This window comes from Sphingomonas sp. CFBP 8765 (assembly GCF_014841445.1).
GTDB classification, from domain to species: domain Bacteria; phylum Pseudomonadota; class Alphaproteobacteria; order Sphingomonadales; family Sphingomonadaceae; genus Sphingomonas; species Sphingomonas aerolata.
Genome location: NZ_JACYTY010000008.1, coordinates 57,672 through 115,342 on the forward strand (window position 1 = coordinate 57,672; position 57,671 = coordinate 115,342).

The following is a 57,671-nucleotide window of genomic DNA, read 5'->3' on the forward strand; positions in this document are numbered from 1 at the left end:
ACTGGTCGAACATCGGCAGCACCATCTGTTCGCGGAACTGCTGCGCGGTGTCGCCGTCCCACTGGAACGGGCCGAGGCTGCGGCCGTCGCGATTGACCTGGCTGTGCCGCCACGGACCCATGACGAGATGGTTGTTGCCCATCTTGCCCTTCGCCTTCAGCGCCTCCCACGCGGTGATCGCGCCGTACATGTCCTCCTGATCCCACAGCCCCTGTTCCCAGAGCGTCGGCACGTTCGAAGGGTTGGCGGCGAGCAACTTGTCGAGCGCCTGGCCCTGCCAGAATCCGTCATAGGCGGGATGTGCGACCATGCGCTGCCAATAGGGAAGCTGGTCGTATCCCGACGCCTTGGCCCAGTCGCCCGCCGAGCCGATGCGACGGAAATTCTCGTAATCGTCATAGCCGCCGGTCGGCGGCGCCTTGCCCGCGCCCTTGTAGCCGGTCTGGCCGCCGAGCCAGGCGATGTTGGCGAGGCGGAACGCGCCGTAATGGAACCAGTCGTCGCCCATCCAGCCGTCGATCATCGGGCTTTCTGGCACCGCGGCCTTGAGCGCGGGGTGCGGGTTGAGCAACGCCATGACGACGGTGAAGCCCTCATAGGACGACCCGATCATGCCGACGCGGCCGTTCGATTCGGGCAGGTTCGCCTTGTTCACCAGCCAGTCGATCGTGTCATAGGCGTCGGTGACGTGATCGACCTTGGTCGGGTTGAGCGGGCCGATCACCGGGCGCGTGACGACATACTCGCCCTCCGAGCCATATTTGCCGCGGACGTCCTGATAGACGCGAATATACCCGCCCTTGACGAACATCTCGTCGGCAAGCGGCAGCGTCGAGAGGATGCTTGGGCTGTCCATCCGCGTCGCGCGCGACTTCGCGTCATACGGCGTGCGCGTCAGCACGATCGGCGCGTTGGCCAGCCCCTTGGGATAGACGATGACGGTGTAGAGCTTCGTCCCGTCGCGCATCGGGACCATCACCTCGCGCTTGACGTAGTCGCGGTTGGCGGTGGCGGGGACGAACTTGGCGGGGACATCGCCGCCGGCGGGGGCAGTCTTGTCAGAAACAGTCTGGGGCACCTGCGCCGACGAAACGGTGGCGAGCGCGATCGAGGCAAGAAGGACGAGCTTGAGGGTCATGAAACGCTCCGGAAGAGGATGCGGCCAAGCTAGGCGCAATTGTCGCGCGGGGGCAATCGGGTTCGTGATCGATCAGCCGCGTGCGTGCCGCTTGAAATGTCGGCCGCTTGCTGGATGATGCGCCGAAACAACCGGGGGGTATCATGGCGCGCAGGGCAAAGGGATCGTGGCGACCGTTCATCCAGGCCTTGCCGATCCTGATCGTCGGCTATGTCTCGACCATCCTGATCTGTGCGGTGCTGTTTGCGACGTTCGAGGGCAAGCCTGTCGATGTCGGCATCTGGTGGTCGTTCGTGACCGCAATGACGATCGGCTATGGCGACGTGTTTCCCGTGACGATGGGGGGCAAGATCGTCGCGGTCGCGCTGATGCATGCGGTGCCGCTGTTCCTCGTGCCGCTGCTGACCGCGAAAATGGCGGCCAAGATGATCGTCGACAGCGACGCCTTCACGCATGCCGAGCAGGAGGAGATCAAGCTGGCGCTCGCGCGGATCGAGGCGATCCTTTCGCGTGAGCCGCGGCAGGATTAATCGGGGGCCAGCACCGCGCGTTCGCGCCCGACCAGCGCCACCAGCCAGTCGGTGAAGGCACGGATCGCGTCGAAGCGGCCGGTGTCCTGGTGCGTCACCAGCCAGAAGGCGCGGCTGATTCGGATGTCGGGGAGGATCGCGACAAGCCCGGGATAGGCTTCGCCGATGAAGCACGGGAGCACGCCAATCCCCGCGCCTGCCGCAATCATGTGCGCCTGCGCGTTGATGCTCGACGAACGCAACACCGGGTCGCGGACGCCCGGGATCTCGTCGAGATAGCGCAGCTCGGGCGCATAGACGATGTCGGGCACATAGCCGATCATCCGCCGGTCGCGCAGGTCCGCGATGCCGTGCACCGGGCCGTGCGCCGCGAGATGCTCCGCCGATGCATAGAGCCGCAGCGTATAGTCGGTGAGCTTGCGCGTCCGCAGCGGACCGCGGCGCGGGCGTGCGAGCAGGACCGCGACGTCGGTCTCGCGCCGGGTCGGGTTGAGGAAGCCGCTGGTCGCGACGAGATCGACCGCGAGCTTGGGATGCGCCTGTGCGAGCGTGCCGAGATGTCGGCTGACGAACCAGGTGCCGAACCCCTCGGCGACGCTGACGCGGATCGTGCCGTCGACCTCGGTCCGGCCCGCGGGCGGGGTGCGGATGTCCGATGCGATCGCCGCCATCGCGGTCGCGCGCGCGAGCAGGTCCTCGCCCGCGCTGGTCAGGATCTGGCCGTCGGGGCCCTGTTCGAACAGCCGCTGGCCGACCGCGGTCTCGAGCCGGCGGAGGCGACGACCGACCGTGGTGGCGTCGACGCCGAGGCTCGCCGCAGCACGCCCAAGCTGCTGCGCACGGGCGACTTCGAGGAAGATCGGCAGGTCGCTCCAGTCCATACCGACTGCAAATATGCAGCTCAGGGCTGCAAGTCTATCGCTTGTGTCGCAGGCGAGGCAGTGGTGTAGAGGCCGCAAAACAAGGAGAGGCGCCATGACCGTTCGCACCATCGAGCATCTGATCGCAGGCGGCACCGCGGGTGGACCGTCCTCCGGCGGCGGCCGTAGCGGCGACGTGTTCGATCCCAATAGCGGCGAGATCCAGGCGCGCGTGACGCTCGGCACGCAGGCCGATCTCGATGCCGCTGTCGCCGCCGCGCAGAAAGCGCAGCCGGGCTGGGCAGCGACGAACCCGCAGCGCCGCGCGCGTGTGATGTTCGAGTTCAAGCGGCTGGTCGAGGCGAACATGGACGAACTCGCGCGGCTGCTGTCGTCCGAGCACGGCAAGGTGATCGCTGATTCGAAGGGCGATATCCAGCGCGGGCTCGAGGTGATCGAGTTCTGCTGCGGCATCCCGCACATTCTCAAGGGCGAGTACACGCAGGGCGCGGGGCCTGGGATCGACGTTTATTCGATGCGCCAGCCGCTCGGCATCGGCGCCGGCATCACCCCGTTCAACTTCCCCGCGATGATCCCGCTATGGATGAGCGGCGTCGCGATCGCGACGGGCAACGCGTTCATCCTGAAGCCGAGCGAGCGCGATCCGTCGGTGCCGGTGCGGCTGGGCGAATTGTTCCTCGAGGCGGGGCTGCCCGAGGGGATCTTCCAGGTCGTCCACGGCGACAAGGAGATGGTCGACGCGATCCTCGATCATCCGGCGATCAGTGCGGTCAGCTTCGTCGGTTCGTCCGACATCGCGCATTATGTGTACCGCCGCGGCGTCGAGGCGGGCAAGCGCGTCCAGGCGATGGGCGGGGCCAAGAACCACGGCATCGTGATGCCCGACGCGGACCTAGACCAAGTCGTCGCCGATCTGTCGGGTGCGGCGTTCGGGAGCGCTGGCGAGCGGTGCATGGCATTGCCGGTGGTGGTGCCGGTCGGCGAGAAGACCGCCATTGCTTTGCGCGAGAAGCTGATCCCGGCGATTGCGGCACTGCGCGTGGGTGTTTCGACCGACAATGACGCGCATTACGGGCCGGTGGTGAACGCAGCGCATCGCAGCCGGATCGAGAACTGGATCCAGACGGGTGTCGACGAGGGTGCGGAACTGGTCGTCGACGGGCGCGGGTTCGAGTTGCAGGGGCATGAGAAGGGGTTCTTCATCGGGCCGTCGCTGTTCGATCACGTCACCACGGAGATGTCGGCGTATAAGGAGGAGATCTTCGGGCCGGTGTTGCAGATCGTCCGCGCCAGGGATTTCGAGGAGGCGGTGCGCCTGCCGAGCGAGCATCAGTACGGCAACGGCGTCGCGATCTTCACGCGCAACGGCCACGCCGCGCGCGAGTTCGCGGCGCGGGTGAATGTCGGCATGGTGGGGATCAACGTGCCGATCCCGGTGCCGGTGGCGTATCACACGTTCGGCGGCTGGAAGCGTTCGGCGTTCGGAGACACCAACCAGCACGGCATGGAGGGCGTGAAGTTCTGGACCAAGGTCAAGACGATCACGCAACGCTGGCCCGATGGCGGGGTGGGTGATGCCGCCAACGCGTTCGTCATTCCGACGATGGGGTGATCGGGTGCGGCGTTTCCTCCCCGTCATCCTGGACCTGATCCAGGATCCAGAGCCATCGAGCGCGACGCCCGTGGCTCTGGATCCTGACTTTCGTCAGGATGACGGGGTGGGGAGGGGGTCGAAGCCCCAGTCCTCGGCCAGATCGCGCCAGGTTGGGTTGTCCGTCTCGATCAGCGTGGTCTTCGACGACCGTTTCCAGACCTTGAGCTGCTTCTCGCGTGTGATCGCCGCGTCTATCGTGTCCGCCATCGCAAACCAGACCAGCCGGTTCACGCCGTATCGCTTTGAGAACCCGTCGAACATGCCGTCGCGGTGCTAAACGATCCGCGCCATCAGGTCGGACGTCACGCCGATGTAGAGCGTTCCGTTGCGCCCGCTCGCCATGATATAGACCGCGGGTTGCCTAGCCATATCCTTCCCCCACCCCGTCATCCTGACGAAAGTCAGGATCCAGAGCCGCAGGCGTCAGCATTCGCCGCTCTGGATACTGGGTCAAGCCCAGTATGACGACACAGGAAAGCCCGATGACCAACCAGTTCGACCTCACCGACGACCAGCGCGAGATCCAGGAGCTCGCGCGCCGCTTCACCGCCGACCGGATCGCCCCGCATGCGGCCGATTGGGACGAGAAGCACATCTTCCCGCGCGACACGATCAAGGCGGCGGCCGAGCTCGGTTTCGCGGCGATCTATGTCAGCGAGGAGAGCGGCGGCATCGCGCTCGGGCGCCTCGAAGCCGCGTTGATCATGGAGGCGATGTCGTACGGTTGTCCGTCGACGAGCGCGTTCATCAGCATCCACAACATGGCGGCGTGGATGGTCGACCGGTTCGGCTCGGCCGCGGTGAAGGACAAGTATCTTCCCGATCTGGTGACGATGGACCGGTTGGCGAGCTATTGCCTGACCGAGCCGGGCTCGGGGTCGGACGCCGCCGCGCTGAAGACGCGCGCGGTGCGCGACGGCGACGACTGGATCGTGACCGGCTCGAAGCAGTTCATCTCGGGCGCGGGCGAGAACGAGGTGTACGTCACCATGGTCCGCACCGGTGAGGAGGGGCCCAAGGGCATTTCCTGCCTGGTGATCGAGAAAGACATGCCCGGCGTGTCGTTCGGCGCGAACGAGAAGAAGCTCGGCTGGCATTCGCAACCGACTCGGCAGGTGATCTTCGACGGCGTCCGCGTGCCGGCGGCCAACATGGTCGGCGGCGAGGGCGAGGGCTTCCGGATCGCGATGATGGGGCTCGACGGCGGGCGGCTCAACATCGGCGCCTGCTCGCTCGGCGGCGCGCAGCGGTGTCTCGACGAGGCGATCGCCTATACGCGCGACCGCAAGCAGTTCGGCAAGCCGATCGCGGACTTCCAGAACACGCAGTTCATGCTGGCCGACATGGCGACCGAACTCGAGGCGGCGCGCGCGCTGCTCTACATGGCGGCGGCCAAGGTCACGGCGAACGCGCCCGACAAGACCAAGTTCGCGGCGATGGCGAAGCGGCTGGCGACGGACACCGGCTCGTCGGTGGTCGACCGCGCGTTGCAGCTGCACGGCGGCTACGGGTATCTGCAGGATTACCCGATCGAACGCTTCTGGCGCGACCTGCGTGTGCATTCGATCCTCGAGGGTACCAACCAGGTCATGCGCATGATCGTCGGCCGCGAGCTGACCCGGCAATGATGGATATGGTCACCGACTGCCGAACAGCATCCACCCCGGCGGAGGCCGGGGTCCAGGTGGGGGACGCGAATCGGCTTGGTGACATCCTCTGTTACATCGACCTTTCCAACTGGACCCCGGCCTTCGCCGGGGAGGTGATTTATGAATGACCTGATCACGACCGTCGAAGGGCCTGTCGGCCGGCTTCGGCTGAATCGGCCCAAGGCGTTGCACGCGCTGAACCTTGCGATGTGCGAAGGCGTGCTGGAGGCGCTCGAGGCGTGGCGCGGGGATGCCTCGGTCGAGGCGATCGTCGTGGATCATGCCGAGGGTCGTGGGTTTTGCGCGGGCGGCGATATCCGGATGCTCGCCGCGTCGGGAGCCGGCGACGGCGCCGAAGCGCGCGCGTTCTTTCACGCCGAGTATCGGATGAACCACCGGCTGTTCGTCTATGCCAAGCCGATCGTCGCGTTCATGGACGGGATCACGATGGGCGGCGGCGTCGGGCTCGCCTTGCCGTGCACGTACCGCGTCGCGACGGAGAACACGAAGTTCGCGATGCCCGAGACGGGGATCGGGCTGTTCCCCGATGTCGGCGGGGGATGGTATCTGTCGCGGCTGCCAGGGCGGATCGGGCAGTATCTCGCGCTGACCGGGCACCGGATCAACGGCGCCGATTGCCTGGCGCTGGGGCTGGCGACGCATTATCTGACGAGCGCCAAGCTCGAGAGCGTGAAGGACTGGATCGTCGAGCGTCCCCGCGAGATCGACGTCATACTCGAAGGGTCGTCCGACGTACCCGACGATGCCGAGATTATGACGCATCGTGACGAGATCGACCGGCTGTTCGCGTCCGATGTGCTCGAGGAAATCTATGCCGCGCTCGACGTCGATGGTGGTGAGTGGGCCGCGAAGACGCTTGCGACGCTCAAAACCAAGTCGCCGCAGACGATGAAGGTGTCGCTCCGGCTGCTTCACGAGGGCGCGGCGATGGCGAGTTTCGCAGACGAGATGAAACAGGAATATGCGGTCGGCGCGCATGTCGTGCAGCGGCATGACTTCATCGAGGGCGTGCGCGCGGTGATCGTCGACAAGGACAATGCGCCGCGCTGGGATCCGGCAACGCCCGAGGCGGTGAGCGATCATGTGATCGACCAGATCTTCGCGCCGTTGCCAGCTGCCGAGGCGTGGACGCCGGGTTGAACATAGAGCACGTCACCCCAGCGTTCGCTGAGGTGACGGAACAGGAGACTGACATGGCCGATTACGAAACGATCCTCGTCGAGCAACGCGGCGGCGTCACGCTCGTCACGCTCAACCGGCCGCAGGCGCTCAACGCGCTCAATTCGCAGGTGCTCGCCGACCTGATCGCCGCGTTCGCCGCGTTCGATGCGGATCCGTCGCAGGGCTGTGCGGTGCTGACCGGTTCGGCCAAGGCGTTCGCGGCGGGCGCGGACATCAAGGAGATGCAGAGCCAGGGCTTTGCCGACATGTATGCGAGCAATTTCTTCGCCGGCTGGGAGCAGGTGACGCGGACGCGCAAGCCGATCATCGCCGCGGTCGCGGGCTATGCGCTGGGCGGCGGCTGCGAGGTCGCGATGATGTGCGACTTCATCCTCGCGGCGGACACCGCCAAGTTCGGCCAGCCCGAGATCAAGCTCGCCGTCTCCCCCGGCATGGGCGGATCGCAGCGGCTGACGCACGCGGTCGGCAAGGCCAAGGCGATGGAGATGGTGCTGACCGGGCGGATGATGGACGCGGTCGAGGCCGAGCGCGCCGGGCTGGTGTCGCGGATCGTGCCTGCCGACGAACTGGTCGAGGAGGCGGTGAAGACCGCCGCGACGATCGCCGCGATGGCGCCGCTGGCGGTGCTGGCGAACAAGGAGATGGTCAACGCGGCGTTCGAGACGAGCCTGTCGCACGGCGTCCAGTTCGAGCGGCGGCTGTTCCACGGCCTGTTCGGCACCGCGGACCAGAGCGAAGGCATGGCCGCCTTCGTCGAGAAGCGTGCGGGGACCTGGACGGGGAAGTAGCAGGCGCGTCGCTGCCCGCCCGCCCGCAATCGTCGCTGCCCGTCATCCTGACGAAAGTCAGGATCCAGGGTTACGGGCGGTGTCGGTCTTGGCTCTGGATCCTGACTTTCGTCAGGATGACGGAGTTTGGGGGGCAGGACGTAGCCGCAGATGGCGGGGTTGGTGCGCGAGCGGCACAGTCGCCGCGGCAGATTTAGGAGAGAGTACATGGCACGCATCGGATTCATCGGGCTCGGCAACATGGGCGGCGGGATGGCCGCGAACCTCGCGAAGAACGGCCATGACGTCCACGCGTTCGACCTGAACGCCGACGCGCTCGCCAAGGCAAAGGCGGCGGGCTGCCTCCCCGTCGACTCCGCCGCCGAGGCCGCCGACGGGGCGGAGGCGATCGTGACGATGCTGCCCGCGGGCAAGCACGTCGCCGAGGTGTATGACGCGCTGTTCGGCGTCGCGGGCCCGACCGCGATCCTGATCGACTGTTCGACGATCGACGTCGCGACCGCGAAGCAGGTCGCCGACGCCGCGCAGGCCAAGGGGCTCGCGGCGGTCGACGCGCCCGTCTCCGGCGGGATTGGTGCTGCCAATGCGGGCACGCTCACCTTCATGGTCGGCGGTTCGGCGGCGGCGTTCGAGCGCGCCGAGCCGATCCTTGCGGCGATGGGCAAGGCGGTGATCCATGCCGGCGCGAACGGCGCGGGGCAGGCGGCGAAGATCTGCAACAACATGATCCTCGGCGCGACGATGATCGCGACCTGCGAGGCGTTCGTGCTCGCGGACAAGCTCGGGCTCGACGCACAGGCCTTTTACGATATCGCCAGCGTCTCGTCGGGGCAGAGCTGGTCGATGACGAGCTATGCGCCGCTGCCGGGGATCGGCCCCGACACCCCCGCCGACCATGACTATCAGGGCGGGTTCGCCGCTGCCTTGATGCTCAAGGACTTGAGGCTCGCGATGGCGGCGGCGCAGGATGTCGGCGCCGACACGCCGATGGGGGCGAAGGCCGCCGAGCGCTACGAGGCGTTCGCCGAGGCCGGGCAGGGCGGACTCGACTTCTCCGCGATCATCCGCACGTTGCAGGGCAACGCCTAGCCCGGCGTGCGGCGGACCGGCGGGAGCGCGTTGCAGATGTCCGCACCGCCCGCCGGCACCGTGAAGAACGGCGGCGTCCGGTTCTCGCGCCCCGCGATCCAGGCGGTGAAGCGCGGGTTCGCCGTTGCGCGGTACTGGAAGTGCGGGCGGGTGGCGGCGGGAAGGTCGCTCGCCAGCCGCGCCGAGACGATCGGGCTGCGCTCGGCAGGCGTGGCGTAGAAGCCGAGCTCGCCCGTCCCGCGCGGCAGCGACGACAGCCACTCGATCCCGTCGACCACCCGCCCGACGACCGCGATGTTGCGGTCGAGCGCGCGCGGCGCATGGCCGATCACGGTGTAGAGTTCGGCGCCGCTGCCGACGCTCGGCGCGAGGTCGCGCGCGACGCCGACCATCCCGTAGCAATGCGGCAGCCACTGCCGCGTCCCCGACCCAGCGAGCGGCCAGCCATCCCCGCTGTAGCCCGCCCATTCGGCATAGGGATCGCGCTTGGCGAGCCGCACGATCGCGGTCGGCCCGGCCATGTCATATTCGGCGGCGATCCCGTCCGCGACGCCGGCGACGAGCGGCTTTTTCTCGGTCGCATCGCCCCATTGCGCGACATAATTGTCCTGCACGCGGTACACGCTCGTTGCGGTGTCCCACCAGCGCGCGCGGGCGAGCGCGCGGATGTTGGCGACGTGCGCGGGCGCATAGGCGGGCGCGAGGCGGAGCGTGAAGCCATGCCCGTTCGCCAGCGTGAATACGAGAATCTCGTCATCGGGCACCGCGACCCAGTCCGACGCGACCGGATCGGACGGCAGCGGTGTCGGCACCGGCGTGGCTTGGGCGAGGGCGGCGGCGAGAAGGGTGGTGATCATCGCTGTGAGACTGCCCGAGTGCCGCCCCGCACGCAATCGCTTGCGCCGCAGCCAAACCCGCTCTAGCAGGCGCGTTCCAGAGCAATGCGGAGCGGTGGCCGAGTGGTCGAAGGCGCTCGCCTGGAAAGTGAGTATACGTCAAAAGCGTATCGAGGGTTCGAATCCCTCCCGCTCCGCCACCACCCTTTGGATCTAAGCCCAAAGTTGCGATCAAGTCGTCGGGTTCCTATAACCGTTTCCTGAAAGCGCGCGTGCTTGAAGCCGAACGCCGCCGCACGATTTCCGCGGATATCGCTGGCCGTGGTTTATGTCGCGTTAGGCCGCGCCCCTATATTGCGTACGGCCTATGCTCAGAGCTGGACGGTAAAAACGGTGGAAAGACGCCCCTCCGCTTTCGGGCGGCGATTGCCGTGAACAGCCGTTCGTTCAGACGATGGGTTACGGGTTTAGTCGCCTGACCCATCCGAGATCGGACGTCTTTTCCAAGGTAGTAAATACGTGACCACTCAATAGCTTACTGTAATTATGATCGTATCATTATAGGCTCCGGGGCGTGGCGAGAGCCTGGCGGGGATTCTTCCGTAAATTTGGTAGGTCGAACTCCCGCCAAGCAACGGGATGATATCGAAGGACCGCACGGTGAAGCTCCCGCCCGACCCGTCGCCCCAGATCTGCGTCCGTGCCGGATCTGCATAAAGCTGATAGGGCAAGGTCGCCGTTCCAGAGATCATGCGTCGCGCCGTATAGCTGCCGTCTCGTCCCGGGCTGAGCGCGATCGTGTACCCGCCGAGACCGGAGAGTATGAAGCAGTTGATCGTGATCGTGCCCGTCGCGTCGTCCGCCGACGTGGCAGACCCGTCATAGTTCCCGAACGCGACCCCGCTCGCCGATACCGAGCATCCCGCATCCGCGACAGCGGGTATCGCGAGGCAGAAGAGCGCGAACAGCACGCGGGCGATCACGGGGCTGTCTCGACACAGGAAAACGGGCCAAGCCGCGCGAGACCCCGGTCCCGCGCAGCGACGGACAGTCCAACACGGCAGCGTGTGCCGTCAGGGCGCGCGACGTTCAGTACGGTGTGCTGGTCGAGCCCCTCGACAAGGGTCTCCCCGTCAAAGCCCAGGGGAAACGTCGCCCCGGACGCCTCCAGCGTGACGGTGCTTCCCGGTGGAAGGGGTCTACCGCTCGCGTCGACCAGGATCAGCACTGCGCCATTTGGTCGCTCGATCGGAAACCTGAGCACGACGCCTGCCCGATCCTGTGGCCGGACATCGCGTTCCCCGGTTGCGATCACGGCATCGGGTGGCAGATCGGTCGGCTCGATGGCGAGGTGATTGACCTGGAACGACCGCAGGTCGGTAACCATCAGCTTGCCCGATCGGCCGGTTCGGCCGGCGACCCTGTTTTCGTGCAACACCCGAACACCTGCCAGACCCTGCGTGTCGACAATCGCGAAACTGTCGTTGATCGTATTCGACAGGAATACCGAGCCATCGATTGCGGACACGGACCCGCGCGCCTGGGCACGGATCGTCGTTGCACCGTTGGTCCGATCGATTCCGGCGGCCAGCCATCCGATGCGGGACCGATGTTGGACTTCGACAAACTGGCTGTCGATCGCGCCGCGCCCGATCGCCGCCTGATAGCCCCATGAATCGGCCTCGCTCGTGCCGCGCGCCGCCTGCAGCTGGCTTTGCCAGCGGCCGCCTTGCATCTGCCGATCAACACTCGCCTGATTGCGCCGTCCGAAGGGCAGCGACAGGCCGAACATGATGCTGCGGCCGCCGCGCGCGGTGGTGTCGTGCGAGCCGTTCGCGTAGATCGATACCGGTCCCCGCTGCACGCTGTAGGTGACGGACGCCAGGCGGACCGCGGAACCGCGGCCAAACATTGCCGGCGTGCCCTTCAGCCTTTCCCAGGCGACGTCGCCTGCCTGATCGAGTGCGGTATAGCCGAGGGACATCGTACCGGCCGGGCCCATTGCAAGCGCAATGCTGGCGTCGGTCTGCCTGCGAATGGCAGGATAGCCATCGCTTGCCGCGATGTCGCGAAAGTCCTCCGTCGCGAATCCATGGGACAGCCTGAGCGACAGCAGCGAGTCGCGGTGTTCGATTTGCGCGACGCAGCGCACGCCGTTCCCGTCCCGCCCGCTGCTGGCCGCGCAATCACCCGTGGCGATTGCCAGGTTGGCCAGGTTTACCGACACGCCCGACCCGACGAGCGCCGCGCTGCGGGTTGCTTCGGCATAGAACGCCGCCGTCAGCCGTGGCGTTACGCCCCAGCGGTAGCTGCCGCTTGCCGCGAACTGTCCGTAGGCGTTGCTCTGGCTCCCAAATTGGTGCCGGATAACGCCAGCCTGGACAGCGAACGTGTGCAACCCGGGTGCGAGCAGAGCATTGCTCGCATAATAGGCCACCGTCGTCCTGACGGATTGTCCCAGGGAATTCTGGAGGTTCAGCGAGACTTTGCCGCTGCCCGTCTGCACCGGCACGTTGCGGATTTCGAAGGGACCAGCGCCGATAGGCAGGGATATCGCGGATGTGTCGTTCACAAGGATGTCGGCGATGGTGGGGACGACCGCGTTGCCGCGAAAATCGGGCAGCGGCATCGTGATCAGGTCGGGTCGCAGCGCGAAGTCCGAACCGAATTGGATGCCGCCGAGCCGGATCGCCCGTTGCGAGTCCGCTCCCGACGTGATGAAGTCGCCCAACCTGAGCCGCAGCAGGCGGTCGGGCAGCGAAACGGTGTAGTTGAAATCGAGCCTGGTCGCGCGATAGGTCGTCGTCGTCCCCGAACGGAATGCGGTCATCAAGGCCTGGCCAGCTGCAACCCCATGGCCTGAAAAGACGCGGGCATCGAGGTACGCGGAAAAGGCCTGGCGACGAGCATCGCCGGTCACTGTCGTATCGTAGTTCAGCGTGGAACCGGTCCCGCTCTCCACCGCTCCGGCCATGGCAGGATCGGCAGTGGCCGAGATCGTCGTTCTCACCAGACGCCCCTCGGAGGCGGTCACGTAGAGTCGGCCCGTAGCCTGGTCGACGTGCCACCGAAAATCACGGTCGGCGACGATGTCCGCAAGTTCATCGCCGGGCGTGGTGCGCGGGGAAAGGCCGAGTTCGGCGAGTTCCTTGGGGGTTGCCGCCAGTCCGAAGCCGCGCAGAACAAACTCGCCGATTTTCCCGGTCGGGCGCCCATTGATCCAGACCTCCAGCAGCGTCGGTGCGGGAGCGGCCCCGGCATGGTCAGCGAGGCAGATCATCAGGAGAAATCGACAGGTCGATCGGAGGGCTTTGGCGCGCATCGCACGGTCCCGTCCCCGCTACCGCGCGAGGGCAACGGTGATGGGGCCCTTTCCGCCCTCCATCGTCAGTCGATAGCGGCCATCCACGGCGGGTTGGACGGGCATGTCCTGGACCGGCAGTTCCCGCGTAGCGCCAGCCAGCAGATAGGGTGAACCACCATTCTTGATGGCGATCGGCGCGCCGTTCGTGTCGCGCAGGACAACGTTGCGCAGCGTCTCATGGCGCGCTCCCGAATTTTCGAGCACGAGCACCGTGTCACCGTCCCGGCGCGCCAGCCGAAATCGAACGCCGGGGTTCGCCGGAGCGACGGGCTCGACGAAGATCGGCATGGAAATGCGCAGGACCATACGCACGGCACCGGGTTCGGACGCGCGCGGGATCTGATCGAGGATCAATCGGTACGTCAGTTCCTTGGACGTCGGCTTATGCCGCACGAGCACCCGGAAGACCTGGTTCGAATGGGGTGGGATCGTCACGATGCGGGGACTGACGACCACATCGTCGGCCGGTACAAGGACATCCTCTGGCTGTTGCGTCCAGGCGAAGGGCCGGATCTGGACCACCGTTTCCTCAGCGCCATCGTTGCGAACCGTCAGGCTCGTCGCCTGTTGCGAGGCGGCAAGATTGAACGTGACCGGGCTCACCGACAGGGATTGTGCGTGAAGCGGGGCGATGCCCGTTGCCAGGACGATCCCGTATCCGCCCGCCATCGACCAGCGACGAAGCCTCTCGAAGCGAAAAAAACTTCCCCGGGCCATCAGTAGGTGATCGTTGCGGTCAGAGTATCCGAATAGGCTCCGGGAACGGGCAATTGACCCGCCGCAAGGCGCCCATAGACGGTAATGGCCTGAGCGCCGCCGTTGCCGGTGCCCGAGACCGTGTCCGTACCGATCGTCGTGCCCCAGCTATTGGTACGCGCACTGTCGCGATAGACGGCATAGGCGAGCACATCGACGCTGGGGCCGTTCATGTACCGGTTCGTTACGGTCGCCCCCGTGCCCAAGCCTGCGCTGACGCCGATGGTGTAGGCGGTGGTATCCGTGCAGGTCGCGGTGATCGTCGAAGTCGCGTCGGTTTGGGCCCCGGTATAGGTTCCGAACGTCAGCGCGGTCGCCGAAATCTGGCAACTCGACACGACGTTGGCCGTCACATTGAACGTCGTGTTCGCCGTCGATGCGCCTGCCGAGCCATTCGCCACAACCATGCATAGGGGAATGCTCAGAACGCGAGCCTGCGTTTTAAAAAAGGCTGTAGTGGTGTGAAGCGACGGCCGACCTATGCGCAGTGACGCAATATGCCGGGCCAAGTTCTGCGTAATCATAAGACGGCGACCTTTCTCAAGCAATTATAGAATGCCCGCCAAAGGAAGGGCGTCAGCCTCAGGAAAAACGTCACCATTTATATGCGGGGATCCATCACCGGTGGCCCTAACCAACTGCAGATTGTTGCGAATTAGGAAGTTCTTCAGAGTCCACTTGGACTGAGGAGTCTGGACGGTAATTCTTCAACTCGTCGTACTGAAGCGCTTTGTCGCTTAAAAAGAGTGGCTGAGATGTATTTAGCATTTGTCCAAATACGTGCGCGCCGCGATCAACCCGAAAGGCGCCGATTATCATTCTCGCAGCCGTTTTAACCAACGGCGGCCTCCCACCGACTGCCCTAAATCGGACGCGCCGCTTTCTTCTCGATCACGGCGGCCATGAGGAAATATCAGCCGCCAAAAGCCGTCAGCGCGAACAGGGAAATGCTTGAAGTCGGGGAGCGGGGAAGGTGGCAGAGATGGCCGGATTTGGTTCGAGTATGTCAGTGTAGTGCAAGCAATGAATCAGACGCGCACCGTCCGCAGGTCTCAAACTTGACTTACGCGACCTTGCCGAACCCGTCACTGAAGCACCACGTGCCTCGCCCCCTCCGCTTCGCGTCGTAAAGCGCAACGTCAGCGGATTTCAGGATTGTTTGTATGCTGTCGCCGTCGCCGGGATAAAGCGCGATGCCGATGCTGAAACTTAGGCTCATCTGTTCTCCGTTGAAGTCGACAGCAGGCTGGACGCCATCGACGATGCGACCGCATGCCGCATCGATATCGGCGGTGCTGCCGACGTCGGGTAAGAGTATGGCAAACTCGTCACCGCCGAGCCGCGCGACATGGGTCAACTCGCCGACGGCAGCACGCAGGCGCTCTCCTGCCGCGACGAGGAGCGCATCGCCAGCATCGTGGCCATACGTGTCGTTGACGACCTTGAAATGGTCAAGATCGATCAGGAGCAAGGCGAGCCGGGACTTTTGACGATCGGACAGTGCGATGAGATTGCGCATGTGTCGTGTGAACTGTCGACGATTGGCGAGGGAGGTAAGTCCGTCGAAATATGCCAGATATTCGAGCTCGTCATGAGCTTTGCGTAGCGCCGCATCGCTCCGCCAGTTTGCCCGCACGCTTGCGAAGATATAACTGATGCAAAGACCCGACGCGATTGTCGACGTGAGAGTGGTAAAATAGCTTGCTGGTTCGACCAGCCAAGGCAGCGCGAGCATCGCGCTGGCGGGAACACCAACCTTGAACGCCACTATCGACGGAGCGCGGAAGGCAAAGGCCTGGGCGTGGATCAGCTGCGAGATCAGCATGACGATAACCGCTGAACCTATATCAGGTACCCTGCTCCACCACAGCAAAACCGGCAAGCTCGTCCACGCGATCGTCGTCATGAGTGCGGAGGCAATATAGTTGAGCCGCAGCGGCAGGCGCACGCCATCCGGTCGCGCCAGCAGGATACTGCATTGCCTGCACCACAGCTCCGCAAATCCGACAAAGCTGATCCATTGTATCGCAGCGCGAGAGCCCAGATGGGTGAGCAACAGCAAACTCGCCAGAGCGGCGATCACCAATCGCGGCAACAGCGTTTTCAGGCCGTCCAGCGCCGCCCCATCGAGCCGATGGTCTCCCAGCCGTTCCAGCCAACCACGCGATATCAGATCGCGGGGCATGATCACGTGTTCCCTGATGCCAGCACAGCCAGGATTGGACGAATTCGGTCGCAGGGGCAGTGCGTAGTCCTGTGCCGCCGATCGTGATGGTAGGGAAAAGCGCCGACATGCATGCGCGCATTATAGGACAGCGTGAATCGATCGAGATAACGACACCGAAAAGTTCACTGATCGGACCTTGCCATCCAAGCTGCAGAAATCACCGGTTTTTGCATTGATCCAAGAACGGCATGAAATCTAGGCTTCCGCCGATGCAAAAGGCTGATGCATCTGGGACGCCCATGCAGTGGCTGGTTTTCCGGGGTGCAGCCCTAAAAGTGGAAAGTTCGCTTCCTCTCCATTCCCGACACTTACAAAAAATCTGACGCCAAAAGCGGTCAATCGCGGCGCATGAATATCCAGTAGCCGCCCGTACTGGCAGACTGGATACGCACCGTCAGTTCCCGGTCGCGGTCCTCGAAGTCGCCGACGTGGCTGAACTCCAAATCGAGCACGCCCGATACCCGGGCACGCTCGACGCGACCGCGAAAGTCGGGATTGTCCATACAGGGGGCGATCCTGCTGAAGAAGTCGAGGCCGAGGCGGTCATGATTGCCGGAACCCGACAGGCGCCGCTCTGCCGCACTATAATATTCGACCTTGCCATCGTCGCCGATCCGGATTGCGCCATAGGGCAAGGCGTCGACCGTTTCGCTTGGTAGCGCCTCTATCGCCATCGCCAGCTGGGGCTCGTTGAAATCGGGTAGCTCACGGGCGTCAACCATCATCGTTCCCCCACCGCTTCACGTTCGATGACAACCGCACCGACGATATGATCGACGACGATCCCGTCCGACGAGAAGGGCAGCAACAGCCGCTCGAATGTTTCCCTATACCCGTCACCAAGGTTGATACGGGCATATTCATGCGATGGCTTGCCGGTCAGCGCGCAGCGGCGATAGGCCGCCTCGCGGGCCGCGAGGCTATCGTTGCCACTGACCGGCATCTCGGTGGCGGCGATGCTGTGCGGTACAGCGTTGCGCAAGGTGTCGCCGACCAGCGTGAAGGTGAAATGGATCGGCACCTTCCCCAAGTCGATCTGCGCAACCACGATCCGGTGCGGCTCGCTGCATGCATTGATCGTGAACGTCTCGAACAACGGGATGACTTGGCCTGCGCGGATGGCGCGCCAGTGGTCGAGCAATGACCGGGTGCAATCGGACTTCAGGCGCAGCGTCAGCCGATCGAGCCGCTCGGCATCGGACGCACGCTGGTCCCGTGCAATCAGGATGCGGCGCAGCGCATAGTGCAATACGGCGGGGTTGAAGGGCTTCTGCACGACCGTCTCGCCATCGAGAGCGGCTTCGTTGGCGATCCCCGTCATGAACAGGCAGGGAATGTCCGATCCCGACGCGCGCACCTGCGCGACCAGGTCGTTACCGGACATGTCCGGCATGTGGACGTCGGTCACGAGCGCGTCGATCGCCCGCGTCCGTAACTCGAGCAGCGCCGCCTGTGCGTCCGGCGCGACGATGAATTCGAAGCCGTGGTCAGACAATCCTTCGGCGATCATGGCGCACAATTCGGCGTCATCATCGACCAGCAGGACCGTTTCGAAAGCGCGCCCGATCGCGTTGACACCGGTCTCGTCGCTGCCGGGTGCAGAATCGGAACCGCCAGGATCAACGGCACGCGGCAGGAAGATCGAGAATGTGGTTCCGTGGCCGGGGCGGCTTTCGATACGCAGGGCACCGCCCGACTGCTCCACGAAGCGCTGCACCATCGCGAGGCCCAGCCCGGTCCCCTTGCCGCGCGCCTTGGTCGTGAAGAACGGCTCGGTAATCCGCTGCAAGGTATCGCTGTCCATGCCGGGACCGTCGTCGGCCACGACGATCCTGATCGCGTCCTGGCCGTCCAGTTCCAGCGGAAGATCCGCTGAAGTCCGGGCGCAATTGCTGACGGCGATATGCAGGTGGCCGCCGCCATTCATCGCATCGCTGGCATTGTTGGCAAGGTTGAGCAGCGCCGACTGCAATTGTGTCGGGTCTGCCAGCACAGGCCAGAGATCGTCATCGCAGTCGATCGCGAGCGCGACGTTGCCGCGCATGCCGTGCCGGACGAGGTCGGACATCTCGCCAATCGCGCCGGCTAGGTCGACACGCTGCGCAACCACATCCTCCTGGCGCGCAAAGGCGAGCAGCTGTCGTACAAGCGCAGCACCCCGCTCGGCCGCGCGCTGACCCATCGTCGCAATCTGCTCGATGCGCGGGTCGTCATTGCGGTTCTGGATAATTGTGAGCCCGCCGATCACCGCGCCGAGAATGTTATTGAAGTCGTGCGCTATGCCCGACACGAGCTGACCAACCGCTTCGAGCTTTTGGCTTTGCAGTTGCGCAGCCTGTACCGCTTCGCGCCGCTCGATCTCGGCCGTGAGGCGTGCATTGGCCTGGTTCAGTGCCGCAGTGCGAGCACGGACACGACGCTCCAGGTCAATATTCAGGTCCCGCAATTCGGCCTCGCGGCGACCCAAGGCCCGCGTCCCGTGCTCCCTGTCGATAAGTTCATGGAAATAGAAGACGATGCCGTAGCATTCGTCCGGCAGTGTCACACGCTCGATCCGCCAGCCATATGCCTCGCGTGCCTCGATATTCGCGCGCTGTTCCGGCGTCGTTGCAGCGTCATACGCCATGCCGGTGTCGAGCGTCTGCCGGAAGCGGGCGATCGCTTCGCTGGCAAAGGGCTCGGGCCAGAGAGCGCGAAGAACGTCGGCGAAATCGCGGCCGAGCAGCGGCTGGATATTTTCAAATACCGTCTGGGCGCCGCGGCTGACTACGCGCAGCCTGAAATCCGCATCGACCAGGCAGGTTTCGAGAGGGTTGTTCGCGATCAGCGCCTCGAATGTCTCGATCTGGCGGCGAAGCCGGCCTTTCTGGACCTTGTCATGCGTGATGTCGCGCATGACCGATACGAAGCCGGTGATTTCGCCCCGATCATCGCGCGTCGCGAATGTCGAGCGCTGGACGTCGATGATGTCGTCGGTCTTCAGATTGACGAGCTGCATCTCGCCCTCCCACACGCCGTCCCGCCTCGCTGTCGGCACGACGACCTTGTCGACGAGGTGGCGTTGTTCCGGAACGACGTAATCGGTCAGCCGCATCGGGAAAATGTCGGCCGCCTCGACTCCGATCAAGCGTCGGCCGGCCGGATTGAGATAGGCGAGTCGACCGCCGGCGTCGCAAAGGCCGATCAGGTCGCCGGTGTATTCCGCCATCTGGATCAGCGCGGCGCTTCCATGTGGAACCGCCTTGAGAAAGTCGGCGCGGCGCCCCTTGGCGAGAGGCTCTACGCTGTGACCGTCCTCGTTTGCGTCTTCCATAAAGGGCTCCCTGCCAGCGGGATCGATCCGGATGCGAAACATTAACCGTATTTCGAGGACGGCACCATATCGGTTGTGGTTCTTGCTAAAATCTGTTGTATTTCGGGAGTTGCACTCGGCCAGCTAGATCCAGCCCGACGGGCCGCGCGCGTCTCAGCGCACAAAGCGTCGCATCAGATTGCCAGCCTGTCGAAATGGCACTCGGCGCTATCGCTGCTGGGATAGGGCGGGCCTCGGCTAACACCTGAATGCACGGCTGAGACTGTCGATCCTGCTCCCAGTCCCGGACGCTCAGCCGCGGTTTCGCGCGCGCCGGTACCGGACATCTGTTTATGTCGGCTTCGTGCCGACCCCTGAGAGAAGCACGAATCCCGGGTGACGATCTTAAGCCCAGCAGAAAAACGGCTTTTTGTATTGGTTTAGCTACCGTTTCGTCAGGCCTTCGCACTCGCTGTGGCGGAGAGAGGCCTGCCTCTGTGACGTAGACCGCGAGAGAGACGCGGCCATTCGTAGTCGGCAGCGCATCTGCTTGCGAGAGAAGTGTTGCGGCAGCGCCGTACGAGCGGGGACGTCGCCATTAAGGCGCAGGCTCATCAACGTCGACGTTTATTCACGTCGCCATTTACACGTTGAAAACTTCGCGTTCTTATCTTGAGCTTGCGTCACCATTGAAAGTGCCCAACAATGATCTTGGTCGTCGAGGACGAGACCGACGTCCGGGAGGAGTTGGTTGAAATGTTAGAATTGCGCTCGTTCGCGGTTAGCGGCGCAGCGTGTGTGGCCCTTGCGCTGGAGAGCTTGAAGCAAGGTTCCAGCCACGTAACCCTGTTGACGGACCTCCGCTTACGAGACGGCAGTGGCCTTGACCTGGTCCGCGCAATCCGAGCCGACCCTGACCTGCGGGCAAAGGTGAACACCATAATCCTGATGACAGGCCACACCGATCTGACCGAACAAATAGAGCATGAAACCAAGAAGAAGGATCTTCATGTCCTTTTCAAGCCAGTCGACTTAGAATTGCTCCTGTCACTGCTTACACGAGACGGGCGGGGTTGATGAATGACATCGTCAACCGCTTACGCCACGGCGGCGAGTTTCAGCTAGCCGCAGAGCCGCTACGGCAAATGACCGTCCAGGGATGGGCTCTGACGATCGTCCTTTTGGCCGTGGCCATCGGCGCGAGTTCCTTCCGCATTATTCTTGCGCCCGGGTTCGAAATGTATCTCGGCCCCATTTTTTACCTTCTCGCATACAGGTTGGGCGGTCTGCGACTAGCCATTCCCATGGTGCTGCTAACGATGGCGTCATCCTGGTTCTGGTGGGGCCATATCTTTACCATCGCGCTGGCGCTGGGGCATGTAGTTTTCATCAATTGGACTCGCTTCGCTGGCTCTTCACTTGCCATCGCCACCGCCGTCTTTTTGCTTACCATCGGGACGGCGGCGGGGTTTCTATTCCTGCGCATCAACTACGATGCGTCGCTGACGATTTTCGCGCTGACGATGATCCGCAAGCTTCTCAACGATGTGTTGATGGCAGCGCTGGTCGATCTAGCGCTGTCACTCTCCGTCGTGAACCTTCCAGCCGGTCGGGTCTCGCTCCGCCGAACAATCAGCCTCGCCCAGCTCTTGCCGGCATCCATTACACTCATCGTGCTCGCGTGCGCGCTCGTCATGTTTGTCAGCAGTGTCCGGCGCTTTCCGGAAGAATTCAAATCCTTCATGGCCGAAACCGCGCGTCTGGCTGAGGTGCGGATCGGTCGCGGGCTTGTGACCGGAAATGGGTTCTTGGGCGTGGCAGAAACGCGCAATACAGGAAGGCATCCCCAAAAAATGCTTATCTCAGACAAAGAAAGCAGTCTGCGCTCCGCACAAGCAATGCAGCTTTTCGGCTGCACGCGGATCGATGATGGATTGCAAGTGACGGGGCCGAACGACCGCAATACGTTTGCCTACTGGGTTACCGCGTGTCAGCTCGGCCGTTACACTCTTCCTGACCGCAAATACTTCTATCTCTACTCAACCCGACCAGCTGCCGAGAGTGCCTATCGCGTGGTGCTTCTAGAGATGCTCGGCCTGGGTGTCATTCTCGTCGTGTCGATCTTGCTGCAGCTGCTCATCACGCGCGCCCTGCGTCGTTCGCTGCAGGCCTGGAAGGAAGTCGCGGAAGGGTTCGGCCAACCTGGCCTTTCGCTGCCTCAAAAGCTCACGTTCAACGAGTTCGACCGCCCGATCGCAGCTATCGTCACCGCGAACAACAGCTTTGCCGAGTTGGTGCAAGAGCGCTTGCGAATTGCCCGGGCATTCATCGAACTCAAAAAGGAAATGGACCTGAGCCTTGCGGCGGATATCCGCTTCGACGCTGCCACGGGCACCCTCGCTTTTCTGGACATGAACATTGAACGGGTTGCGCAGGAGCGGTCCGAAGCGATCCATACCAATGATTGCCTAGCTTTTGCGGACATCTGCGATGATGCCGAGGCGTTTGTCGAGTTTCGGCTTGCAGACCAGGAATCGATTGATTGGTATCTATTCGTCGGTCGCGACCTCCTGGCTCCCGGCCATTGGCGTTCGGGGTGGTTGGTGCGCCTCCGGCAGTCGAAGCTGGCGCAGAATCGGATGCTTCAGCAGGCGCGTCTCGTCGAGCTCGGGGGCATGGCCTCAGCCCTGAGTCATGAACTCAAACAACCTCTCTTCACCATCTCGCTTTCTGCCGAGAATGGCCGATTGTTGCTCGATCAGGCGAGTCCCGATGGTGCGGCGCGTGCTCGCGATAAGTTTGATCGGATCAGCGAACAGGTAAACCGCGCACGCGATATCATTGCGCGCATTTCGCGCTACGCTCGGATCGAGAATGACAGCCCCGAACCGCTTGATCTGGGCGACGTCGTCAGCACAACCTTGTCCTTCATGCGGCCGTTGCTGATCCAGAACGATGTCGGCGTGAAAATGACGTTGCCAGACGGGCCACCGGTTCTGCTCCTTGCTCCGCGCGTCGGTCTCGAGCAGGTGCTCGTCAACGCCATTCAGAACGCGGTCGACTCCATCGCAACGCGACGCGAAGCCGAGGACGCGAGCCTGACCGGTGCCGTCGAACTGGAGGTAACTGTCTCAGAGAGCGGCGTTCGCATCAGTATTGTGGACAATGGCGCCGGGCTGTCTTTGAGTCATCCGGACCGGGCATTCGATGCCTTCATGACCACCAAGGAGACGGATCGTGGGACAGGTCTTGGCCTCTATATCTCCCGGCAGATCGTCATGGAAATCGGCGGAAAGATCAGCATCAGATCGCGCGAAGCTCCGGAGCGAGGCGCGATCCTGACCATCGATTTCCCGATTTCGTAGCCATTTAGCCTATCAGGCTTCCATCGCAGACGGTCGATCGAACCTGACTGCCGAGCTGCTGACGCTGAGCCTGACCAAATGGCCGTTCTCCTCGCATAGCGTACGTTCCGCGGCTGTTAGTTGCGGTGGAATCGCACAGCAGGACGCGATTACGCGTTCGCGGAGGCGGGCTGTGCGCCACCGCAATTCTCAGCGAGCGTCCGAAACTGCCCATTTCTTTTGAGACGGGCCTACTTTGATGAAGACTCGGCCTTCGGCTCCCACAACTCTATCTTGGTCCCATCCGGATCAACGATCTACGCAAATTTCCCGCTTGCGTCGGTGTCATCCCTTTTGAGTATCGCAACGCCCTTTACTTTCAGACGATCAACGAACGCGTCCAAGTCATCTACCGCGAAATTAAGCATGAACTCGCGCTTTGAGGGTTCCATATAGTTGGATCCCTCCTGAAAAACATTCAGAGTGAGTACTGGCGGGTGCTCTGGCGCGTCATAGCGCAGAGCGAATCCGCCCCACGCCTCAACTTTGATGCCGAGAACATCACGACACCACGCCATGAGGGCTGTCGGCGCTTTGCTGTTAAAGAAAACGCCACCGATACCGGTAATTCGATCGATCGGCTCTGCGGAGATAGTCATGGGCGTCAACGCAGCCAAGACGGCAACGACTGATAGTAGCCTGCGGATAGTCGGCACAGCATTAGCTCCCCCCATCGTTGCTGGCACGATGTTATCGGCGTGCGGATCGCCTGGGAATTCTATTCCCGATCGACCATTCTCTTTGCAGAAAGGGGCAGTCTCGCAATATCGGTTATTGCGGTCCGCCTTCCCGAAAGCGGACCGCCAGCAATCCTTCCCATCATGACGTTCATGGTCGAACACCGGACAACGAAAGCGGCCAGCGCGGAGATGAACGAATGATTGAAGTTGGGGAGCGGGGAAGTCCGCGCGAATGACCGAATATGGGTCGTGTACCCAATCGGCCACTCAAGTCTTGACCTCGGACATGGCTCGGTCATCCGGGCTGCGTAAGATGCCATCTTTCAGCATGTTTGCGACGACCTTCGCGATCTCATCTGGTGTCTCGTCTTCGCTCCAGACGCCGTAGCGAAGCCCCAGGAACACGTTCATTCCCATGATCGCCCAGCCATGGACCTCGCTGACGTCGCCCTTGACCTCGCCGCGGTCCGCCGCCTTTCGCAGGCGACGCGTGATCCGGTCCGCCGTGGTCGCATAATGGAGGCGAAAGCTCTCTGGATCGACGAATTCGGACTCGTCGATGATCCGGTAGATTTCCTTGTGGTCACGGACGAAGCTGATGAATTCGCGAAGCCCCGCCTGCTCGGCCGCGATCTGATCGGGTGCGGACAGGATCGCCGGGGCGACATGATCGCGAACCTGGTCCGACATGTCGCGGACGAGCGCGCGGAACACCGCGTCCTTTGAGTCGAAATAGGTGTAGAAGCTGCCGAGCGCGACTCCGGCGCGGCGCGTGATGTCGCTGATCGAGGCCTGGTGGAACCCGTTGTCGCCGAACTCGATCGCGGCGGCGTCGAGGATCGCGCGCATCGTCCGGCGGCCACGCTCGGTCCGCGGTGCCTTGCTGTCGCCGATGACCGCCGGGTCTGACGGCGTCGTCTCCTGCGCCTTCGCCATTCTCGTCTGCCCCTGATACACAAGTTGAATACTGGTTCAGGTTTCAGTATAGACTGGAGCCAAGGCGCACAACCCGGATCATACCGGGCGCATCACGCGGGCGCCGCAGGAGGGGATGACACCGTGGCACAGCCGAAATCCGTCATGATCTTGTTGAACGCCGGTGTTGCACTCGGCGCGTTGCTGGCGGGATCCGCGTCCGCGCAGACGCAACCCGTCGCGCCGGCAGCAGACGCGGCTCAGGCCGGGCCCGTCATCGAGGAGGCCGAGATCGACGGCGATATCGTCGTCACCGCACGCCGCCGCGAGGAACGGCTGCTCGACGTGCCGATCGCGATCACCGCGTTTACGGGCGCGCAGCTCGAGGCGTCGGGGGCGCTCGACGTCACCGATCTCGCCGCTGTCACGCCGAACGTCACGCTGGAAACGTCGCGCGGCACCAATTCGACGCTCACCGCCTTCATCCGCGGCGTCGGCCAGCAGGATCCCGTCGCCGGGTTCGAGGCGGGCGTCGGCATCTATCTCGACGACGTCTATCTCAACCGGCCGCAGGCTGCGGTCCTCGACATTTACGACGTCGAGCGGATCGAGGTGCTGCGCGGGCCGCAAGGCACGCTCTATGGCCGCAACACGATCGGCGGCGCGGTGAAATACGTGACCCGCCGGATCGGCTCGGACCCGACTCTGAGCATCCGCGCAACCTATGGCAGCTATGACCAGGCGGACGGTGTCATCAGCGCGAGCACGCCGATCGGCGATACGGGGTTCAGGATCGGCGGCGCGGTCGCGCGACTGAGCCGGGGCGGGTTCGGCACGAACCTCACCACGGGCCAAGACAATTACAACAAGGATTTCTGGGGTGCGCGCGGCACGCTGCAATATGAGGCGGGCGACAGCGCGTTCTTCCGCCTGTCGGGGGACTATACGAAGGACGACAGCAATCCGCGCGGCGGGCATCGGCTGATCCCGGGGCTGGTGTCGCGCACGCCGGTGCTGTCCGACGTGTTCGACAGCCGCGGCGGGCTGGTCGCACCGAAACAGTCGGTCGAGGCCTATGGCGGGTCGCTCTTCGCTGAACTCAAGCCCGCCGCATATCTGACGCTGCGCAGCATCACCGGCTATCGCAAGGACGACAGCGCGACGCCGATCGATTTCGACGCGCTGCCCGCCGTCGATGTCGACGTCCCCGCTTTCTACAATAACGAGCAGTTCAGCCAGGAGGTGCAGCTGCTGGTCGATGCCGGGCCGTTCAACATGCTGGCGGGGCTCTATTATCTCGATGCCAAGGCGCGCACCGTGTTCGACGTACGGTTGCCGGGGACAGTCACTGCGCTGACCTTCGGGAATGTGCGGACCAATACGGTGGCGGTCTTCGGTGATGCCACGCTCGACGTGACGCCGATGCTCAGCGTGTCGGTCGGCGGACGCTATACCTGGGACGATCGCATGTCGCAGATCCAGCGCAACGTATATCTGGGCGCTTCCCCCTTCTTCGGCGGCACGAGCGCGCCGATCGCGCGACAAACCGACTTCCGCGGGACCGCAAGTTTTGCCAAGTTCACGCCGCGCGCGTCCGTCAGCTTCAAGCCCGATGCCAACAACACGCTGTATGCGAGCTGGTCGAAGGGGTTCAAGGGCGGCGGGTTCGACCCGCGCGGGGTCGGTACCGCGGCGCCCGACCTCAACGGCAACGGCATCACCGGTGCCGGCGGCGACCGGCAGGATATCTACAACTTCCTGTCGTTCGGGCCCGAGAGCGTCGAAAGCTTCGAGGCGGGATACAAGGCGTCACTGTTCGACCGCCGGCTGACGCTGGCGATTGCGGGGTTCCATTCGAAATATACCGACGTCCAGGTGCCCGGATCGGTCGGTGCCACCGTCGGCGGCATCCAGACCTTTATCGGCATCACGACCAATGCGGGCCGCGCCCGGATCAACGGTGTCGAAGGCGAGGCCAATCTGACGGTCGCGGAGGGCATTGCGGGCGCCGGCGACCGCATCAACCTGTCGGGAACGATCGGCTATCTCGATGCCAAATACACGCGCTTCATCGATTCCCGCGGGATCAATGTCGCCGCCAATCGCAAGTTCCAGAACACGCCCGACCTGACCGCGAGCGGGACGCTCGCCTATCATGTCCCGGTCGGATCCGCGGGCGCGATCGACGCGAGTACGACGCTGTCCTTTCGCAGCGATTCACAGCAGTTCGAACTGCGCACGCCGCTGCTCGACCAGCCGGCCTATGCGCTGCTCGACGCGAACCTGGTCTATACGATCGACGCGCGCTTCTCGATCGGGGTGCATGGCAAGAACCTGACGAACAAGCGCTATGTCGTGTCCGGCTACAACTTCCTGCTGCAGAACCCCGATACCGGCGACTATCTGCGAACGGCGGCGGGCGCCTTGCGGCCATCGCTCGGCAGCGACGGCGTGCTGACGGCCTATTACGGCAATCCGCGTCAGGTCTTCGCGACCCTCACCGCGAAATTCTGATGGAGCGCAGCCGGGGGGCGGGTGATCGCCCTCCGTTTGCTGGAGTAGAGTATGGCAAGTGATATCCCGGCGACCCCGCGCGAGGGCCGCCGCTACCGCGTGACGGCGCTCGTCATGCTGTTGCTGGTCTACACGTTCAACTTCGTCGATCGGCAGATCCTTGGCATCCTCGCGCCGACGATCAAGGCGGACCTGGCATTGACCGACACGCAATTGGGCCTGCTTGGCGGGCTGGCGTTTGCGTTGCTCTATTCGACGCTTGCGATCCCGCTGGCATGGCTGGCCGACCGGACGAGCCGCACCTGGGTTATCACGCTCTCGCTCGCTGTGTGGAGCGCGTTCACTGCCCTGTGCGGTGTGGCCAGCAATTTTGCGCAGCTTTTCGCGTTCCGGATCGGCGTGGGGGTTGGCGAGGCGGGGGGCGTCGCGCCGTCCTATGCCGTGATCGCAGACACGTTCCCGCCCCATCGCCGTGCGCGCGCGCTCGCAGTATACTCGCTCGGCATCCCGCTCGGGTCGGCAGCCGGCGTGATGCTCGGCGGCTATATCGCGACGTCGATCGACTGGCGGACCGCGTTCATCGTGGTCGGTGTCGCGGGGCTGGTGCTCGCACCGGTGTTCCGGCTGTGCGTGCGCGAGCCGGTTCGTGGGTCCGATGCGTGCGACCGCGAGCCCGTCCGCCGCGTGTTCGGCATTCTCGTGCGCAAGCCGAGCTTCTGGCTGCTCGCGTTCGGCGCCTCGGCGAGCTCGATGCTTGGCTATGGCCTGGCCTTCTGGCTGCCGTCGCTGATGCAGCGGAGCTTCGGGCTCGACCTGATCGAGACCGCGCAATTCTACGGCGGCGTGCTGTTGCTGGGGGGTGTTGCCGGCGTTCTGCTCGGCGGCATTCTCGGCGACCGGCTGGGTGCGCGCGATCGGCGGATGTACGCGCGCGTCCCCGCGATCGCGTTCGTCATCGCGGTGCCCCTGTTTGCCGCAGGAATCCTGTCGTCCTCGGTGACGGCGGCGTTCGTCTTCTTTCTCGTGCCCCAGGCGCTCGCCTATGTCTGGCTCGCGCCCGTCATCACGGCGATCCAGCATCTGGTACCCGGGCATATGCGCGCCACCGCATCGGCGACGTTCCTGCTGATCAACAACCTCATCGGTCTTGGCGGCGGCAGTTTTGCGCTTGGCGCACTGTCGGACGGTCTCGCCGCGCATTATGGCGACGAAGCGTTGCGCTATGCGATGCTCATGGGGCTCGTCCTGTATCTGGTGGCCGCGTTGCTCATGTGGCTGGCGTCGACACCGCTCCGTCAGGACTGGGTCGATCAACCGATTTAAGACGCCAACACCGACAGCCGGATGGCTCCAGCCGGGACTGTTTGGGCGTGTGCTCGCGGAATGCGGATAGCGGATTGTGAAGCTTTGATCGCGTCCAGTCGCTTGGAACAGGCACGAGAACGGCGGTACCGCTCGAAGCCTGCCACGAGCTCCGCCGCTTTCACGTCAGATTTATGCTCACGCCGCGCCCCGATGATGTGATCCTCGATGAATCGGCCTTGCCGCATCGCTCCGCTCCGTCCGACGAGCTGATTCACCAATGGCGTAGCATCCGGGAATCAGGTCTGACGCACAGGCGGGGCTATATTAACACATCCGTATGATAATGGCCGCTATTCAGGTCGTTATGGGGTTTTCAACGGCGATTCCGCCTGCGCAGCGTTGGTGCATCGGGCTACTACCAATTGCGGCGGCTATCGTCACGTGGCGGTTCGTCGATCGCAGTGTCGCCGCCATAGCGTCCGTTGCAGTCTGTCTCGTTTTCGCAGCAATGGCGTATTCGATTGCCCAGCATTGCCGGGTGTCGCGACTGATCCGGCATTTGCAAATTCTCGCCGGGACGTCTCCGACGGCCTCGCGTGGTGAGAGGCTGGCACAGAGCGTAGCGACCATCGCGGATCGACTGAAGGCTGTCGAGCATCGCACCAGTCATCGCCACGCGATTACCGGCTTGCCTACCCGCGAGCCGTTGATCGAGCGAGTGATGGCGGACGGGCGCGGCGTACTCGGTGTCATCGGATTCATGGACTTCGATCGGCTGTGCGCGTTTGACCCGGCGCTGGGCGAACGCCTGCTGCTGACGATCGTCGACCGGCTGACGCGGATGTTGCCCGAAGAACGACTGATTGCGCATGTCGATCGCGCCAGCGTCGCGATCTGGTTCGGCCCGGATGTCGTCGAGGATGCTGCGCAGACCGAACTGGATGTGCTGCGATACGCGCTGGGCGACGTGGTGATCGACGGCGACCGGGAAATCCTGCCCGAAATTCGCGTGCGGCAGGCTAGGATGCCGGCCGACGGCGTGAACGCGCAGGCGATGTTGTCCCGCACGTTGGCGTCACTGACAGTACAGCCCGGTGCCGTGGTCGCGGTCGCCAGCCCTGTCCTCGATCTCGCAGCCCTGGCCAGCGAGCGGTATGCCTTGGAACAGGACCTTCGCCAGGCGATCGCGCGCGGCGAACTGGAAATGCGATACCAGCCGCTGATCGATGCCGGGGAAGGTCGGGTGTCGGGCGCGGAGTCGCTGATCCGCTGGTTTCATCCCACCCTCGGGCAGGTCTCGCCGTCGCGATTCGTGCCGGTGATGGAGGCGATGGGGCTGGCGCACGAAATCGGGATGTGGACCCTCAACGCCGCTGCGCGGGAGGCGCGATCATGGCAGGCACAGGGCCTGGACGCGCTGCGCGTCGCGGTGAACGTGTCGGGGCATCAGCTCGACCGCGACGACATGGCGGCACTGGTCGCACGCACGCTCGCGCGGCATTCGCTGGGGGCGGCTGCGCTGGAGATCGAATTGACCGAGAGTGTCGCGATGAGCGACGGTACGCGCGCCACCCAGCTGTTCGACGCGTTGCGGGCGGCTGGCGTGCGGATCGCGATCGACGATTTCGGCACCGGCTATTCCAGCTTCAGCACGCTGCGCACGCTGGCGTTCGACAAGATCAAGATCGACCGGGAATTCGTGACGAACGTCGATACGCTGCGCGACAGCCAAGCGATCTGCCAGAGCATCGTCGCGCTGGGGCGCGGGCTCGGCATCCGCGTGCTCGCCGAAGGGGTCGAGCGACGCGCGGAATATGAGTGGCTGTTGCGTCACGGCTGCACGCATTTCCAGGGCTATTATTTCTCGCCACCGCTGAAGGGCGCGGAGTTCGTCGCGTTCGCACGCGATTCCGCCGGGCTCGCGAAGTTGCTGGCCATCGACCCGTACGCGATGCGGGACCGGATCACCGAAAGGCTTACCGCATGAGTTTCTCTCCTCGACAGGTCGCGCAGGCCGGCGCGCTGGCGCTCGCGCTTGCGATTACCGCCTGTTCGCATGGGCCCAAGGCGGGACCGCAACCGGCGCCTGCGCCGCAGACGACGCCGGCGAGCGAGATCGACGCAATCCTGCTATTGCTGGATCAGGGCGATAGTGGTGCAGCGAAGAAGCGGATCAACGCCGCGTTGAAGCGCGATCCGATGAATCCTTCGGTCCAGGTGCTGCGCGATTCGATCGACCGCGATCCGAAGGATCTGCTGGGGCCGACGAATTTCACCTATACCACGCGGGACGGCGACACGATGTCGGGACTGGCGCAGCGGTTCCTGGGCAATCGTCTGAAGGCGTATCAGCTCGCACGCTATAACGACATCGCCAAGCCTGCTGATCTGGTGGCTGGCCGGACGCTCCGTATTCCAGGCGAGCCCCCGCGCATCGAGGCGCCCCGGCGATCCGAGCCGCGACCCGTGCCGGCCGCTCCCACCCGCGTGAAGCCAGCCGCGCCCAGGCCGGCGCCGGTGACGAAGCCGACCGCACCCACGGCCAATCGGGTTGCCGCGCGTCAGGCGCGCGCGACGGGGCTGGCGGCGCTCAATTCGGGGAATGTCGTGCGCGCGGTCGGCCTGTTGCGCCGCGCCGCTGCGCTCGATCCCGGCAACCCGGTCATCGCGCGCGACCTGACGCGTGCCGAGCGCATTGCCGCCACCGTGAAGGCGCGCAAGTGATGGCCGAGACGCTGGGACGCTACCGGATCGACGGTCGGCTGGGCGAGGGCGCGATGGCGGACGTGTTCCGCGCGTTCGATCCAGGAATTGGGCGCACCGTGGCGATCAAGGTGCTCAAATCGGAATATGGTCGCGACCCCGAACTGGGTGAGCGCTTCCTGCGCGAGGCGCGCGCCGCGGGCGCGCTGAACCATCCCAATATCGCGACGGTCTACGATGTGGGCGAGGCGGACGGTGTCGCCTATATCGCGATGGAGCTGATCGAGGGGCAGCCGCTCGACACGCTGCTGCTGGCGCAAGGGCGACTGCCGTATGAACGCGTCCTGGCGTTGGGTCAGCAACTCGCCTCGGCGCTCGACTATGCACACAGGGCGGGCGTCGTGCACCGCGACGTGAAGCCATCGAACATCCTGCTGTCGGCGGACGGTCGCACCGCCAAGCTGCTCGATTTCGGCGTCGCGCGGATCGGCGATATCGACGTGTCCGGCACCGAAGGACGCCTTGCGCGCACGCAGGTCGGCCAGATGATCGGGACGCCGCGCTATATGAGCCCGGAACAGGCGCTCGGCATCCCCGTCGACCAGCGGTCGGACCTCTTCTCGCTGGGCGTGGTGCTGTACGAGATGGTGACCGGCAAGGTCGCATTTCCCGGCATGGGGCTGGCGACGCTGGCCATCCAGATCGCGCAGGAGCGTGTCGAGCCGATCGCGCGTTCCGCCGCGGACTGCCCGCCGGGCCTGCGTTTTGTGATCGACAAGCTGCTGGCGAAGAAGCCCGAGCAGCGGTTCGCCGACGGCCATGCGGTGTACGAGGCGCTGACCCGCGAGATCGCGGCGACCGCCGAGGCAGCACCCGGCCGCCGTGGTCTGCCGCTGAAGATCAAGCTCCCGCTGGCGCTCGTCACAGTAACCGCGATCGCGCTGGTCGCGAGCGTCTCGTCGATCCTGGAGCGGCAGCAACGCACGCTTGAGCATATGGCGATCGTGTCGGGTCGCTCGATCGCGGCGTTCGTCACCGGCAACACCGCGGTGCTGGCTGCCGACAATGCGGGGCTCGCGCCCGAGCAGCAGGATTGGACCGCGTTGCAGGCCTTCGTCGCTTCGGCCTCGCGCGATCAGGAGATTCGCGACATGGTGGTCGCCGATACCGGCGGGATCGTCCGCGCGGCAGACGACGCGAAGCTGATCGGCACGCGCTATCGCCGCACCGTTGGCGAAGCGGCGATCGGCAGCGGCGCCGGCGTGACCGCGGCACCCGACCGGGGCAAGGGCGCAGGACTGCGGTTCGTCCGGCCGATCCGCTATGCCGGGGCCGAGTTCGGCACGGTCGACCTGGTGCTGCGCCGGACCGCGCTGGACGCCGCGATCGCCAATGCGCGGATGCTGCTGACGGTGCTGTCGCTGGTGATCATGGGTGTGGTGCTGGTGATCGGCTATCTGAGCGGCGCTATGGTTGCCCGGCCGCTCGCCCGACTGCGCAAGGCGCTGGACGAGGCGGCGAAGTCCGATTTCGCCCTGCGCATATCGCATCGCCGCCGCGACGAATTCGGCGCCGCGTTCGACGCATTCAATCGCGCCGCCGCCGCAGTCGAGCCGCATCTGGCGGGTACCGGCGCGCAGGCCGACATCGCGATGCGCGCTACCCGCGTCGTGCCGTCCGCTCGTCTGGCCGCCTGAGGATCCGTTTGATGTACATGCTCCAGCTTTTCGACCGAGACGACATGGTCCAGCCGCTCGATGCGCGGCTGATCCGCGAGGGTCTGCTCCGCATCGGTCGCGATACCGAGGCGGACTGGCCGATCGCCGACCCCGATTGCGCGCTGTCGCGGGCGCATTGTGAACTGCGCGTCGACGGCGATGGGCTGACACTGCGCGCGCTCGGCGCGAATGGCGTATTCGATGCCGATACCGGGCAACGGTTTCCCGATGCGGTCGACGTGGTGCTGCCGGTGCCGAGCGCGCTGAGGCTCGGCCGGTTCAAGATGGTCGCGACGCAGGCCCCGCATGGCGACCTGGAAGTCGATGGCGCGCTGACCATGGTGCTGACGCCGCCGCTGGGATCGTCGGTGGAGGTGCCGAGCGACTGGGCCGATGCCGGTGAGGCGCGACCGCTGGGCGATGGGTCGTTGCTGGAGGCATTTTGCGAGGGCGCCGGGCTGGACTGTTCGCTGCTCTCCGAAGAGGAGCCGACCGAGATCATGCGGCGGGCGGGTGCGGTGTATCGGCAGATGGTGCTGGGGATCGGCGACCTGATGGCCGAGCGCGACCATGCGCGCGGACGCTATCAATTGACGCGCACGACCATCAGCGGCGCGGACAATAATCCGTTCAAATGGGCGCCGACACAGCGGCTGGCGATCGACCTGCTGCTTGCGGGCTCCACCGGGTTCCTGTCGGGCCCGGCGGCGCTGAAGGCGTCGTTTCGTGACGTGAAGCGGCATCTGGTCGCCACGTTCGCAGGCCTGCAGGGGAGCCTGCGTGCGGCGATCGGCACGTTCGAGCCGGCATCTGTCGATGCGGCGATCGCGGACCGCGCGACGCTGCTGAAAAGTCGTGCGAGCCTGCAGATGGCAGAAGTCGCTGACCGTCATGCCGACCTGACACGGCAGATCGTGGCATCCGCACCCGGCTCGCTCGATCGCGCCTTCGCCCTCGCCTATGACGCCGCGGATACGGCCATGGCCCGCGATCCCGCATGAAGCTCGCCAGCCTGTTGCGACGCAAACCTCGCGGCGGTCCGTCGCTCGCTGAGGAAACCGTCTATGTGTCGCAAAACCGATCCCATGTCGGGCGGGTGCGCAGCGTCAACGAGGATCGGCTTCTCGATCGGGCAGACCGTGGGCTCTGGGCGGTCGTCGACGGCATGGGCGGCCATAGCGGCGGCGCCGCCGCCGCGGAAACGGTGGTCGATGTCTTGCAGGCATTGGCGGATGATCCGGCGCCGATCAACGCGGCAGCGGTGCGCGCCGCGGTGTCGCATGCCAATCGCGCTATCTACGACGTGCATGCGACCAGCGGCGCGACGATCGTGATCGCGTTGATCGAGGGCAGTGAGGCGACGATCTTCTGGGCGGGGGACAGTCGGGCCTATCTGATGCGCGGCGGCGGGGCGGAGCGGCTGACCCACGATCACAGCGTCGTGCAGGAGATGATCGACGCGGGTGTCCTGACGGAAGCCGCGGCGGACCGTCATCCGCAAGCCAATGTCGTCACGCGCGCGCTCGGCGTTGCGCCGGCCGTAGCGCTGGATAGCGTCACCACACTAGTCCAGCCGAACGATCGATTTCTGCTGTGCTCGGACGGCGTTTCGCGATCGCTTGATCCGCGCGACTACGCGACGATGCCCGCGGCGATCGGTGACATGGCGGACCGCATTCTTGAAAACGCACTGCAACGTGATGGCAGTGACAATGCAACGCTCGTCGTGATCGCAGCGCTATCGGGGCGAGACCTGTGCGTTCACCCGTAGCGGAACGCACGACCGCTGCTCTGTTGTTATGCAGCGTCATGCAGAACCGTGTACCATCTGCTAGCCTAGTATAAGAATACTAACGTTCCATATCGCGCTGCCGTCGAACGGCCGGCACGCATAGATGTCGGCCGATAACTCAATCGCTGTCGATGGTGGGAATTCAACGGGATGCAAGCCATTTGGTTTTTCGCATCGGGAATGACCGGAATGGCGGTTAGCGGGGCTGGCGGCGTTCCGTGCTGGATCATTGCCAAGCGCTGGTGCCATTTAGGGGGGCATCACGTGCTCGCAAACGGCAGAGATGCCAAATCGCCGCCGCATTGATCCCGGCCGCTGCAAGCGCGATTCTTGGCAGGTTAGGCCGCGTTCGTGGTCTGTAGGATAGTTTATACTAAAATATTTTTGAATATAGCTTTATAACGGGCGATATAATGCCAGTTTTGATACTTTCAAAATTGTCGATATAAAAGTATATAATGAACTAAGTAATGTATTCTATAATATGAAGGCAGCCTCAGTTCTTAAAACACTATTTAGTGCTGGAATGCAGCCAGTCCGCTTTTGGGAGCCGATCAGCGGAAGCAGGCGTTCGTTTATCGAGCTATATTGCCTTAGCCTCCATTCCGACGCCGACCATCGGCTTGATCTGCTGCGGCGTGGCATGACGCGTTCTGAGGGCGCTCAGCTGACAGATGGGGTCGACGCCATACACCACGTCCTGGTTCAACGGCTTGGTGTCAGGGGTGGCCTAACTGGCGCCGCGACCTAAAAGAGCCCGATGGCTGGCCTGTTCAATCGTCTCTTACCGTCCAAACGCTGGACGCCGTCGCGGTATCGGGCGTTGCTGCGCGCGCGCGGGCCGCGATCGACGCAGTTCCGGACGCGGGGTGCGATTCTTGCGGGGGCGATCCTGATCGGGATCGTCGCGACGCTGTTTGCGGAGGCGGCCGATTGGGCGGGCGAGGTTTTCAGCGACTTTGCAAAGACCTGGCATTGGTTGCCGCTGGTCACGACGCCGCTGACGTTCATGGGGCTGGTCTGGCTGACCCGTCGCTATGCGCCGTTCGCGCGGGGATCCGGGATCCCCCAGGTCATCGCGGCGCAATCCAATCCGAATGATGCGACCGGCACGTTGATCTCGATCCGGACGGTGGCGGCCAAGGCGGTGCTGACGATCGGCGCTGTGCTGGGTGGCGCCTCGGTCGGCCGGGAAGGCCCGACCGTCCAGCTGGCGGCGGCCGTCATGGGATTTACGCACCGTCTCGTCCGCGTGCCGTTGCGGGGCGGGGTCCTCATCGCCGGTGGTGCCGCAGGCGTCGCGGCGGCGTTCAACACGCCGCTCGCCGGGCTGCTGTTCGCGATCGAGGAACTCGCGTCCGCCTATGAGCAGAGGGTGACGCTGCTCGTCCTTGCCGCGATCGTGATCGCCGGGATGGTCGCGCAGTCGGTGCAGGGCGACTATATCTATTTCGGCGCGATCGGTGCGCATATGCCGCTGCTGTCCGCGCTGATCGTCGCGCCGGTCGCAGGGATCGCGGGTGGCATGACCGGCGGGCTGTTCTCGCGCATTCTCCTGGCGATGGCGGTCAGCCGCAATCGCGTGACGGGGTGGACGCGCGCGCATCCCGTCGCGTTCGCCGGGATCTGCGGGGGCATAGTCGCGGTGCTCGGCGTCGTGACCGGGCTGACATGGGGAACCGGCTATGCCCCGGCGCGCGCGATGATCGTCGGCGTGGATGCGCCGCTCTGGTTCGGGCCGGCCAAGCTGGTCGCCACCGCCGCGACGGCGATCGCGGGCCTGCCGGGCGGGATCTTCGCGCCGTCGCTCGCCGTCGGCGCTGGCGTCGGCAATCTGCTGCGCGAGATCTTCCCCGGCGAGCCCGCCAGCGCGATCGTGATCCTGGGCATGGTCGCCTATTTCGCGGGCGTCGTCCGCGCGCCGCTCACCGCGGTCATCATCCTGTCGGAGACGACCGCGAGCCGCGGCCTGATGCTGCCGATGTTCGCGACCGCGTTCATCGCCGATGCGGCCAGCCAGTGGGTATGCCGCGAGAAGCTGTACCATGGTCTATCGAAGACCTTCGCCATGACGGAGACGACCCGATCCACCTGAACCCTGCAAAATTCGCAACGCTCCCCCGGGCGTGGATGGCCAAGGCCACCGAAAGCGTCGACCATGACGGCATCCTGCGACAGATTGCCGAGGAAGCGGGGTGGTCGGGACGCTACGCCTTCCTGATCGTCATTTCGGCCGCGATCTCGTTGCTCGGGCTGCTGATGCCCTCGGTCGCGGTGCTGATCGGCGCCATGCTGCTGTCGCCGCTGATGATGCCGATCATCGGCCTGGGCTTCGGCATCGCGACGCTCGACTTCCACGAGATACGCCGCGCGGCGACCGCGTTGATGCTGGGCGCGGCCATCGCGGTGGCGCTGTCGGTCGTGCTGATCCTGCTCTCCCCGGTCCAGACGATCACGAGCGAGATCGCCGGGCGGACGCAGCCGACGCTGTTCGACCTGCTCGTCGCGCTGCTGTCGGCAATCGCGGGGGGCTATGCGCTGATCCGCGGGCGCGGGGGTACGGTCGTCGGCGTGGCGATCGCCATCGCCCTGATGCCGCCGCTGGTGGTGGTCGGATTCGGCATCGCGACGTGGAACTGGGTGGTCTTTTCGGGTGCGCTGTTGCTGTTCCTTACCAATGCCATCACCATCGCGCTGACCGCCGCACTCGTCGCGCGCTGTTACGGGTTCGGCAGCCATCTGTCGCCGCACCACACCGGGTGGCAGCTCGTGCTGTTCGCGGTCGCGATCGGAGTCCTGTCCATTCCCCTCGGTGCCGGTCTGCGTCGCATTGCGTTCGAGGCGGTCGCCCAGCGGCAGGTACGCGATGCACTGGGCGAGGATTTTCCCCCGGGCGCGCGGCTGAGCCAGGTCGAGATCGACCATGGCGCGAACCCGGTCCGCGTTCGTGCGGTCATGCTGACGCCGCGGATCGAACCGGGGGCGGATCGCAAGCTCGCTGCGGACCTTCGCCAACGCTTGTCGCGGCCGGTCGATGTCCATGTCGACCAGGTCCGCATCTCGCCCGAGACAGGCGCGGTCGAGGCGGCGCAGATCGCGCGGGCGGGCAATGGCGATGCGCTGCGCGTTGCACGCGAGCGCGATAGGGCGATCGCGGACGTTGCGCTGATCGCGGGCATTCCCGTTTCATCGGTGCAGCTGGATTCGGCGGCGCGAACGATCCGCGCGACGGCAGCGCCCCTCACGGGTCTCGGTATCGCGGGCTATCGCGATCTGGAACGTCGTGCGGACGCGGTGGTCGCCGATTGGCATGTCAGTCTCAATCCCCCGAACGACGTGGCCTTGCCGGACGTCGGTATCAAATCCGGCGTCATCGACGATCAGACGCTCGGCGACGCAGCCTGGGTATCCGCCCGGTTCGCGCGGGCGGTCGACGTGCTGGGCGGGACCCTGCGTCAGCGCACAGCGATAGCACAGGGTATCGTCGCGCGAGGGGGCAGGGCAGCCTCCGGGCGTGCGGGCGGTCGCCTGCGCCTGATATGGTCGGTCGACACGGACTCATCTCCGGCGGAAACAAGCGAGCGCGGCGCATAGCCGCTGCGGCTGCCATTTCGCGCGTGACATCCTGACAAGATTGCACGGATGTAATGTTCAAAACAGGCTGCGCCCATCATCCGGGTCCAGAAAGTAGCATCTGCTTCTAACTGAACAAGGACATGGATCGTGATATTCAAGCGTCGCCTGACTGTACGTCCAATGATCGCTGCCGTCGCGCTTGGCACAACCGCACTCGCCGGCGTCGCGGGCGGCGCGATCGCTGCGGACGACGGTCGCGTGAATATCGCCGACCGGTTCATTGCATCCGGTCCTGCTGCCGTCGCGTCGACGGGTGTGCACGCCTCTTTGTCGGATATGGTCGAGGCCGTAGGACCGAGCGTCGTTCAGATCCAGGTCAAGCCCGCGGCTCTTCAGGCGTTGCCATTCGAGCCGACCCAGTTCGGGTCAGACGATAGCGAACTGGCCGATCGTCTGGGGCAGCTGTTCGGCTTTGGCATGCAGGATCGTCACGGGCAATTCGAAGCGCCGCAGCAGCAAGGCCCGCAGCGCGGATCGCTCGGCTCGGGGTTCATCGTCGATGCCTCCGGGATCGTCATCACGAACAACCATGTCGTCAACGGCGCGGACCGCGTCACCGTCCAGATGTCGGACGGACGGGAGTTTTCCGGTCGCGTCCTGGGCCGCGATCCCAAGATCGATGTCGCCGTGGTGAAGATCGACGGGAAGGGCAGGTTCACCCCGGTCAAATGGGGTGACAGCGATCATATCCGGGTAGGCGATAGCGTGTTTGCGGTCGGCAGCCCGTTCGGCCTCGGCAATACCGTGACGTCCGGCATCGTGTCCGCCCGCGGCCGTGAGATCGGGGCCGGGCCGTATGACGATTTCCTCCAGGTCGACGCTGCGATCAACAGCGGCAACTCGGGCGGGCCCTTGTTCGATGGTGCAGGCCGGGTGGTCGGCGTGAACACCGCCATATTCTCGCCGACGGGCGGTAACGTGGGCATCGGCTTTGCGATACCTGCCGCAATAGCGCGCAAGGTCGCGCTTCAGATTGCGCAAAACGGCCACGTGTCGCGGGGGCGGATCGGCGTTTCCTTGCAGGACATGTCACCGGACATCGCGCGTGCGATGGGCTCGGACGTCACCAAGGGCGCGCTTATCGCCGAAGTCGAAGATGGCGGGGCCGCTGCCCGATCCGGCCTGCAGCGCGGCGACGTCGTTCGACGCTTCGGATCCAGGCCGGTAGATAACGGGCGCGACCTTGCCCGAGCCGTAGCAGAGGCTCGGATCGGTTCGATCGTCCCGACGCAGGTGGTGCGTAACGGCCGTCAGGTCTCCCTGAACCTGCGCATCGCCAGCGAAACGTCGGGCCAGTCCTGAGCGTGTGGAACCGGGGGGCGGTACACGCGTCCGCTCCCTGAACACCTGAAAAGGATTATCGCGCGCTTGAAGCTGCTCCTGATCGAAGACGATGCACAAACCGCTGAGTATGTCCGCCGCGGGCTGGTGGAACTCGGACACGCGTCGGATCATGCCGCCACCGGTATCGACGGTCTCACTGCGGCTATCGTCGGCAAATACGATGCGATCATTCTGGACCGGAACCTGCCCGGGCTCGACGGACTTTCGGTGCTGAAGTCGCTGCGCGCAAAGGGTGACCAGACGCCGGTGCTGCTTCTGTCTGCGCTGGGGCAGGTGGACGACAGGATCGCAGGGCTTCAGGCCGGCAGCGACGATTACCTCGCCAAGCCTTTTTCGTTCGGCGAACTCGTTGCCCGTCTGGAGGCGATCGTGCGGCGGCGCAGCGATACGCACGCCACGCAAGGTACCCGGCAGACGGGCTCGTTGACGCTCGACCTGCTCGGCCGCACGGCCATGCGCAACGGCAGACGTATCGAACTGCTCAACAAGGAGTATCAGCTGCTCGACTATCTGACCCGCCATGCCGGGCAGGTGGTGACGCGTACGATGCTGATCGAGGCGATCTGGGATTATAACTTCGATCCGGGGACGAATGTCGTCGATGTCCATGTCAGTCGTCTGCGTGCCAAGATCGACGGTCCGGAGGATGTCCCGATGATCAGAACGGTGCGCGGCTCCGGCTATCGACTGGATGCTGTCTGACGATGCGCTTGCCCTCAACGGCCGCATTGCGCGGCGCGCTCTGGATCACGCTGATCGCACTCATCGCAACGGGGATCGCCCTGAGCGTTCAATATGTCCAGACGATACGCCTGCTCGACGCGCGTGCCCAGGCGGCAGTCGACGACGAGACGGCAGGCCTTATCGAGCGCTATCAGAGTGAGGGGCCATTTGCCGTCGCGCAGTCGGTGTCGCGTGCGGTCGGGCGCCCGCGCGTCACCGACTTCATCTATCTGATGACGGACGCTTCGGGACAGCCGGTTGCGGGCAATCTCGCCAAATGGCCTGACGAGATCGACCACACCGGGTATCGTACCTTCGAGACCCAGGTCGCGACGACACGCGGCAGGGTGTTCGAACGACAGGTCGCCGCGCGCACGGTGCTTCTCGGCAACGACTATCGACTACTGGTCGGCAGCCTCTCGGACGATCGCCGCCTGCTGCACGACCGCTATGTGTCGGCACTGGCCTGGTCACTGACCGCCACCGGAGTGATCGGCCTGCTTTTCGGGTTCTGGTACAGCCGGCGCGGGCTTGCCTTTCTCGATGCCGCCAGCACTGCCGGCGATCGTTTCCGGGTGGGACATCTTGACGAGCGCTTGCCCGTGACGGGGCGCGGCGACGAATATGACCGGCTTGCAGCGACGCTGAACCATGGCTTTGCGGAGATCGAACGTTTGGTGGATTCGCTGCGAACCGCGACGGATGCGCTTGCTCATGACCTGAAGACGCCGCTGACGCGGATCCGGTCTCGGCTCGAGCTTGCGGCACTGGGCGGGGGGCATGGTGACGCGACATCGGATATGCGCAGCGATCTCGACGCCCTGCTTCGCACGATCGACGATACGCTAAGACTGGCCCGTGCCGAGACGACGATGGCCAGCGAGTTCGGTCCTGTCGATCTGGCCGCAATCGTCATCGAGGCCGTGGAGCTTTTCGAGCCCGTGGCAGATGATCGTGGATTGGATCTGACGGTCGAAACGACGCCGGTGACCATAAGGGGCGTTCGTTCGCTGTTGGGGCAGATCGTTGCCAATCTGCTCGACAACGCGATCAAATATACGCCGCCCGGCGGGTCGATCCGCGTGACGCTTGGGCATGAGATCGATGGGTTCACGCTCGTCGTGGCAGATACGGGACCGGGTATACCGGTTGACCAGCGCGAGCATGTCGTGACGCGCTTCGTTCGGCTCGACACGAGCCGGCATTCCCAAGGTTCTGGCCTTGGTCTCAGCATCGCACAGGTCGCGGCCCGCGTTCATGGCGCATCGCTGACATTAACCGACAACGCGCCGGGTCTTCGTGCGGCGGTACACTTCCCGAGGACACAGGAAATCGTCAGTTGAGACGCCGTCAAACATGACAGCTTCATGAACTTATCGCGAGCCAGGACCCAAAACATCTGAGTGATGTTGGTGGCTCAAGGTCGGCGCCGGGTCGTCCTCATGATAGGGGGCTCCCTGGTGGATCAAACCGCTTTCCTGATCGGCTTCAGCGTGATGTCGGTCGCGTCGCTGGCCATATATGCGACGGGTAAGAAGACGCAGCCGTCGGGCCATCATACGCTCCTGCACGCCAGCGTGCCGTTCATCGCGGCGACCGCGTATCTCGCAATGGCCTTTGGCATCGGCACGCTTATCAACAGCGACGGTTCGCTGACATATCTGGCACGCTACGTGGATTGGTCGGTGACGACGCCGATCCTGTTGTCGGGTCTCGTGCTGCTGGCTTTTCACGAGCATGGGAAGACGGGTGAGGTTGGTGGGTATCTGACCTCGGTCATCGTGCTCGATGTGCTGATGATCGTCACGGGGCTGATATCGTCGCTTGCCGCACCATCGATGGCGAAATGGATCTGGTACGGATGGTCCTGCGTCGCGTTTCTGGGCGTCCTGTATCTTCTATGGGGTCCATTGCGATCACTGGCGCTCAGCCGTGGTGCTGCCTTGGGAATGGCCTATGGCAAGAACCTCACCTTCCTGACCGTCATCTGGTTCCTCTATCCGATCGTCTTCCTGATCGGACCGGAAGGTTTGAAGCTGATCACCGATCCTGCATCGGTCTGGGCGTTCCTGATCATGGATGTGATCGCCAAGGTCGTCTACGCATTCTACGCGGCAGCCACCCTCGACAAGGCGTTGGCGCAGGATGACGGCGAACGCGGCCACCGGGCATGACACGGCGCGCCCCGGCCCTTGGCTGGGGCTCCCTTCTGGCGGGGGCTTTGGTCGCCTCGTTTTGCGTGCTCACCGTACAGCTCGCGTTCGCGGCCCTTGCTGTCGGGGTCGTCGGCATGGCGCACGGTGCCAGTGATCTCGCTATCGTCGAGCATCGGCGGCGCCCGGCATTCCTGATGCTGTACGTATCTGCACTGTTTGTCTGTCTTATGTGGTGGATCGTCGATCCTGCGATCGCACTCCCTGCATTCCTGCTGGCGTCGGCAGTCCATTTTGGTCTTGAGGATGCCCCCGCGAGCAGGCCGTTCGAAAGGATTGCCCGCGGCATAAGCCTGGTCGCAACGCCTGCGACGCTGCACGCGACAAGCCTCGCCCGCATTCTCGATCTTGCTGGAGTTCGAGAGTCCGGTGCGCCGGCCATGGTCAGCATTTTGGCAGTTGCGGGTGGCGCAGCAGCCGCCTGCCTGGTGATCATCGGCGCGGCGCGCCATGATCGACGTCTTCTGGTCGGAACGACCGCGCTTCTCATTCTGCCCCCGCTCGTCGGGTTCTCGGTCGGATTTCTGGTGCTGCACGCCGTGCCGCAGACGAAAGAGCGTCGAGATCGGTTACGGTGCGTGACGACCATTGCGTATCTCCGCGCCACGGGACCAATCCTCGGCCTGGCTGTGCTGCTGGTCGGAATCATGGGCGGAGTGCTGCTGCGGTGGGACCCCTCGGGCGTGCGGTCGCTCTTTGCCGGCGTCGCGGCACTGGCGATGCCGCATCTGCTGGTGACGCCGTATTTCGACAGGGTTACGCGGCGATCCGGGTCGATGGGGCTGCCTCGTGACCACAGGGACGTGGTGCGTGCTCATGTCCTTGAATGACTTCAGGTTGTCGGCAGAGGCCGCGATGTCGTCGAACCAGATGGCAGCATGCCGCCTGATCGTGCCTCAAGCGGGCCAGTGCCTGCGATAGGCTTCGTTGAATGCCGTCAGGTCGTCGGGATCTTCCATGGTCGTCGCCACCCGCTTCGCGTGGCGGTTGGCCCAGTGCTCGATTTCCCGACGCGCAGCCGGCAGGCTTGCGTGCATCGCTGCAAGCGTAGCCGTCAGTCGCAACGACACCTCGACCTCTGCAATCCCTTCGCGCAGGATCGGGCCGAATGCATCGCCGAGCATATCCTCCATGGTTGGCTGGCCGATGTGAACCCGTGGGGAGTCCGGCTCCTTATCGACACGCGCCGCGCCGGGGCTCAGCGTCAGGAATACGCGAAGCAGGGCATTGAGAACCTCGATCCCCGTGCCTGGATCATTGGTCGCCGGTGCGAGCGCCCGGCTGGCAATTTCGGACAGCGCGATCAGCCCCAGTCGAGGATCCTGGTCGAAGGACCGATGCCGTTCGATGGTGAACGTCTTGATCAGTTCGCTCTGGATGCCGTCGTCGATCTTTCCCGAGACCTGCACAAGCGTACGAGCGGGATGCATCATCGCGCCAGGCAGGACATCGACATACACCGTCAGGTCATTGCGGTCAGCGATCGTGCCAAGTGCGGTGATGTCGATATGCGTGACATATCCGGTCTGCACCGCGGTGACTGTGACGGCATCGGCGGGGATGGCGACAGCCGCACGGCCGCCAAGATGAGGGTGTGCAGCAAAATCCTGCATTGCCTGGGTCGCGGCCTCCTCTACGCGGTCGATCACATCGGCCATCCGTCCAAACGCCGTGATATGCCCGATCCAGCGCAGCAGCGTGCCGACCACCAGCAGGATGATCAGCACGGTCGCTGCGAACAGGATGATCCGGCCGTCATGGCCATAGGCGCTGGTGTTCAGGCCAACGATCCCGACCATCGAGAAGACGAAGGCGCCGAGGAAGGTCGACAACGCGTTCTGCGACGTCGGATCGCTGACCATCAGCTGGGTCGCACGCGGCGTCGCGAGTTGCGTTGCGGAGGAGTAGGCACTGACCATTGCGGTTAACGAAAAGGTCGTGACCGCCAGCATGCTCGAGGCCATGATCTGAAGGATCGTGCCGACAGATTGCTGCCCGATATCGGCATCGAACGTGTACGGCAGATACGGCGTGACGAAAGCGGCGAGGATCGCCAGCGCGACGCTCAGCAGGCTGATGATCGCTGCCCGGAACCAGACCTGCCGGACGATCCGGCTCAAAATCCATGTCCATTGCGTCATTTAGCGCTCCTTCAGCTGGCTGGTAGCCGAATAGCCACGACGACAACAGCGCGGTGATCCGGCGGCTCCGCTCGAACTGTCCGCAGATCATCTGTGCGAAGCAAAACAAGCCCCGCCTCGATCACATTCAGCGACTGGCGCCGGGAAGATCTTACCTCGTGACGGGGCGCCGGAGCGTGACCTCCTACTCAGCGCAGCTGTGTCGGATCGATCACGACGTGACGGATTTTGGTACGGTTATGCGTGTAGGTGACGTGGACCAGTCCATCGCGCGTCTGGATCACCGCCGGATAGGCATAGCCGTCGGGTAGCGGCTTGCTCTCGAGTGTCAAAGCGTTGTGCCACCGCACGCCGTCGTCGGACAAACCGATGTTGAGCGGCCAGCGTGCGCCATCGCCCGGCCGCTCGGGTAGATGCGCGCTGTGATTGTAGACGATTAACTGGCGCCCATCGCGCAGCGTCACCGCATCGGTACCCGCATTGGGATTGGGGAGGTCGATCGCCGCGATTGGTGACCAGTTGCGCCCGGCGTCGCGTGACCAGCTCATCGCAAGCGCACCCTGCCGCGTCCGCGCCACCAGCTCCAGTCGACCATCGCGGTGAAACAGGATGCTCGGCTGGATCGCCTCGATGTGCATCGGTGAGGCCACCGCGTCGCCGACCTGCCAGCTTCTCCCGCGATCGGTGCTCCGCTCGATCCGGATCGACCAGATATTGGCCTCTGCGCTGCCTTCCTCGCGGCTCGACGGCGACACCCAGCTGCCGTCGGGCGCAATGACGGGCTTGTTCTTGATCGGTCCCAACACGCCATCCGGCAGGCGCTGCGGCCGACTCCAATGTCGTCCGCCATCAGTCGAGCGGATGACCATGCCCCACCACGCCCGTGGATTCGGCCCGACCTTGTAGAAGAGATGCAGGGCACCGTTCGCAGGCTGAAACAGCACCGGGTTCCAGGTCGGAAATCGCTGACCGTCCGCCGACACACCATCAGCGACTGCAACCGGGGTCTCCCATCGCGTCGCGCCGCGTCGTGCGAACCAGATACGGACGTCAGGCTGGCTTTCGCCGGAACCGCCAAACCAGGCTGCGGCCAGCGTCCGGTCAGGCAGCTCGACGATCGTCGAGGCATGCGCCTGCGGGTAGGGCGCATCGGCATATATGAATTCCGACGATATGATCGGCGACCGAAGCGGGGCCGCAGCAGCCGACGGGGCATGGCCGATCCGGGCTTGCGCCGTGGCGCTGACCGCAAGTGCGATTGCCGCGACCTTCACCATGTGCGCCAGAAATGCCCTGAATTTCATCGCTGTACCCCAACAACGTTGCGGGTACGCGTAGACCCGTATTGCGCGAGCCGGATAGCATGGGGTTTCCAACCGAGCCAATGGCGGCTGATGTGCGCGCTAGTTCGTATTCGTGGTCTGCCTGACCGTTCGATTCGGGAGCGCAGCGCCCGCGGCACGGTCTAGAAGCGGCGTGGTTCGTGTCCGATCAGGTCGCACGTGCCCCGAAAGCCATAATCACTCATGCCCACGACCGTGATGCGGCCGCTGCGCCGATCGATCACGAGCCGTGGCTTGTTCAAGCCGTTCAGGCGGTAACTCGCGCGGACCGTATCTGGGCTGACAGTCACGTCGTACAAATCCCACCATCCCTGATTGCCACGGGAATTGATCGGCGGGATCAGCGACTTGGGTAGCCGGATACGTCCACCACCGGCCCAGGTCTGTACCATGAGCGATGCATCGAAGACCTCCTTCCTGGTTTCGGTATACGTGCCGGACTCGTAGCGGTCACGATCACGGTTCCACTTCCAGGTCGTCCCGTTCGCAAAGCCCGTTTTCGATCCGTCCCCAAAACACACGAGCCCGAGTTCCACGTTTCTGCCGTCAACAACAGGTCCTCCCGAAGGATAGCGATCCTGACCGCCGCCGGGGCCCGCTGGCGCGCGTCCATAGGCCAGATCGGGGTCGTATTCGGGACGCGGTCGTGGCGCAGCTTGACCACCATGGCCGGGGTCGGGGCGGAGGTTCGCGGGCTTCCTGCAATCGGGGGAGGTGGTCGGCTGGATGGAATTGTAGCGGCCTTCCATCGTCGCAATGCTCACGCACTGGCGGCGATCGGCGTTCCACCAATAGGTATAGACGCGATCGTCGCCTTGCTCGCCCCGGATGTTGACGTAGCCGCGTCGTTGCAACTCCATCTCGGCCTGACCTGCACGGGCGCCTACCATGTCCTCGAGACCCGTGGATTGCGCGTGGGCAATTGTGGGAAATGCCGAGCCCATGACAAGGGCGGTCATGATCGTGGACAGGCCAGACGGACAACGCATCGCGATTCTCCCGTTCGTTCGAAGTCACCTCATCATCAGTTGAACGATTGTATAAAAAGGGAGCGACGGCGTCCATCGCTGTCAACGGCGTTCGGTCCCCAACTGCCTATGCGAATTGGAGGGCGAGAATGCTCGCTTAAGCCGAAGAGCCGCTTGGTCGGTGCTGGACTTCATTACATACGGCAGGACCCGCGACATTGCGTCTTCGGCAAGCACTAGGGGGCGGAGTCTAGCACAGGGCAGGCCGTTGCGATCGACGCCCGGATCGAACATGATGCAGCATGGACTTCATGAAGTGGCTCAATTCGCTCGACGAACTTCTGTACGAAGTGATGAGCTGGGTGGTCTTCTTCCCCCTTACGCTTTGGCAGGCGCTCTTTCGGCCAATCCGTACGATGGAGGAGATCGAGCGCGAAGCCGCGCTGCCCGACGATGAACGCTACGCGTCGATACTTAGTCCGCCCCTTTTTCTGGCTCTCACGCTGTTGCTGGGGCACAGCGTCGCTACGGCGTTAGGCCAGACAGACGAAATCATTGCCAATCATCATGGTCTGGCCGATCTGGTCAACGACAATGCCAGCGCCCTGGTCCTCCGCGTCGTCGTTTTCGCGGGTTTCCCACTCTTCCTGGCAGCCCGCATGGTGCGCCAACGCAGGATCAAGCTCGATCGCAATTCCCTGCAGCAGCCATTTTACGCGCAATGTTATCCGGCGGCCGTCTTTGCGCTGGGTCTGAGCGTCGGCAGCAGTTTCGGGATGGACCATCATCAAGCGACGCGCATGATTGGACATTGGCTCGTCGGATCGAGCATCCTGAACTTCTGGATCGTCGAAACGCGCTGGTTCGCGCAGGTGTTGGGGATCAGCCTGGTGCGCGCGACCTGGAACGTCCTTGTCGGGCTGCTGGAAGGCGCGACATTTCTCATCGCGGTGGGCTTTTTGTTCACCCGCTAGCGCGGACTTTGCGATCAAGGGAGAACTGCCCGCCCCACGCTTGCCAGGCGGTTCTCTAAGACCTGCGAAAGCATGATCACAGCAATGGCGATTACAGCGCGCCTCCCTCGGCCAGCGTCTGGAGCTGATCGGCCATCGCGCCCCAGCCGGCTTCGAAGCCCATCGACCGGTGGCGCTCCCACGCTTCATCGGTCCAATGGCGTGCCGCGGCGGTAAAACGGGTGCCTTGCGCGATCTCGAACAGGCCGACCATGAACGGCCCACTGGGCTGCCAACCCGCTGTAAAAGCATCGGTGAATACGAAGCGGCGGTTTGGCTCATAGTCGAGGACGACGCCCTCATTAAGGATCTCCTCACCGTCGGGGCCATGCATGACCACCAGGCTACGGCCTCCGGGGCGCCATTCGATCTCGCGTGCTTCGGCGCGCCACGGTCGCGGACAGAACCACTCCTCGAAGCGATCAACCATCGTCCGCCAGACATCCTCCACGGGAGCAGCGATGCGGCGCTCGACGCTGAGTTCACGAATATTGCTCATCGTTTCTCTCCTCGGCACAATAGGGTCACGTAGCGCTTCAGGTGCCGCACGCTCTCGCGCGCCGCTTGCGGATCACCAGTTGCCTTGGCGACGACGAAACCGCCCTGGAGCACCACTTGAAAGTGGAGCGCGAGGCTCGCTGCATCGACGTTGGCAACGCCATGATCAGCCAGCGCTTCGGCAACGTCGCCTTCGAGCGTGCGCGCATGGCCGATGATTGCCGCCTCAGCAGCGCGCGCAATCGCGGGGTGTGATTGATGCACCTCCTGCGCGAGCGTGCCAGCCAGACAGGTGAAGGCGTCAGTGCCACCGTCGATCAGCGCCTCGCGCAGGTCAAGATAGCCCAACACGCGCGCCAGTGCGGCGGGTGCGCGATGATAGTCCGCATCGGCGAATAGCGGCGTCGTGATCGCCAGCCAGTGGCCGGCGGCGGCCACCCCCAGCGCTTCCTTGGATACGAAATGGTGGAAGAAGGCGCCCTTGGTGACCCCGGCAGCCGCACAAAGCTGGTCGACGCTGGTGGCCGCAAAGCCGTTGCGGCGGATGAGCGTCACGGCAGCGTCCAGCAGCTTATCGCGAGCGCTATTGGAAGATCCTCGACTCGTCATAATGCAAACATACCAACCGGTCGGTATGCCGCAAGAATCATTAAGACGGTGTTCGGAAGCGATCGTCGCAAAGGTCGGGATTGAAAGTCGGTGCCCCTATCGAATGGTAGGAGCTGAGGGGGGCGAACGCGTCGCGAATGTCCGGGCCCGGGTCCATGCACGCAGCCGTCGGGACCAGTATACAGGTCGTACGATTGCGACCGGGATTGCCTGAAACGCTATTCAGCGCAGGTCGCTCTGCCGTTGGGGCCAAGGGCACAAGCAGCTACCCTTATAAGCGCGATAATGGCGGCTGCAGTGCGACCTCGAAGCCCATGGCTAAAAGGGCACGGATTGATCAGAATCTATATCTTATAACTCAGGCCAGTGGCGGATAAGCCGTGTACGTTCGGAAACTTCCCCCCGATCGACACAGCCTATCCACCCACCGACGAAGCTTACGTCGCCTGGTTCGACGATACCGGCTTGGCGGTGACGTCGAAGCGGTCGGCGTTCATGACCTTGACCCAGGCACGGATAAAGTCGCGCACGAACTTTTCCTCGTGGCCGTTCTCGGCATAGACTTCGGCCGTCGCGCGCAACTGCGAGTTCGAGCCGAAGACCAGATCGGTGCGGGTCGCCTGCCACTTCTTTTCACGACCGCCGCGATCATAGCCGATGAACTTCTCGTCGCTCGACGTGTCGACCAGATCCCAGAACGTGTCATTGTCGAGCAGGTTGACGAAGAAGTCGTTCGTCAGCTGCCCCGGACGCTTGGTCAACACGCCATCGGGCGCATCGCCGAAGTTCGCGCCGAGCACGCGCAGGCCACCGACCAGCACGGTCATTTCCGGCGCGGACAGGCCGAGCAGCGAAGCCTTGTCGAGCAACAGCTCCTCGGTCTTCACCGGGTGACGCGTCTTCAGGTAGTTGCGGAACCCGTCGGCCTGCGGCTCCATCCACACGAAGCTTTCGACATCCGTCCACTCCTGCGTCGCATCGCCGCGGCCGCCAAGGAACGGTACCGCCACGTCGTGCCCGGCGTCGCGTGCCGCCTTCTCAACCGCTGCCGAGCCTGCCAGCACGATCGCGTCGGCCAGCGACATGCTGCCCCGCAAGTCGTTCAGCTTTGCCAGAACCTGGCTGAGCTGCTCGGGCTCGTTGACCGGCCAGTCCTTCTGCGGCGCGAGCGCGATGCGCGCGCCGTTCGCCCCACCGCGGTGGTCCGACCGGCGATAGCTCGACGCCGATGCCCAGGCGGTCTTTACCAGCTGGCCGATCGTCAGCCCGCTCGACAGCACGGCGTCCTTGAACGCCGCGACGTCAGCGTCCGACGGTACGGTGCCTTCGGGGACCGGATCCTGCCAGATCAGCGTCTCTTCGGGAACCTCGGGCCCAAGGTACCGGACCCGTGGCCCCATGTCGCGGTGCGTCAGCTTGAACCACGCGCGTGCGAACGCGTCGTCGAGCGCCGCCTGATCGTCGCGGAAGCGCAGCGCGATCTCGCGGAACTCGGGGTCCACCTTCAACGCCATGTCCGCGGTGGTCATCATCGTCGGCACACGCTTGTTTGGGTCGCGCGCGTCGGGGGCCATGTCCTCCGGTTCCGGGTTGACCGGCTGCCACTGCTTCGCACCGGCCGGGCTTTCCGTCAGCTCATAATCGTATTTGAAGAGCAGGCGGAGATAGTCGCCGGTCCACTTGGTCGGGTTGTTCGACCACGCGCCCTCGATGCCCGAGGTCGTGATATGGCCCTGGCCGATTTCCTCGCTGTCGGTCAGCCAGCCGAGGCCCTGCATGTGAACCGATTCCGAAGACGGGGCCTTGAAATGCGGTGCCGGCTTCGCACCGTGCGCCTTGCCGAAGGCATGACCGCCGGCGGTCAGCGCCACGGTTTCCTCGGAATTCATCGCCATCCGCTGGAACGTCGCCTTCATGTCGCGTGCGGACATGAGCGCGTCGGGCTCACCGCCCGGACCCTCGGGATTGACGTAGATCAGCCCCATCTGGATCGCGGCGAGAGGCCCTTCGAGCTCGGGCATGTCCTCGCTGATGCGCGTCTGCGCACCCTCGTTGACCCAGATCTCCTCGGCACCCCAGAAGGTGTCGCCCTCGGAGGCGAAGACGTCCTTGCGGCCGCCGGCGAAACCGAACACCGGTCCTCCCATGCTCTCGATCGCGACATTGCCGGCGAGGATGAACAGGTCGGCCCAGCTGATGTTCTTGCCGTATTTCTGCTTGAGCGGCCACAACAGGCGACGTGCCTTGTCGAGGTTGCCGTTGTCCGGCCAGGAATTCAGCGGTTCGAAGCGCTGCTGACCCGACGACGATCCGCCGCGGCCGTCCGTTACCCGGTAGGTGCCGGCAGCGTGCCATGCCATGCGGATCATGAACGGGCCATAATGACCATAGTCGGCAGGCCACCAGGCCTTGCTGTCGGTCATCAGCGCCGTCAGGTCCGCCTTGAGTGCTGCATAGTCGAGCTGCTTGAACGACTCGGCATAGTCGAACTCTTTGCCCATCGGGTCGGGAGAGACGCCGTGCTGATGCAGCATATCGATCGGCAGCGCGTCGGGCCACCAGTCCTTGTTCGTGCGACCGAGGAGCGAGCGGGCCTTAACCTCGCCGCCACCCTGGGGGCCCATTGGGCAACCGCTTGCCTTAGGCTGTTCGTAATCGGCCATCTTGGCGTCCTCTCCTAATGAGTTTTACCACCGTGTCGGTAAAATGCCGGATCCCGGGTACATTTGTCCAATCGATTATACGGGCGACAGCTATCATCGCACTCGATCACAGAGGGCTGTGAGCGTGTCGTCTGACGGCGCGTACATTCGCGATGATCCGGGTCATCATCATCGTTGGGCCGACGGACGTCGCGGCAACTGATCTGATCAAGGTGTCGCCAAACTTACATTTACTGCGGTTAGAGGATGGGCGTCTTTAGTCTGGTTCAGAGTTTTTCGTCGTGACCGCGCCCCAAGTCCGCCCGATAGATCGTTGGTTCGTCGACCTCGAAAAGCGCGGCGTGTTCGCAGACCCGGCCAGCCGTGAGGGACGGGACTTCGTGTATCGCCGCAGCGCGGCGGGTGCATCGCTGCAAGGTGACCTGCTCGTTCCGGCGTGGACCGAGAGCGCAAGACCGGGCGCTGGCGATCCCCGTCCGCACGACCCGATCAATCCGCAATACGACCCGGCAACGCCCTCGGCACCGGCCCCGATGCAAGGACCTCTGCAATGAAAACCGCGTTCTACAAATTCCTCGGCGGCACGGCGTTTGCTGGCGCGATGCTCGTGGTCTGCAGCACGCCCGCTGCGGCGCAGGAGGCGCGCAACGTCATCCTCTTCCTCGGCGACGCGGGTGGCCTGTCGACGCTCGGCGCCGCTGGGATCCTGGCGCACGACCGGCCGCAATCGCTGTTCATCCAGTCGATGCCCAACGTCGCGCTGTCGGATACGTCCGCGCTCGATCGATGGGTGACCGATTCCGCCGCCGGGATGACCGCGATCATGACGGGGAACAAGACGAACAACGCGATGGTGTCGACGACGCCTTCTGGACCGGGCGGCCGCGCGATGCCGGTCAAGACACTTCTCGAATATGCCGAGCAGCGCGGGCTGTCGACGGGTGTCGTCACCAACATGAACATCTGGGACGCGACCCCGGCCGCGACCTTTGCGCATGTCGCCGCGCGCGCGGACAAGGGCGAGATATTCCGCCAGATGCTCAAGCCCCGCTTCGGCGACGGCGTCGATATCCTGATCGGCAAGGGCCGTGCCGACGCCGTCGCGACATTCGCCGGCCCGGGCACGAGCGCCGAACAGGCGTTCAGGACCGCCGGCTACCGCTTCGGCGAGGATACCGCGCTGGTCGGCCAGGCACCCCGGACCGCGGTGCTGCGCGATGCCGACTTCGCGCCGCTTCCCGCCGTGGAGGCGACCGTCGCGCAGCTCGCCCGCAACCCGAAGGGCTATTTCCTGATGGTCGAATGGGACATGCACACCGACGATCCCAAGGCAGGCCTGCGGCATGTCGTCGAGATGGACGACATGATCCGCCGGATCAGCGCGGTTGCCGGCAAGGACACGCTGATCCTGTTCACCGCGGATCACAGCTTCGGCCTGCGGATGACCGGCGGCAAGCGCACGACGCCGCTCGCGACGCAATATGATCCCGATGCGAAGTCGGTGATCAGCGTCGAACCCGGCCATACCGGCGAAGAGGTCGTCGTCGCCGCGAGCGGCCCCGGTGCGGACAAGGTCCGGGGTTTCATGCCCAACACGCGGCTCTTCGACATCATGCTGTCGGCATTCGGCTGGAAGAAGGACAAATGATCAGCCCTGAACCTGCCTGACGGCTTTTCCTCTCTCGGATCGCGACGCTGATGACGAGGGACTAGAGGCCGAAAGCGGTCAGCCCAACGATGAATGAATGGACGAAGCTGAGGAGTGGGGTGAGGGCGCGCGCGATGTCCGGCAATGCGCCGTCATGCCTTATCCTCACCTCTGCAGCCGGCCCGAGCTGTCCTGCAACAGCCAGAAACGGGTATAGCGTTGCAGGCGCGGGAGAATGATCCACTGCAGGGTCGCGGTGAGCAGCAGGGACGAGGGCAGGAGTTGCAGCGGCAGTGGTGCGTCCTTCAACACCGTGCGAACCATCATGCTGATGAGGAGTAGGACCGGGAACACCGTCAGCCATGTCGTCACGAACCGCTTCCACTTGCTGGCACTCGCATCGCTCGGCAGCTCGAAGGTGACGCCGTCGCCAGTTTCGAGCTGGCGGAGCGCCGTAGAGAAGCGGTCCGCGACAGCGACATGCGCGCGCATCTTGGGGTCGTCATGCCATGTATCGGCTGCGGCGCGATCGTCGAAGCGAAAGAGCAGGTGCTGAAAACCCGCCGTCTGACCGAGCCGGATCGCAGCCCGATACCCCGGCGCCGCACGGGCGTGCCGGTTCAGTTCCTCCACCCAGCGTTCGAAATCCTGCTCGTGGCCGGCACGGATGGCCCGGCTGGTGATGATCGTGGCGGTCTGGTCAGGATCGATTGGCATAATGGCGAGAACAGACGAGGCGGCGGGTACGTTGCGCGGCCGCTTCGTGCATTTCGCCCGTGTCGACCCGCATCAGGAGAGGCCTGTCAGCTTCAGCGCCTGACAGATCGTATAGCGCGTCACCGGACCGCCACGAGCCGCCGTGAGACCACTAGCAGTGCACGCGGCGATCAGCGCGCCAATCGTCGGGCGACCGTCACGATCGCCGCCGTCGCGGCGATAGGCGGTGATCGCATCCTGGATGCACCGGATCACCGGTTCATTCCGTTCATAAGCCCGGGCGCGGCGATCGCCATGCCGGAGCGCCATATCTGCAATGCCATCCATCATCGTCGACGGTCGATAACCGATTATCGCGACGGGATCATCATCGTCCGACACAAGGCCAGGGCGTGCGGCCCGTGCCATGATCAGAACGGCGTTGAAGGTTTCCGCGCGACTTTATAATGGCACCGGACCGGTTACTTCGGTCACCTCGCGCCCGGCAATCGTGCCCGGCAGCCCGCATGCAGGCAGAGCGTCAGGGTCTTACGTCACAATGAATTATCGCCATTCCTTCCATGCGGGCAACAGTGCCGATGTCGTGAAGCACAGCCTGCTGATCGCGCTCGTGCGGGCCCTGCAGCAGAAACCGGGCGCGCTGACGCTGATCGATACGCATGCCGGCTGCGGGCTGTACGACCTTGACGGCGAGGATGCGCAACGCACCGGCGAGTCCCTACAGGGCGTGCTGCGGGCCTTTGCCGAGCCGAACCCCTTGCTGGACGACTACCGCGCCGCGGTACAGGCGGTGAATTCCGGGACCGAACCGCAATTCTACCCCGGCTCGCCGCGGATCCTCGCGCAGCTTCTGCGCCCGCAGGATTTGCTGATCCTCAACGAGAAGCACCCCGAGGACGCCTATACCCTGCGCGGGGTGATGCGCGGCACGCCCGCTGCGGTGCACGAGCGCGACGCCTATGAGCTTTGGCTGGCGCTGCTGCCGCCCCGGACCGCGCGTGGCGTGGTGGTGGTCGACCCGCCGTACGAGCAGCCCGATGACCGCGACCGTATCACCGCGACCCTCGCCGCCGCGCACCGTAAATGGGCGCATGGCGTGACGGTGATCTGGTATCCGCTGAAGGACCGCGCCACGCATACGCGGTGGACGGGGCAGTTGCGCAGGCTCGGTATCCCCAAAGTGCTGGGGGTGGAGCATTGGCTGTACGATGCCGATCAGTCCGGCATCTACAACGGCGCGGGCCTGTATATCGTCAACCCGCCCTACGCCTTCACGCAGGCGCTGCCGCCTATGCTTGAAGCGCTGCGCGCGGTGCTGGCGCCGGAGGGGCATAGCGGCGAGATCACCGCCGTGTGGCTGGGCGATTAGCGTAAACCCGCATCGCCCCGCTCTGGCCGGCTGCAAACGGCCGGGCTGCCAACGTCAAAAGACCGACGCTCTGGCAGGCAATTCGCATCGTCGAGAGCGGCCGTCCGTTGAGTACGATCATTCCCGATTCTCCAGCTCCGGTCGGCGATTTCGAGACGATCTATTGGGACCAGTAATCCGTGCCGCCGGGGGGCGCCAAGCTGCTGACGGTTCCGAAGCCGGCCTCAGGTTTGTCGTTGCCGAAGCGCGGGGGTTACGATCGTACGGCGAGATCGTTATAGGTCCGTAATGAAGATCGCTGCAATTTCCGACATTCACGGGAATGTCGCTGCCCTCGACGCAGTTCTCGGCGACATCGCCACCCGGCACGTGGACCAGATCGTGAACCTCGGGGACATCTGCTCAGGGGGCCTGTTCCCGCGGGAAACAGCCGATCGATTGATGCCTCTGGGATTGCCCACTATACGCGGCAATCACGAACGTCAGATATCGGATCAGCCTCGCGAGCGCATGGGATTGTCCGATCGCCACGCCTTCGACCAGCTGAGCGCTGAACAGCGTGCGTGGCTGACAGCATTGCCCACGACCATGCGCCTGTCCAAAGATGTGCTGCTTGTTCATGGCACGCCGGACAGCGACCTGACCTATTTTCTAGAGACGGTGACGGAGGCGGGGCTTCGTCAGGCCACTCGCGAGGAAGTTCGACACCGTGCGGGAACTGTCGATGCGGCCGTGATCCTCTGCGGCCATACGCATCTCCAGCGGGTGATGACGCTCGACGACGGGCGCATGATCATAAATCCGGGAAGCGTCGGTCTTCCGGCATATGACGATGACCGACCCTACGCTCACCTGGTGGAAAGCGGATCGCCGCATGCGCGCTATGCGGTATTGTCCAATGAGGGTGATGGCTGGGTGGTAGAGTTTCTGTCCGTCGATTATGATTGGGAACAAGCGGCCCGTGATGCCGAGGCGAATGCCCGGACCGACTGGTCCAGACCTTTGCGAACCGGTCGGGTCTAGCACGAGGGTATCGTATTTCTCGATGCGAAGTGCGTTTCGGGAAGCCGTGTCGCTTCTCGAAATCCGGTCCTTCAGGGAACGGCATCAGCGCCGAGCCTCCCCAAAGCCAATTTTCTGCAGTCGCCGACCAAGCGTCACGTGTGAGCTCGACGCCATCCACGTCACCGGCATCATCGTCAGGCAGCGTATGCGCCGCTGGGTTATCGGTCGCGTCTTGAAGCCTGGTACCGTAGACATATCGCAGGGTCGGTTTCGTTGCCGGGGATGCGTGTTGGGTCCATGGTTTTTCCCTTTGCTGTCTTGTGGGAACTTACTAGCATTCGTTGACGCCATCGACGTATCTGGCCGTCAATGCGCTGACTTGGCTGAGAATTTTGTACGTAAACATGTCAAAAATTATGACATATTCGTTCGAGGGCATGAGCACGGCGCTACGGGAATAATTGCGATGATTGTTGCGGCGGCAAACCGATAAGCAACATTCGCTAGGCAAGATTTCGAAAATATGGTGTGGATACGGCAACGTCGAGGAATGCCACGGCAATCATCGACCGTACGTCTTGATCGAGGAATCCAATGCGCGCGTCAGTGTTACAGGCGTCCGCTGCGGTCGGAACCACCCTGCGCGGCAAGCATCCGAAAGCCCCGATGCCTGCTCGCCAAGGCAGCGTGCCGACACCGAGGGGCCGCTCCGGGTTGCGAACCGCCACGGGCGACATTCACGAACGCCGGCATCATCATCCCGTGCTTTCGCGTCGGGCGGCAAGCTCGGCCGACCGGGACGAATATCGTCTGCTTCTCGGCCACACATACGGTTTCAATACCGTCGTCGACCCCATGCTCGGTGTCGGCGGTGGACTGATCGGCTGCCTTGTCTGGGGCCTGCCCGAACCAGGACTGAGTGCCGGTGACTGGAGCCGGTGTGCCGTCGGGCTGGACACCAACCTACCCGACGCTGCCGTGCAGGACCGACCTGCTGCAACGGCAGCGGCGGTGTCGATGTTTGCGGCGTATGAGGAATGGATGCCGGCATGACGCAGCAAATGGACGGTGCCGTCGATCTGACCAACTGCGATCGCGAGCCGATCCATATTCCCGGCTCGATCCTCCCCCATGGTGCGATGCTCGTGGTCGATCCTGCAACGATGCTGGTCGAGCAGGTCGCAGGCGACACCCTCGGCCTGTTCGGCAGGGATGCGGCGTCGCTGACCGGGCAGGACTTGGCGGACTTGCTGAATGCCGAGCAGCTTCAGCGGCTTCGCGATTTGCTGCAAAGCTCCAGCCTCGCGCGCCCGCGTCACCTGCTGGATCCGTTGCTGCGGGTC

Annotated in this window: 50 protein-coding genes, 1 tRNA gene and 1 pseudogene (2 of these 52 cut by a window edge); 31 read left to right on the top strand and 21 right to left on the bottom strand. The window is 64.0% G+C overall.

Features of this window, described 5'->3' with window-relative positions:
* A protein-coding gene (locus IFT87_RS17365; RefSeq protein ID WP_031439855.1) for a CocE/NonD family hydrolase crosses the window boundary here: on the bottom strand, positions 1–1,138 show its 5' portion. Its footprint begins 806 nt before the window's first position; 1,138 of the gene's 1,944 nt are visible here — the first part of the coding sequence; the start codon lies at positions 1,136–1,138; the stop codon falls past the left edge of the window.
* Between the two features lie 143 nt (positions 1,139–1,281).
* Here IFT87_RS17365 and IFT87_RS17370 point away from each other — a divergent pair, with 143 nt between their 5' ends.
* Positions 1,282–1,668, top strand: a complete 387-nt coding sequence (locus IFT87_RS17370; protein ID WP_052149099.1) for a potassium channel family protein — start codon at positions 1,282–1,284, stop codon at positions 1,666–1,668.
* Here the strand turns inward: IFT87_RS17370 and IFT87_RS17375 are convergent.
* On the bottom strand, positions 1,665–2,549 hold the full coding sequence (locus IFT87_RS17375; RefSeq protein WP_192098499.1) for a LysR family transcriptional regulator: 885 nt from the start codon (positions 2,547–2,549) through the stop codon (positions 1,665–1,667). The genes IFT87_RS17370 and IFT87_RS17375 overlap by 4 nt on opposite strands.
* Before the next feature lie 94 nt (positions 2,550–2,643).
* On the opposite strand from IFT87_RS17375, the gene IFT87_RS17380 reads away from it, so the two are divergent.
* The gene (locus tag IFT87_RS17380) at positions 2,644–4,161 is read left to right on the top strand and encodes a CoA-acylating methylmalonate-semialdehyde dehydrogenase (RefSeq protein ID WP_192191381.1); all 1,518 of its coding nucleotides are present in this window, start codon (positions 2,644–2,646) and stop codon (positions 4,159–4,161) included.
* 93 nt (positions 4,162–4,254) lie between these two features.
* Here the strand turns inward: IFT87_RS17380 and IFT87_RS17385 are convergent.
* Positions 4,255–4,572, bottom strand: a pseudogene (locus IFT87_RS17385) (GIY-YIG nuclease family protein).
* Between the two features lie 113 nt (positions 4,573–4,685).
* Here IFT87_RS17385 and IFT87_RS17390 point away from each other — a divergent pair.
* From IFT87_RS17390 to mmsB, 5 genes are all read left to right on the top strand, one after another.
* Complete coding sequence (locus tag IFT87_RS17390; RefSeq protein WP_192191382.1) at positions 4,686–5,831, top strand: acyl-CoA dehydrogenase family protein; 1,146 nt, start codon at positions 4,686–4,688, stop codon at positions 5,829–5,831.
* Positions 5,828–5,980 (top strand): hypothetical protein, encoded by a 153-nt coding sequence (locus IFT87_RS17395; RefSeq protein WP_192191383.1) that lies wholly within the window; start codon positions 5,828–5,830, stop codon positions 5,978–5,980. Before IFT87_RS17390 ends, IFT87_RS17395 begins: the two co-directional genes overlap by 4 nt.
* Positions 5,973–7,013, top strand: a complete 1,041-nt coding sequence (locus IFT87_RS17400; RefSeq protein WP_192191384.1) for an enoyl-CoA hydratase/isomerase family protein — start codon at positions 5,973–5,975, stop codon at positions 7,011–7,013. Before IFT87_RS17395 ends, IFT87_RS17400 begins: the two co-directional genes overlap by 8 nt.
* 53 nt (positions 7,014–7,066) lie before the next feature.
* Complete coding sequence (locus IFT87_RS17405; RefSeq protein WP_037529758.1) at positions 7,067–7,843, top strand: enoyl-CoA hydratase; 777 nt, start codon at positions 7,067–7,069, stop codon at positions 7,841–7,843.
* 207 nt (positions 7,844–8,050) lie between these two features.
* Positions 8,051–8,932, top strand: coding sequence for a 3-hydroxyisobutyrate dehydrogenase (mmsB, locus tag IFT87_RS17410; protein ID WP_107930336.1), 882 nt, complete (start codon positions 8,051–8,053; stop codon positions 8,930–8,932).
* Here the strand turns inward: mmsB and IFT87_RS17415 are convergent.
* Positions 8,929–9,789, bottom strand: coding sequence for a peptidylprolyl isomerase (locus IFT87_RS17415; RefSeq protein WP_037529721.1), 861 nt, complete (start codon positions 9,787–9,789; stop codon positions 8,929–8,931). The genes mmsB and IFT87_RS17415 overlap by 4 nt on opposite strands.
* 88 nt (positions 9,790–9,877) lie before the next feature.
* On the opposite strand from IFT87_RS17415, the gene IFT87_RS17420 reads away from it, so the two are divergent.
* Positions 9,878–9,968: transfer RNA gene (locus tag IFT87_RS17420), tRNA-Ser, on the top strand.
* 327 nt (positions 9,969–10,295) lie between these two features.
* Here the strand turns inward: IFT87_RS17420 and IFT87_RS17425 are convergent.
* The 7 genes from IFT87_RS17425 to IFT87_RS17455 all read right to left on the bottom strand — a co-directional run bounded on the left by IFT87_RS17425 (position 10,296) and on the right by IFT87_RS17455 (position 19,470).
* A complete protein-coding gene (locus IFT87_RS17425) occupies positions 10,296–10,751 on the bottom strand; it encodes a spore coat protein U domain-containing protein (protein WP_192191385.1) in 456 nt (151 codons plus the stop codon).
* Positions 10,748–13,090, bottom strand: a complete 2,343-nt coding sequence (locus IFT87_RS17430; protein ID WP_192191386.1) for a fimbria/pilus outer membrane usher protein — start codon at positions 13,088–13,090, stop codon at positions 10,748–10,750. Before IFT87_RS17430 ends, IFT87_RS17425 begins: the two co-directional genes overlap by 4 nt.
* 18 nt (positions 13,091–13,108) lie before the next feature.
* Entirely contained in the window at positions 13,109–13,801 is a 693-nt protein-coding gene (locus tag IFT87_RS17435; RefSeq protein ID WP_192191387.1) for a fimbrial biogenesis chaperone, read from the bottom strand.
* A 47-nt stretch (positions 13,802–13,848) separates the two neighbouring features.
* The gene (locus tag IFT87_RS17440) at positions 13,849–14,295 is read right to left on the bottom strand and encodes a Csu type fimbrial protein (RefSeq protein ID WP_052380819.1); all 447 of its coding nucleotides are present in this window, start codon (positions 14,293–14,295) and stop codon (positions 13,849–13,851) included.
* Between the two features lie 656 nt (positions 14,296–14,951).
* Positions 14,952–16,073 (bottom strand): GGDEF domain-containing protein, encoded by a 1,122-nt coding sequence (locus IFT87_RS17445; protein WP_192191388.1) that lies wholly within the window; start codon positions 16,071–16,073, stop codon positions 14,952–14,954.
* Between the two features lie 377 nt (positions 16,074–16,450).
* Entirely contained in the window at positions 16,451–16,837 is a 387-nt protein-coding gene (locus IFT87_RS17450) for a hypothetical protein (protein ID WP_031439373.1), read from the bottom strand.
* The gene (locus tag IFT87_RS17455) at positions 16,837–19,470 is read right to left on the bottom strand and encodes a PAS domain-containing hybrid sensor histidine kinase/response regulator (RefSeq protein WP_192191389.1); all 2,634 of its coding nucleotides are present in this window, start codon (positions 19,468–19,470) and stop codon (positions 16,837–16,839) included. Before IFT87_RS17455 ends, IFT87_RS17450 begins: the two co-directional genes overlap by 1 nt.
* 642 nt (positions 19,471–20,112) lie before the next feature.
* Between IFT87_RS17455 and IFT87_RS17460 the strand changes: the two genes are divergently transcribed.
* On the top strand, positions 20,113–20,484 hold the full coding sequence (locus tag IFT87_RS17460; protein ID WP_192191390.1) for a response regulator: 372 nt from the start codon (positions 20,113–20,115) through the stop codon (positions 20,482–20,484).
* Positions 20,484–22,772 (top strand): sensor histidine kinase, encoded by a 2,289-nt coding sequence (locus tag IFT87_RS17465; protein WP_192191391.1) that lies wholly within the window; start codon positions 20,484–20,486, stop codon positions 22,770–22,772. Before IFT87_RS17460 ends, IFT87_RS17465 begins: the two co-directional genes overlap by 1 nt.
* Before the next feature lie 296 nt (positions 22,773–23,068).
* Here IFT87_RS17465 and IFT87_RS17470 read toward each other — a convergent pair whose 3' ends face one another.
* Both IFT87_RS17470 and IFT87_RS17475 read right to left on the bottom strand, forming a co-directional pair.
* Positions 23,069–23,653: a VOC family protein gene (locus tag IFT87_RS17470; protein WP_192191392.1), complete on the bottom strand. Its 585-nt coding sequence runs from the start codon at positions 23,651–23,653 to the stop codon at positions 23,069–23,071.
* 105 nt (positions 23,654–23,758) lie between these two features.
* The gene (locus IFT87_RS17475) at positions 23,759–24,427 is read right to left on the bottom strand and encodes a TetR/AcrR family transcriptional regulator (protein WP_031439370.1); all 669 of its coding nucleotides are present in this window, start codon (positions 24,425–24,427) and stop codon (positions 23,759–23,761) included.
* A gap of 144 nt (positions 24,428–24,571) precedes the next feature.
* Between IFT87_RS17475 and IFT87_RS17480 the strand changes: the two genes are divergently transcribed.
* The 14 genes from IFT87_RS17480 (at position 24,572) to IFT87_RS17545 (ending at position 43,184) form a co-directional block, all read left to right on the top strand.
* Positions 24,572–26,920, top strand: coding sequence for a TonB-dependent receptor (locus tag IFT87_RS17480; protein WP_192191393.1), 2,349 nt, complete (start codon positions 24,572–24,574; stop codon positions 26,918–26,920).
* A gap of 51 nt (positions 26,921–26,971) precedes the next feature.
* Positions 26,972–28,243: a spinster family MFS transporter gene (locus IFT87_RS17485; protein ID WP_192191394.1), complete on the top strand. Its 1,272-nt coding sequence runs from the start codon at positions 26,972–26,974 to the stop codon at positions 28,241–28,243.
* Positions 28,244–28,931: 688 nt separating this feature from the next.
* A complete protein-coding gene (locus IFT87_RS17490; RefSeq protein ID WP_052380824.1) occupies positions 28,932–30,212 on the top strand; it encodes a putative bifunctional diguanylate cyclase/phosphodiesterase in 1,281 nt (426 codons plus the stop codon).
* Entirely contained in the window at positions 30,209–30,949 is a 741-nt protein-coding gene (locus IFT87_RS17495; RefSeq protein WP_192191395.1) for a LysM peptidoglycan-binding domain-containing protein, read from the top strand. Before IFT87_RS17490 ends, IFT87_RS17495 begins: the two co-directional genes overlap by 4 nt.
* On the top strand, positions 30,949–32,625 hold the full coding sequence (locus tag IFT87_RS17500; RefSeq protein WP_192191396.1) for a serine/threonine-protein kinase: 1,677 nt from the start codon (positions 30,949–30,951) through the stop codon (positions 32,623–32,625). The genes IFT87_RS17495 and IFT87_RS17500 overlap by 1 nt, the downstream gene beginning before the upstream one ends.
* 17 nt (positions 32,626–32,642) lie before the next feature.
* Complete coding sequence (locus IFT87_RS17505; RefSeq protein ID WP_249403426.1) at positions 32,643–33,647, top strand: type VI secretion system-associated FHA domain protein; 1,005 nt, start codon at positions 32,643–32,645, stop codon at positions 33,645–33,647.
* Positions 33,644–34,417 carry a PP2C family protein-serine/threonine phosphatase gene (locus IFT87_RS17510; protein WP_081874035.1) on the top strand — a complete coding sequence of 258 codons (774 nt, stop codon included), beginning with the start codon at positions 33,644–33,646 and terminating at the stop codon, positions 34,415–34,417. Before IFT87_RS17505 ends, IFT87_RS17510 begins: the two co-directional genes overlap by 4 nt.
* A 781-nt stretch (positions 34,418–35,198) precedes the next feature.
* The gene (locus IFT87_RS17515; protein ID WP_031438910.1) at positions 35,199–36,533 is read left to right on the top strand and encodes a chloride channel protein; all 1,335 of its coding nucleotides are present in this window, start codon (positions 35,199–35,201) and stop codon (positions 36,531–36,533) included.
* 35 nt (positions 36,534–36,568) lie between these two features.
* The gene (locus IFT87_RS17520; RefSeq protein ID WP_052380785.1) at positions 36,569–38,032 is read left to right on the top strand and encodes a DUF389 domain-containing protein; all 1,464 of its coding nucleotides are present in this window, start codon (positions 36,569–36,571) and stop codon (positions 38,030–38,032) included.
* Between the two features lie 162 nt (positions 38,033–38,194).
* Positions 38,195–39,376, top strand: a complete 1,182-nt coding sequence (locus IFT87_RS17525) for a trypsin-like peptidase domain-containing protein (RefSeq protein WP_052380786.1) — start codon at positions 38,195–38,197, stop codon at positions 39,374–39,376.
* Between the two features lie 66 nt (positions 39,377–39,442).
* Positions 39,443–40,120, top strand: a complete 678-nt coding sequence (locus IFT87_RS17530) for a winged helix-turn-helix domain-containing protein (protein WP_031438913.1) — start codon at positions 39,443–39,445, stop codon at positions 40,118–40,120.
* Positions 40,121–40,122: 2 nt separating this feature from the next.
* Positions 40,123–41,484 carry a sensor histidine kinase gene (locus tag IFT87_RS17535; RefSeq protein WP_042466239.1) on the top strand — a complete coding sequence of 454 codons (1,362 nt, stop codon included), beginning with the start codon at positions 40,123–40,125 and terminating at the stop codon, positions 41,482–41,484.
* Positions 41,485–41,547: 63 nt separating this feature from the next.
* Positions 41,548–42,315, top strand: coding sequence for a bacteriorhodopsin (locus tag IFT87_RS17540; RefSeq protein WP_249403432.1), 768 nt, complete (start codon positions 41,548–41,550; stop codon positions 42,313–42,315).
* Entirely contained in the window at positions 42,312–43,184 is an 873-nt protein-coding gene (locus tag IFT87_RS17545; protein ID WP_081874036.1) for a Brp/Blh family beta-carotene 15,15'-dioxygenase, read from the top strand. The genes IFT87_RS17540 and IFT87_RS17545 overlap by 4 nt, the downstream gene beginning before the upstream one ends.
* Before the next feature lie 66 nt (positions 43,185–43,250).
* Here IFT87_RS17545 and IFT87_RS17550 read toward each other — a convergent pair whose 3' ends face one another.
* On the bottom strand, positions 43,251–44,435 hold the full coding sequence (locus IFT87_RS17550) for a DUF2254 domain-containing protein (RefSeq protein WP_235188228.1): 1,185 nt from the start codon (positions 44,433–44,435) through the stop codon (positions 43,251–43,253).
* Here IFT87_RS17550 and IFT87_RS20930 point away from each other — a divergent pair.
* Positions 44,343–44,552 (top strand): hypothetical protein, encoded by a 210-nt coding sequence (locus tag IFT87_RS20930; protein WP_235188230.1) that lies wholly within the window; start codon positions 44,343–44,345, stop codon positions 44,550–44,552. The two genes, IFT87_RS17550 and IFT87_RS20930, sit on opposite strands and share 93 nt — an antisense overlap.
* Positions 44,553–44,683: 131 nt before the next feature.
* On the opposite strand, the gene IFT87_RS17555 is transcribed toward IFT87_RS20930, so the two are convergent.
* The gene (locus IFT87_RS17555) at positions 44,684–45,799 is read right to left on the bottom strand and encodes a sialidase family protein (protein ID WP_249403427.1); all 1,116 of its coding nucleotides are present in this window, start codon (positions 45,797–45,799) and stop codon (positions 44,684–44,686) included.
* A 161-nt stretch (positions 45,800–45,960) separates the two neighbouring features.
* The gene (locus tag IFT87_RS17560) at positions 45,961–46,797 is read right to left on the bottom strand and encodes a hypothetical protein (RefSeq protein WP_192191397.1); all 837 of its coding nucleotides are present in this window, start codon (positions 46,795–46,797) and stop codon (positions 45,961–45,963) included.
* 311 nt (positions 46,798–47,108) lie between these two features.
* Here IFT87_RS17560 and IFT87_RS17565 point away from each other — a divergent pair, with 311 nt between their 5' ends.
* On the top strand, positions 47,109–47,780 hold the full coding sequence (locus IFT87_RS17565; protein WP_056674245.1) for a hypothetical protein: 672 nt from the start codon (positions 47,109–47,111) through the stop codon (positions 47,778–47,780).
* 91 nt (positions 47,781–47,871) lie between these two features.
* Here IFT87_RS17565 and IFT87_RS17570 read toward each other — a convergent pair whose 3' ends face one another.
* From IFT87_RS17570 to katG, 3 genes are all read right to left on the bottom strand, one after another.
* The gene (locus tag IFT87_RS17570; protein WP_192191398.1) at positions 47,872–48,318 is read right to left on the bottom strand and encodes an SRPBCC domain-containing protein; all 447 of its coding nucleotides are present in this window, start codon (positions 48,316–48,318) and stop codon (positions 47,872–47,874) included.
* Positions 48,315–48,926: a TetR/AcrR family transcriptional regulator gene (locus IFT87_RS17575; protein ID WP_192191399.1), complete on the bottom strand. Its 612-nt coding sequence runs from the start codon at positions 48,924–48,926 to the stop codon at positions 48,315–48,317. Before IFT87_RS17575 ends, IFT87_RS17570 begins: the two co-directional genes overlap by 4 nt.
* A 437-nt stretch (positions 48,927–49,363) precedes the next feature.
* Entirely contained in the window at positions 49,364–51,589 is a 2,226-nt protein-coding gene (gene katG, locus IFT87_RS17580) for a catalase/peroxidase HPI (RefSeq protein WP_037533166.1), read from the bottom strand.
* Between the two features lie 550 nt (positions 51,590–52,139).
* On the opposite strand from katG, the gene IFT87_RS17585 reads away from it, so the two are divergent.
* On the top strand, positions 52,140–53,237 hold the full coding sequence (locus IFT87_RS17585; RefSeq protein ID WP_192191400.1) for an alkaline phosphatase: 1,098 nt from the start codon (positions 52,140–52,142) through the stop codon (positions 53,235–53,237).
* 165 nt (positions 53,238–53,402) lie between these two features.
* Here IFT87_RS17585 and IFT87_RS17590 read toward each other — a convergent pair whose 3' ends face one another.
* Together IFT87_RS17590 and IFT87_RS17595 are read right to left on the bottom strand one after the other, a co-directional pair.
* Positions 53,403–53,954 (bottom strand): hypothetical protein, encoded by a 552-nt coding sequence (locus IFT87_RS17590; protein WP_037533177.1) that lies wholly within the window; start codon positions 53,952–53,954, stop codon positions 53,403–53,405.
* A 72-nt stretch (positions 53,955–54,026) separates the two neighbouring features.
* Entirely contained in the window at positions 54,027–54,209 is a 183-nt protein-coding gene (locus IFT87_RS17595) for a hypothetical protein (RefSeq protein WP_128082369.1), read from the bottom strand.
* A 283-nt stretch (positions 54,210–54,492) separates the two neighbouring features.
* On the opposite strand from IFT87_RS17595, the gene IFT87_RS17600 reads away from it, so the two are divergent.
* The 4 genes from IFT87_RS17600 to IFT87_RS17615 form a co-directional block, all read left to right on the top strand.
* Positions 54,493–55,323, top strand: coding sequence for a 23S rRNA (adenine(2030)-N(6))-methyltransferase RlmJ (locus tag IFT87_RS17600; RefSeq protein ID WP_037533191.1), 831 nt, complete (start codon positions 54,493–54,495; stop codon positions 55,321–55,323).
* A 288-nt stretch (positions 55,324–55,611) separates the two neighbouring features.
* The gene (locus tag IFT87_RS17605; protein WP_031438928.1) at positions 55,612–56,346 is read left to right on the top strand and encodes a metallophosphoesterase family protein; all 735 of its coding nucleotides are present in this window, start codon (positions 55,612–55,614) and stop codon (positions 56,344–56,346) included.
* Positions 56,347–56,922: 576 nt separating this feature from the next.
* Positions 56,923–57,381 (top strand): hypothetical protein, encoded by a 459-nt coding sequence (locus IFT87_RS17610; protein WP_128082370.1) that lies wholly within the window; start codon positions 56,923–56,925, stop codon positions 57,379–57,381.
* Positions 57,378–57,671, top strand: partial view of an HWE histidine kinase domain-containing protein gene (locus IFT87_RS17615; protein WP_192191401.1) — the 5' end (the start) only. 2,316 nt of this gene lie beyond the right edge of the window; the window shows 294 of its 2,610 coding nt (coding positions 1–294); it begins with the start codon at positions 57,378–57,380; its stop codon lies beyond the right edge, outside the window. The genes IFT87_RS17610 and IFT87_RS17615 overlap by 4 nt, the downstream gene beginning before the upstream one ends.

Coding starts and splice junctions, on each gene's coding strand:
- IFT87_RS17370 (WP_052149099.1), top strand. CDS start 1,282: ATGGCGCGCAGGGCAAAGGGATCGTGGCGACCGTTCATCCAGGCCTTG.
- IFT87_RS17375 (WP_192098499.1), bottom strand. CDS start 2,549: ATGGACTGGAGCGACCTGCCGATCTTCCTCGAAGTCGCCCGTGCGCAG.
- IFT87_RS17380 (WP_192191381.1), top strand. CDS start 2,644: ATGACCGTTCGCACCATCGAGCATCTGATCGCAGGCGGCACCGCGGGT.
- IFT87_RS17390 (WP_192191382.1), top strand. CDS start 4,686: ATGACCAACCAGTTCGACCTCACCGACGACCAGCGCGAGATCCAGGAG.
- IFT87_RS17395 (WP_192191383.1), top strand. CDS start 5,828: ATGATGGATATGGTCACCGACTGCCGAACAGCATCCACCCCGGCGGAG.
- IFT87_RS17400 (WP_192191384.1), top strand. CDS start 5,973: ATGAATGACCTGATCACGACCGTCGAAGGGCCTGTCGGCCGGCTTCGG.
- IFT87_RS17405 (WP_037529758.1), top strand. CDS start 7,067: ATGGCCGATTACGAAACGATCCTCGTCGAGCAACGCGGCGGCGTCACG.
- mmsB (WP_107930336.1), top strand. CDS start 8,051: ATGGCACGCATCGGATTCATCGGGCTCGGCAACATGGGCGGCGGGATG.
- IFT87_RS17415 (WP_037529721.1), bottom strand. CDS start 9,789: ATGATCACCACCCTTCTCGCCGCCGCCCTCGCCCAAGCCACGCCGGTG.
- IFT87_RS17430 (WP_192191386.1), bottom strand. CDS start 13,090: ATGCGCGCCAAAGCCCTCCGATCGACCTGTCGATTTCTCCTGATGATC.
- IFT87_RS17435 (WP_192191387.1), bottom strand. CDS start 13,801: ATGGCGGGCGGATACGGGATCGTCCTGGCAACGGGCATCGCCCCGCTT.
- IFT87_RS17440 (WP_052380819.1), bottom strand. CDS start 14,295: ATGGTTGTGGCGAATGGCTCGGCAGGCGCATCGACGGCGAACACGACG.
- IFT87_RS17445 (WP_192191388.1), bottom strand. CDS start 16,073: ATGCCCCGCGATCTGATATCGCGTGGTTGGCTGGAACGGCTGGGAGAC.
- IFT87_RS17450 (WP_031439373.1), bottom strand. CDS start 16,837: ATGGTTGACGCCCGTGAGCTACCCGATTTCAACGAGCCCCAGCTGGCG.
- IFT87_RS17455 (WP_192191389.1), bottom strand. CDS start 19,470: ATGTTTCGCATCCGGATCGATCCCGCTGGCAGGGAGCCCTTTATGGAA.
- IFT87_RS17460 (WP_192191390.1), top strand. CDS start 20,113: ATGATCTTGGTCGTCGAGGACGAGACCGACGTCCGGGAGGAGTTGGTT.
- IFT87_RS17465 (WP_192191391.1), top strand. CDS start 20,484: ATGAATGACATCGTCAACCGCTTACGCCACGGCGGCGAGTTTCAGCTA.
- IFT87_RS17475 (WP_031439370.1), bottom strand. CDS start 24,427: ATGGCGAAGGCGCAGGAGACGACGCCGTCAGACCCGGCGGTCATCGGC.
- IFT87_RS17480 (WP_192191393.1), top strand. CDS start 24,572: ATGATCTTGTTGAACGCCGGTGTTGCACTCGGCGCGTTGCTGGCGGGA.
- IFT87_RS17485 (WP_192191394.1), top strand. CDS start 26,972: ATGGCAAGTGATATCCCGGCGACCCCGCGCGAGGGCCGCCGCTACCGC.
- IFT87_RS17495 (WP_192191395.1), top strand. CDS start 30,209: ATGAGTTTCTCTCCTCGACAGGTCGCGCAGGCCGGCGCGCTGGCGCTC.
- IFT87_RS17500 (WP_192191396.1), top strand. CDS start 30,949: ATGGCCGAGACGCTGGGACGCTACCGGATCGACGGTCGGCTGGGCGAG.
- IFT87_RS17505 (WP_249403426.1), top strand. CDS start 32,643: ATGCTCCAGCTTTTCGACCGAGACGACATGGTCCAGCCGCTCGATGCG.
- IFT87_RS17510 (WP_081874035.1), top strand. CDS start 33,644: ATGAAGCTCGCCAGCCTGTTGCGACGCAAACCTCGCGGCGGTCCGTCG.
- IFT87_RS17515 (WP_031438910.1), top strand. CDS start 35,199: ATGGCTGGCCTGTTCAATCGTCTCTTACCGTCCAAACGCTGGACGCCG.
- IFT87_RS17520 (WP_052380785.1), top strand. CDS start 36,569: ATGGCCAAGGCCACCGAAAGCGTCGACCATGACGGCATCCTGCGACAG.
- IFT87_RS17525 (WP_052380786.1), top strand. CDS start 38,195: ATGATCGCTGCCGTCGCGCTTGGCACAACCGCACTCGCCGGCGTCGCG.
- IFT87_RS17535 (WP_042466239.1), top strand. CDS start 40,123: ATGCGCTTGCCCTCAACGGCCGCATTGCGCGGCGCGCTCTGGATCACG.
- IFT87_RS17540 (WP_249403432.1), top strand. CDS start 41,548: ATGTTGGTGGCTCAAGGTCGGCGCCGGGTCGTCCTCATGATAGGGGGC.
- IFT87_RS17545 (WP_081874036.1), top strand. CDS start 42,312: ATGACACGGCGCGCCCCGGCCCTTGGCTGGGGCTCCCTTCTGGCGGGG.
- IFT87_RS17555 (WP_249403427.1), bottom strand. CDS start 45,799: ATGAAATTCAGGGCATTTCTGGCGCACATGGTGAAGGTCGCGGCAATC.
- IFT87_RS17560 (WP_192191397.1), bottom strand. CDS start 46,797: ATGACCGCCCTTGTCATGGGCTCGGCATTTCCCACAATTGCCCACGCG.
- IFT87_RS17565 (WP_056674245.1), top strand. CDS start 47,109: ATGGACTTCATGAAGTGGCTCAATTCGCTCGACGAACTTCTGTACGAA.
- IFT87_RS17570 (WP_192191398.1), bottom strand. CDS start 48,318: ATGAGCAATATTCGTGAACTCAGCGTCGAGCGCCGCATCGCTGCTCCC.
- IFT87_RS17575 (WP_192191399.1), bottom strand. CDS start 48,926: ATGACGAGTCGAGGATCTTCCAATAGCGCTCGCGATAAGCTGCTGGAC.
- katG (WP_037533166.1), bottom strand. CDS start 51,589: ATGGCCGATTACGAACAGCCTAAGGCAAGCGGTTGCCCAATGGGCCCC.
- IFT87_RS17585 (WP_192191400.1), top strand. CDS start 52,140: ATGAAAACCGCGTTCTACAAATTCCTCGGCGGCACGGCGTTTGCTGGC.
- IFT87_RS17590 (WP_037533177.1), bottom strand. CDS start 53,954: ATGCCAATCGATCCTGACCAGACCGCCACGATCATCACCAGCCGGGCC.
- IFT87_RS17600 (WP_037533191.1), top strand. CDS start 54,493: ATGAATTATCGCCATTCCTTCCATGCGGGCAACAGTGCCGATGTCGTG.
- IFT87_RS17605 (WP_031438928.1), top strand. CDS start 55,612: ATGAAGATCGCTGCAATTTCCGACATTCACGGGAATGTCGCTGCCCTC.
- IFT87_RS17610 (WP_128082370.1), top strand. CDS start 56,923: ATGCGCGCGTCAGTGTTACAGGCGTCCGCTGCGGTCGGAACCACCCTG.